Raw genomic sequence first — 57222 nt, forward strand, 5'->3', positions numbered from 1 at the left:
GCCGCTGATTCGGCGCAGCTCGTCGAGGTAGTGCCCGGTGAAGCCATCGGTGTCGTGGCGGGCGGGTGGCTGGCCCTTGAGCAGGCGGCGGGCGAAGACGGCATAGAAGGCGAGGTTGGCCGGGGTCATGGCAATGACCTGGCCGGCGGCCTGGATGCGCTTGCCCTGGAGGTCGAGGATCAGCTCCGGCGGCTGTTGGGCGCGCTGGGCGGCCTGGATGGTCTCCATGAAGCCGGCCTGGCCGTTCAGCAGGGGCTCGGGCAGGCCGTGGCGCAGGGTGACGAAGGGGATCTCCGCCAGGGTGACCTGGGCGTGGCGGGTGTCGGCCAGCTCGTTGTCGCGCAGGGTGATGACCCGGGAGTAGGCGGTGGGGAAGAAGAAGTCCCAGCTGGACTCGAACGGGTCTGACACCAGCACGTGGCTGAGTCGGTCCTGGGGGCGGCCGAACAGGCTGAGTGCGTAGCCGGCGTAGTAGCCCATGGTTTTGCGCCCGCCGGCCATGCTGACGTGCAGGGCGCAGTCGGGGTCGCCGGTGAGGGCGCGGACGGTGTCGGTGAGGTGGTCGGCGACGCGCTCGTTGTCGGCGTCGGTGCGGATGTCCGCCAGTGGGCTGCCGTCGGCGCCGTGCACCACCTCGATCTGCTCCGGGCCGAACGTGACAGCCGGCAGGGCGTAGTCGTCCAGCAGGCGCTGGAACCAGCCGCGGGAGAACAGGCTCAGCTCGGCGCGCTCGGCGCCTTTGGTGGTGGTGATGAGCCGGATCTCGGTGGGCATGAAGGCCTCGCGCTCCGTCGGCTGCCCCACCGCCAGCGCATACAGGGTCTCGGTGACGATCTGGGGCGAGAGCCCGGCGACGGCGAGCAGCACGCGGCGGGGGTGGTCCTGCGGTTGGCGGGGGATGTCCGTCATGGTCGGCTCCTTCGGTGCGGCGCCGGGGCGGGCGCCGGCAGACTGCTTGGAAAACGGGTGGAATCGGCGGTCCGCATGTACCTTGGACCCTGTCCTTTCGTCCCTGGCCGGCGCCGTCCGTTGGCATCGTCCCTGGGCCTCGCCGATTCGCGATGCAGTGTGCCGGCGGCGCTTCGGGCTGTCCGGTCTTGCAAGGTTGCCGTTTCAGGTGCCTGTCGCCGCCGGACTTGGCGTTGCACGCGGGACGGTGCTCATGCCGGGGCTGGGCGCAGTGGGCCGGCGGCGCCCGCGTGCACGGCTGCGGCGCCGTCCTGTTGCGGCTGCCGGCGGCCGGTGGCTGTGCCGGCGATGGGCTGGGCGCTGTCGCGCCCGGTGTCGGTGACGCGGTAGCGGCCGAGGCCGAAGGCGGTGTTCTTGCCGGCATGCAGCCACTGCCCGAACCACAGCAGCGGCCAGACGGCCGCCAGCGCCGGGCCGCCGAGGGTGAGCTGTCCGAGCAGGCCGCCGAGCTGCATGTGCGTCGCCTGGCGGTTGGAGAAGCGCGCCCAGTCGTGCCAGTGCAGGTCCCGGTGGACGATCTCCACGCCGTGCACGGCTTGGCGGGCGTCGGTCCAGCGCGCCTGTGCCGGGTCCTCCGTCGGTGCGTAGACGCGCTGGAGCAGCTCGGCGCGCTGGCCCAGGGCGCGCAGCAGGTCGGCGCCGGTGACGGCGTCTGCCGAGAGCAGACGGCCGCTGGCCTTGAGCCGCAGCGGGGTCTGCAGGTGGAGATGGGCCTGCACCGGGCTGCGCGGCGGCGCGGGGGTGTGGGTGGTGATGGGGCTGAGGGCGGCGCCGGTGTAGATGGGCGCCCAGTCAGCGCTGCCGAGGGTCTGCTCCTGGGTGACCTCGATGAGGCTGAAGCCTGTCCGCGCCGCCCCGAAGCCCAGGGCGCCGGCGCCGCGCAGTGCGTGCACCAGATGCGGCACGAAGGCCGTCGCCGCGCCGATGAGCGTCAGCCCGAGCCCGAAGGTGCCGCCCGCCGGCAGCAGCTGCGGGGCCGCGGGCGGGTCCGGCTCCAGCACGTAGGGATGCGGCAGCGCCTGATAGCGCTTGGCGAGCTGCGGGTCCGCGGGGGGCGACTCGAACAACACCGCGTAGGCGCAGCTGCCGATGAGCAGGCAGCCGCCACAGGTGCGCTGGCCGGTGACGCAGACGCCGCGGCGCAGCGCATGCCCCAGCAGACCATGCCAGGCGGAGCCGGTGTAGGCCGGCAGCTGCAGCGGCGCCTGGGCTTGGAACCTGAAGCGAAGTCTGCTGAGCGGCGGGAAGGCGGTGGACGCCGGGAGCAGGTTGAGCGGCAGGGCGGCGGCTTGCGGGACAGGCTGGGGCATGACGCGACGGTTGGCTGCGATGGACTTTGAGCGGCCGCGGATCACGGCGACCCCACTGCGTACACAAGTATTGCAGCCGCTGGTCAGCTTGCAACCTTGCAACGTCGGCTCGGGGCAAATTCCTACAAGTTTTGTTGAATTTTCTGACAGGTCATGACGGGGGCTGGCGGCCGGTCGTGGTCGCCCCCGGCTTGGCCTTCGCCGGCTGCGGGCTGCGTCCCCGTCGGGGGCATTGTGCTTGGGGTGATCGGGCTTGTAGGCCGGCAGGGGCTGGCCCAGGAACCCGACGCCGGGGCGGGCCTGGATGATGCGGGTCTTGTCCGGGTGCAGCGCAAGGTCGGGGCGGGCCAGCTCGGTGCGGGCAACGTCGAGGGCGCGGCGGGCGTCGGCCTTGCTGCCGGCGGAGAGCAGAAAGTCATCGGCGTAGCGCACGAAGGGGAGGTTGCGGGCGGCCAGGGCCGGGTCGAAATCGTGCAGGTACAGGTTGCAGAAGCGGGGCGAGAGGATGGCGCCCTGGGCGATGCCCCGCGGGGCTGCCAGGAACCAGGTGTGCGCGCTGCCGAGGTCGAGCCACTGGTCGATGAGGCGCAGCAGGTCGCGGTCGGCGACGAAGGTCTTGAGCCTGACCCGCAGACGCTTTCACGCGCTTCGGCGGGTGCGTGTCCTGGGGGCGCCGACTTTCAGTCGGCGGCTGGAGGCGTCGCCGAGTGGAACTCGGCGCCCCCAGGGGGCGGGACCGCTTGCTGGGTTGGACTTGGCTTGTTGTGGGTGTGTGCCTGGGGGCGCCGACTTTCAGTCGGCGGCTGTCGCGTTGCCGAGTGGAGCTCGGCGCCCCCCGGGGGCGGGACCGCTTGCTGGGTTGGACTTGGCTTGGCGCGGGTGTGTGCCTGGGGGCGCCGACTTTCAGTCGGCGGCTGGAGGCGTCGCCGAGTGGAACTCGGCGCCCCCAGGGGCGGGACCGCTCGCTGGGTTGGACTTGGCTTGGCGCGGGTGTATGCCTGGGGGCGCCGACTTTCAGTCGGCGGCTGGAGGCGTCGCCGAGTGGAGCTCGGCGCCCCCAGGGGGCGGGACCGCTCGCTGGGTTGGACTTGGCTTGGCGCGGGTGTGTGCCTGGGGGCGCCGACTTTCAGTCGGCGGCTGTCGCGTTGCCGAGTGGAGCTCGGCGCCCCCAGGGGCGGGACCGCTCGCTGGGTTGGACTTGGCTTGGCGCGGGTGCGTGTCCTGGGGGCGCCGACTTTCAGTCGGCGGCTGGATGCGTCGCCGAGTGGAACTCGGCGGCCCCGGGGGCGGGACCGCTCGCTGGGTTGGACTTGGCTTGTCGCGGGTGTGTGCCTGGGGGCGCCGACTTTCAGTCGGCGGCTGTCGCGTCGCCGAGTGGAACTCGGCGGCCCCAGGGGGGGCGGGACCAGCTCGCTGGGTTGGAGTGGGCTTGTTGTGGGTGTGTGCCTGGGGGCGCCGACTTGCAGTCGGCGGCTGGATGCGTCGCCGAGTGGAACTCGGCGGCCCCGGGGGCGGGACCGCTCGCTGGGTTGGATTTGGCTTGTCGTGGGTGTGTGCCTGGGGGCGCCGACTTTCAGTCGGCGGCTGTCGCGTCGCCGAGTGGAGCTCGGCGCTCCCGGGGGCGGGGCCGTTTGGTGTCGGTGCTGGTCGGGGCGGGCTGAATCTGCCGCTGCGGGTTTCGGTGCCGGCGGGGTTTGCGTAAGCTTGGCGGGTTGTATCCGCCGGACGCCCGTCACGCATGTCCGATCAGCCCCGTCTGTCCCGTGCCGACATCCGTGCCTATGTCGGCTCCACCTATTACACCCGCGGTCTCGGCTATTTCGAGCAGGGGCGGGTGCTGACGGTGGAGCCGGTGCGCGCGGACGAGCAGGGCGTGCGCCTGCGCGCGCAGGTGCTGGGCAGCGAGGGGCGGGTGTACCGGCAGACCATCGCCATCCGCTGGGAGCCCTATGGCGCCTCGCTGGACGGCGACTGCGATTGCCCGGTGGGCTACAACTGCAAGCATGTGGCGGCGGCGCTGTTGGAGTTTGCGGCGGCGCCGGAGCGGGTGCTGCACGGGGCGGATGCGGACTTGGCCAAGGGCTGGCTCACGCGGGTGGCCGCCGCCGGGCGGGACACGCAGCCGGCGGCGCAGGAGCGGCTGGTATATCTGCTGAAGCCCGCCACCCGCGGGGTGGAGGTGGAGCTGCGCATCGTGCGCCCGCTGAAGACCAGCGGGCGGCTGTCCAAGGGCCGCCCGCTGGTGCTCGGCAATCTGGCGGAGGGCCACAGCGAGCCCGCCTACATGCAGCCGGGGGACACCGAGATCCTGAAGCTGCTGCGCGGCATCAGCAGCGGCAGCTGGCCCATGGTGCCGGTGCTGACGGGGGCGCTCGGGCACCTGGCGCTGGCGCATATGTTGGCCACCGGTCGCTGTTACTGGCAGCAGCAGGACGCGCCGGCGCTGACCCGTGCCGAGCCGCGTGCGCTGATGATCAGCTGGGAGGAGGACGCGGACGGTTTCCTGAACCTGAGCTTCCGCGTCGGTGACGGGGCGGAGGAGCCTGCCGGGGGCACCGCCGCGGAGATCCTGCTGACGGACCCGCCGAGCTACCTGGACCCACAGCGGTACACGGTGGGCGATCTGCAGACCCACGGCCTGCGCACGGCGCAGCTGAAGGAGCTCAGGCGCGCGCCGCGGCTGCCGCAGGAGCGCGCAGAGGGCGTTTCGAAGCTGCTGCTCAAGGAGTTCCCGGACCTGCCGCTGCCGACGCCCACAGCCGTGGCGCTGACGGCGGTGACGGATGCGCAGGCGGTGCCCTGCCTCAGGCTGCACGGCGGTCGTGGCGGGGCCGATGCGCACCGCCTGCACTTGAGCTTCGCGTATGCCGGGCACCCGGTGCCGGCGCGCCCGGCGGAGTCCCACAGTGTCATCGACACCGAGTCCGGGCTGGTGGACGTGACCCGGGACCCGGCTGCCGAGGGCGCCGCGCTGGGGGCGCTCGCCGGGCATGGCTTCGCGCCCATGGACCAGGGCCAGCCCGCCCGCGGCCCGCTGCATCTGGCGGCGGCCGGAGAGGACGCCCTGACCCGCGCCGGCCAGTGGTCGACGCTGCTGCGCGAGGGGCTCGCGGCGCTGGAGGACCAGGGCTGGCGCATCCGCTTCGACGACAGCTTCCGGCTGCGCTTCGAGGCCGGCGACTGGGAAGCCGCCATCGACGAGGACGAGGAGAGTGCCGGCAACGACTGGTTCGGCCTGCGCTTCGACCTTCAGGTGGACGACCGCCGCCTGCCGCTGGTGCCCATCGTGGCGCCGCTGCTGGCGCTCGGGCCGGATGCCCAGCTGCCGGCGGTGGTGAGCGTGCCCATCCCGCCCCGGGACGGCGACGACGCCGAGCAGCGCTACGTGGACCTGCCCGGGGAGCGCATCCGCCCGGTGCTGGAGACCCTGCGCGAGCTGTTCGGCGACGAGCCGCCGGCGGGGGACGGGCAGCTGCAGCTGTCGCGCTTCGATGCGCCGGCGCTGGACGACCTCGCCGCCCGCGGCATCGCGCTCTCCGGCGGCCGGCGGCTGCGGGACCTGGCGCGGCAGCTCAAGGACCTGTCCACCATTGCGCCGGTGGCGCCGCCGGCGGGGCTCACCATCGAGCTTCGCAGCTACCAGCAGCACGGCCTGAACTGGCTCCAGTTCCTGCGCAGCTTCGACCTGGGCGGCATCCTGGCGGACGACATGGGGCTCGGCAAGACCATCCAGACCCTGGCCCATGTGCTGCTCGAGAAGGAAGCCGGTCGGCTGGAGCGCCCGGCGCTGGTGGTGGCGCCCACCAGCCTCATCGGCAATTGGCGCCGCGAGGCCCAGCGTTTCACGCCGGACCTGCGCGTGCTGGTGCTGCACGGCAACGACCGCCATCAGCGCTTCGCGGATATCGGCCACCATGACCTGGTGCTCACCACCTATCCGCTGCTGCCGCGGGACCACGAGCGCCTGTGTGAGGAGCCCTTCCATCTGCTGATCCTGGACGAGGCCCAGACCATCAAGAACCCGCGGGCGCAGGCGGCGCAGGTGGCGCGGCGCCTCGACGCCCGCCACCGCCTGTGCCTGACGGGTACGCCCATGGAGAACCACCTGGGCGAGCTGTGGGCGCTGTTCGATTTTCTGTTGCCGGGGTTCCTGGGCGACCAGCAGCGCTTCAAGCGCCATTGGCGCACGCCCATCGAGCAGCACGGCGACCGCGAGCGGCGCGAGCGCCTGGTCCGGCGCGTGGCGCCCTTCCTGCTGCGCCGGCGCAAGCAGGACGTGCTGGCGGAGCTGCCGCCGAAGACGGAGATCGTGCGCAGCGTGGCGCTGGGGGAGGCGCAGGCGTCGCTGTACGAGGGCATCCGCCTGTCCATGGAGAAGCGCGTGCGCGAGGCCATTGCCGAGCACGGCATGGCGCGCAGCCGCATCACCATCCTGGACGCCCTGCTCAAGCTGCGCCAGACCTGCTGCGACCCGCGGCTCCTGGACCTGCCGGCGGCCAAGCGCGTGAAGCACTCCGCCAAGCTGGAGCTGCTCATGGACCTGCTGCCGGAGCAGCTGGACGAGGGCCGGCGCATCCTGCTGTTCAGCCAGTTCACCAGCATGCTTGCGCTCATCGAGCCGGAGCTCAGACGGCGCGGCATCCGCTACACCAAGCTCACGGGCCGCACCAAGAAGCGCGACGAGGTCATCGAGCGCTTCCGCGGCGGCGAGGTGGACCTGTTCCTGATCAGCCTGAAGGCGGGCGGTCTGGGCCTGAACCTGACGGAGGCGGACACCGTCATCCTCTACGACCCCTGGTGGAATCCGGCGGTGGAGGCGCAGGCGGCGGACCGCGCCCACCGCATCGGCCAGGACAAGCCGGTGTTCGTCTACAAGCTGCTGACGGAGCAGACGGTGGAGGAGAAGATCCTGGCCATGCAGCAGAAGAAGCAGGCGCTGGCGGAGGGTATCTACCGCGAGGGCGGGGGCGAGGCCGGTCCGGCCTTTACCAGCGACGACATCAACGAGCTGTTTGCGCCCATTGCGGACTGACCTTTGTTCAATCGGGCTTGCGCCTTAGGGCTCGGGCAGTCCCGCGCGCGATTCATGGAAAACCCCAAGGCGCCGGGGTTGACTAGCTTTTGTCCACCTGCGATGCTCTGAAAACACTTCGCAAGGAAGTATTGAACAACCTGGAGCAACGGCCTTCCATGAACCACTGCAAAGACTGCCGCGCGCTGTGGCCCTTCGGCTTCGCGCTCGCCCTCGCCGTCATCCTGGCTTTTCCGGCCTGGGCGACCTTCAACCTGATGGCGCTGGACGTCACCACGCAGATTGCGGGCACCGCACTGGTGTTCGTGGTCAGCGCCGTGGGCCTGATGCTCTACGTGCGCTGGTGCATCCGGCGCAACTGCGCCCTGCGCCGCATGCTCACCGAGCAGCGTTCGCAGAGCCCTGCGCGGCAGGCGTCTGGCCAGCGCGGCAGCCTGGTGGCCGCGCCTCGCTGAGGCCCCGCTTCTCCAGCGTCGCATTCCGTTGAGTGACGTGATTGCGGGCTGTCGCGGCCCACAGCGCCTGGTCGCGTCGAGCTCTAAGCCAGAGCGGCCATAGCCACAACTGCGACCACCCGGGCCGCTGACCGCGTAATTAGGCCCTCCTGGCCTGACATCCCAAGGGCTTCAAGCCCTGACGACGGAGGGCTTGACTGTGCATGCATGCGTCGTGACCGGGGCCGTCACTCCTGCGCCGGCACAAAGGTCATCACGAAAGTCACCGGCACCGCGTGGCTGATGCTGTCCAGCCCCGCGATCTCGCGCAGCGTCTCCACGCCGTCCGAGAGTCCGAACTTGGCCGCGTCCACGATGAGCGGCTTGGTGCTGGCCACCATCACGGTGCCGTCGGCGAGCTTCACCGCCTGCATCTCGATGATCATGGGCTGGATGCTGCCGTGCAGGCTCAGGTTGCCCTCGGCCGTGAGGGGGGTGATCTGACCCGGCTCCATGCCGGCGATGGTGGCGGGCTCCACCTTGGCGCTGAGGGTGGCGTCCTTGTAGTTGGTGGTCTCGAACAGGAACTCGCGCATGCGCTCGTTGCGGATGGGGATCAGGGTCTCGACGCTGTCCAGGAACATGGACACGGTGACCTGGCCGTCGTCCGAGATGGTGCCGGTCATTTCCTTGAAGGTGTTTACCTCGCCCACGTCCTTGGCCTTGATGGAGACGAAGCTCAGGTGCGAGCGGGTCGGGTCCATGCTCCAGCCGGCGGCGACGGGGCCGGCGGCGAGGGCGAGTGCCGCGACGGCGGCGGTCAGTGCAAGACGTAAACCGTTGTGTGGGACGGCCGTGAGCTGGGCCGGGCGGCGGAACTGGAACATGTCGTTCTCCGTGCTTACAACAGGGGGCATCATGAGACTCGCAGCCGGCGGGGAATGCAAGCCGGCAAATGTGACTGCGAGGCCGGGTGCGCAGACTTCAGCCGGTGCGCCCGGTACGCCGACTTCAGTCGGCTTCATCGCCGCGGCAGCCGCGGCTGACTCAGCCGCCGCTCCAGCTCCAGGCGGATGTCACGGATGCTCAGGCGCCGGGTGCGCCGCCGGCTCTGCGCGCGTGCGGCCTCGGCGAGGTCCCAGCGCTCCTTCACCAGCTCCACCAGCTTGTCTTTGAGCCCCGGGCGCGCGTCCACCACCGCGCGTACGCAGTCGAGGTCCACGCGGATCAGGGTGACATCAGTGCGGGCGATGAACTCCTCGAAGCTCGGCTCCGTGGTGAGCATGGCGGTGAGGCCGAAATAGCTGCCGGGGGCGAGCGTCTCCAGCTCCTTGCGGGTGCCGTCCGGGAGCAGCACGCTGCTGTCCACGAGCCCGCCCGCGATGACGTACAGGGCGTCGCTGACCGCCCCCTCCGCCAGCAGCACATGGCCGGTGTCGAAGTGGCGGTACTCGCTGCGGGCGGCGATCTGCGCGATCTCGTCGTCGGTAAGGTCGCCGGCGAACTCCAGTGACTTCAGCGCCAGCGCCAGCGTCGGCGGCTCGGCGCTGGAGATCTGCGCGCGGCGGGTGCGCATCTCCTGCACCTGGGGCGCCACCTCGATGCCGGATTCCTGAAGGGATTTGTGAATCTCCCGGAACAGCTCCTCGCGGGCGCGGAACATGGCCGGGTACTGGCGCAGGTGCACCCAGACCATGTAGCTGTAGGGCAGGCTGCTGCCCTCGGCGAGCCGCACCACGGGCGGCGGCAGCTTGAGCACGCTGTCGCAGCGCATGGCCGCCTGCAGCAGCAGCTCCGTGGCATAGCGCGGGTCCACGTCCGCCGGCAGCTTGACGAAGTACCAGGGTGCGTAGACGTGGTTCTCGCCGTGCAGGTTCTTGAAGCTCTGACTCGCCAGGTTGGAGTTCGGCACCACCAGGGTCGCGTTGTCCCAGCCGCGCAGTCGGGTGGCGCGCCAGTTCATGTCCACCACCTCGCCCAGGCGCCCGTCCGCGAGCTCCAGCCAGTCGCCGATGCGAAACGGCCGCTCGATGCCCATGGCGATGCCGGAGAAGAGGTCGCCCAGGGTCTTCTGGAGCGCCAGACCCAGCACCGCCGCCGCCACACCGGTGGAGACCCACACGCCGGACAGGGAATAGCCCCGCTGATTCATGAACAGGCCGAGCCCCACCAGCATCAGCAGGATGTAGATGAGCCCGATGATGAGCTGCGGCACGCGCTCGCGCTGGCGGGCCTCGGCGCGCAGCAGCAGCTGCACCTCGACGAGCCGCGCCACCGCCCAGCCGGCGGCAAGGTAGGCCGAGAGCGCCGTGAGCCATTTGATGGGCTGATCCAGCGCCGGCAGACCCACGGCCCGGTTGGCCAGGCGCAGCAGCGCGCCGCCGACGATCCAGCTGAACGGCAGCACGATGACGTCGATGGCCGCGGTGGTGCGCGGAAAATGGTCGAACAGCGGGCGCTCGCCCACCACCCGGGTGCCGACGCGCCACAGCACGAACAGCGCCAGGGCGACCAGCAGCAGCTGCCAGTAGCTGGACGAAAGCTCGTCCATAAGGCGCAGCACGGCGACGGTGGCAGTGACCTGGCGATCTTCCATCGGGCGGGGGCAGGGCGGCGGTAAGCCGCCCCAGTATACCTGCGGCGGCTTGCGCGACCGCTGCATCGGTGGCGCAGCGGCAGGCTATGGGCGCATGGCCCGACGGCGTGTCGATGCGGCATGGCCGGCGGCGTCTCCGCAGGCCGCCTCGGGGGCTTGCGAGGGCCGGATCGGGGTGCTGCCGGCGCGTGGACGCTGTGTCGATGTGTCTACGCAACAACTGACGTTGCAATCGCGCTACAAGTAGTGTATTTTTCAACCCTGTAGTGGCGAAAAGCGTACATTCGTCGCTCGTCCACAACAGGCAAACCCCGATCGCAGGTGCCCTATGTCTTGTAACGCACACCGCATTCCGGCTGAGAGCCGACGCAGCCTTCCGCGCGCGGGCCGCAGCACGCTCGCCGTCTCCATCGCCGCCGTGCTGCCGCTGCTGGCGGCCCCCGGCGCCCACGCCGCCAGTGCCGCCGCGTTGGAGCGGCGCATCGCCGAGCTGGAGGCCGAGCTGGACCGGGCCCGGCAGGAGCTCATCGAGGCGAAAGAGGAGACCGAGGCCGCCTATACCCAGGCCGCAGAGGCCGAGGAGAAGCTCGCCGACGAGGGCCCGGCGCCCGCGGACAAGATCACCTTCGGCCCGCTCACCATCGGCGGCGCGCTGCGCGCCAACTATGTGCTCGGCAGCTATCCGGGCCGCGGCAGCGGACCGTCGCGCGGCGGCAACGGCGGCAACTTCGAGCTGGAGACCTTCCGCATCAACATGGATCTCAAGTACGAGAACCTGGTGGGTAAGCTGGAATACCGCTGGTACAACGGCTACAACTTCCTGCACACCGGCTGGCTCGGCTGGGACTTCGACGACGGCAGCCAGATCCAGGTGGGCCAGAACCGCGTGCCCTTCGGCCCGGGGCCCTACGGCGTCTCGCAGAGCTGGTTCTTCGACCAGCACTTCTACGTGGGGCTCGCCGACGACATGGACCTCGGTATCAAGTACACCACCAACATCGGCGACTGGGATCTGGACTTCGCCTACTACAACCGCGCGCAGTGGGACGGCAACGGCACCAGCCTGGACAGCACGCGCTACGACTACGACGTCGTGCCCTGGACCACGTCCGTCGCCCCGGACGGTGCGGTCACCTACGGCGGCACGCCCAACGGCTGGGAGGAGCGCAACCAGCTCAACTTCCGCGCCATCTACAACCTGGACGAGATCGCCATCCCCACCGAGATCGGCACCTCGCTGCAGTGGGGCCAGCTCAAGGGCCGGCGCAACGACGACGGCGAGCAGTGGGCCGCGTCCATCCACATGAAGAACAGCTGGGACAACTGGCTGCTGGCCACGCAGCTGACCCGCTACAAGATCGACGTGGACAACAACCCGTGGCTGAACACGGACCAACTGGTGCCCATGGGCGGCTATGACTTCGCCTGGCCGGTGGCCACCGACGCCTGGATTCCGGCGGTGTCCCTGAGCTACCTCTACGAGACCAACCAGATCCCGTGGCTGGATTCGGTGCGCCCGTACGTGGAGTACAGCAACATCGTCAAGCAGGACAGCGACTTCAACGACAGTCAGCTGGTGATGGTGGGCGCGGCCTGGGCGCGCGGCGGCTGGTATATCTACACCGACCTGGCGTTCTCCGACGGCAACTTCTTCGTCGGCAACGAGACGAGTCAGGGCACGCCGGAGGCCTACACCAACATCTACGACCCCATCCTGGGCGCGGGTGACTTCGGCGCGAACGCCAACGACCACTGGAACTACCGCTTCAACATCAACTTCGGCTACTACTTCTGAGCCGCTCCTGTCGCCGTGCCGGGTCCCCCGCTTGGGGCCCAGGACGGCGACCAGCCCGGCGACCAGCCCGGCGCCATCCCCGGCGTCGGGCGTTTGACAGCAACGCCCCCCGCGCTTAGCCTGTCGCAAATGCTTCGGGTCCGAACCTTCGGAGCCCTGCGGCGTACACGGCCGCCGCGGCCTGGTGAAGCCAGTCGCGCCGGAGTCCGCCCAGCCCTGTTCAAGGACGCTTGCGCCGACCCGCAGCACAGTACCGCCGCTGTTGCGGCCCCCGCAGCCCTGGGTGCTGGGGCGCCCGCGCAGCCGGGCGCCAAGCGCGCCGGCAACGCACGGCGGCCACCGATGATGACGACAGCAGCGCCCGGCCCCAAGGCGCCGGACGCGAGACGCACAAGCCCCCACCCGTTCCCCGCCGCTGTCGTCGCCAACCGGAGCGCATCCCCGACGTGCCGGATGCGAAAGAACGCTATGGCTGACAAAGTCGTCGTCGAGCACCTGTACAAGGTCTTCGGCGAGCATCCGCAGGAAGCCCTGCGCCTGTTGGAGCAGGGCGTGGACAAGGACAAGATCTTCGAGCGCACGGGGCAGACCGTGGGCGTCTGCGATGCGAGCTTCTCGATTCAGACGGGCGAGATCTTCGTCATCATGGGCCTGTCGGGGTCCGGCAAGTCCACCCTGGTGCGCCTGCTGAACCGGCTCATCGAGCCGAGCGCCGGCAAGGTCATTGTCGATGGCCGCGACATCGCTGCCATGAGCGACGACGAGCTCATGGAGCTCAGGCGCCGCGACATGAGCATGGTGTTCCAGTCCTTCGCGCTGATGCCCCATCTCACCGTCGGTCAGAACGCGGCCTTCGGCCTGGAGCTGGCGGGTGTGTCCACCAGCGAGCGCGAGGAGCGCGCCGTCGCCGCGCTGGACCAGGTGGGCCTCAAGGCGCACGTGGACAGCTATCCGGACGAGCTCTCCGGCGGCATGCAGCAGCGCGTGGGCCTGGCCCGGGCGCTCGCCAACGACCCGTCCGTGATGCTGATGGACGAGGCCTTCTCGGCGCTGGACCCGCTGATCCGCAGCGAGATGCAGGACGAGCTGCTGAAGCTCCAGGAAAACAGCGACCGCACCATCGTCTTCATCTCCCACGACCTCGACGAGGCCATGCGCATCGGCGACCGCATCGCCATCATGGAGGGCGGGCGCGTGGTCCAGGTGGGCACGCCGGACGAGATCCTGAACAACCCCGCGGATGACTATGTGCGCTCGTTCTTCCGCGGCGTGGACGTGGCCACCGTCTTCAAGGCGGGGGACATCGCCCGCAAGACCCAGGTGACGGTCATCGAGCGCCAGGACGACGGCATCCGCGCAGCGCTCTCGCGCCTGCGCGAGCACGACCGGGAGTTCGGTTACGTGGTGGACAAGGGCCAGCACTTCCACGGCGTGGTGTCGCTGGACTCGCTTCAGCGGGAGCTGCGCGAGGCCGACCCCAAGCTGCATCACGCCTTTCTCGACGAGGTCCCGGCACTGTCCGCCGACACCGCAGTCAGCGACCTGCTCGGCACCGTCGCCGCCACCGCCTGCGGCGTGCCGGTGGTGGACGCCCAGAACCGCTACCAGGGCGTCATCACCAAGGCGTGTCTGCTGGAGACGTTGGATCGGGATACGGGTTGAGAGTCCGAAGTCCGAAGTCCGAAGTAGGAAGTGTGAGGTACGAAGTACGAGGTACGAAGTCCGAAGTACGCTGCGCAGGGCCTGCGCGCTCGCGGCACAGCACTGATGCGCACGCACGCTGCGCGCACTCCGTACTCCCCGCACGCCGTGCGATCCCCGCAAACAGCAAGCCAGACGACGCGACTCAACCCCTGAGGCCCCCTCATGGCAGACGAATCCACGAATCCCTGGGCCAGCGGTGGCAGCAAGACGGCCGCCGCGGGCAGTGACAATCCCTGGGCGGCCGGTGCCGGCACCACGGGCGAGCCGCCGTCGGAGACGCCGCCGGAGCCCGCCGGCGCCTCGGACCCCTGGAGCACGCCGAGCGGCGATGCCGAGGCCACGCCGGGCGACTGGCTCGCCGGCAGCGGCGCCGGCGTGGACGACAGCGTGCTGGACCTCTGGCACCCCTTCCAGGAAGCGGTGATCCCGCTGGGCGCCTGGGTGGACACGGGCCTCGACTGGCTGGTGGCCAACTTCCGGCCCGTGTTCCAGGCCATTCGGCTGCCCATCGACGCCACCCTCACCGGCATCGAGACCACGCTGCTCGCCATCCCGGACGTGCTCATGGTGATCATCATGGGCCTGCTCGCCTGGCAGGCCGGCGGCAAGCGGCTCGGCGTCGCCGCCGTCATCTCGCTCGTCGCCATCGGCCTCATCGGCGCCTGGGCCGAGGCCATGGTGACCCTGGCCCTGGTGCTGACCTCGGTGTTCTTCTGCCTCATCATCGGCCTGCCCATGGGCATCTGGCTCGCGCGCAGCGACCGCGCCGCGGGGGCGATACGCCCGGTGCTGGACGCCATGCAGACCACGCCCGCCTTCGTCTATCTGGTGCCGGTGGTGATGCTGTTCGGCATCGGCAACGTGCCGGGCGTGGTGGTGACCATCATCTTCGCGCTGCCGCCGCTGATCCGGCTCACCAACCTCGGCATCCGCCAGGTGCCGGCGGACCTGGTGGAAGCGGCGCGCTCCTTCGGCGCGTCCAAGCGGCAGCTGCTGTTCAAGGTGCAGCTGCCGCTGGCCATGCCCACCATCATGGCCGGCGTCAACCAGACGCTGATGCTGGCGCTGTCCATGGTGGTCATCGCCTCCATGATCGCCGTCGGCGGCCTGGGCCAGATGGTGCTGCGGGGCATCGGCCGGCTGGACATGGGGCTTGCCACCATCGGCGGCGTCGGCATCGTGCTGCTCGCCATCATCCTGGATCGCATGACGCAGGCCTTTGGCCAGTCGGACCGCGACAAGCCCACCCGGCACTGGTACCAGGCCGGTCCCGTCGGGCTGGTGCGCGGGCTGTTCGTCCGGCGGGCTGCCTAGTGGCCAGTGCCCCAGTGGCCAGTGCCCGGTGGCTGGTGCCCAGTGTCTGGTGCAAGACCGTCGAGCCCCTGAGCATCGTGACACCGCTCCGGCGCCTGGTGACGGCTCAGGAACAACATGAGCACTTGTAAGGCGGATAAGCGAAGCGCATCCGCCGCGCCGCCGCCCGCCACCCCTGCGCCCTCGGCGGCATCGGCGCCGTCGGGCCAGCGCCGCGGACCCCCGCGAGTCCACATGGCCGCCGCCATCAATCACCCACCGACCCACTGACAGGAGAAGCCCATGCAAGCGACATTGGATCTGAAGACCTGCACCCGCGCCGCCCTGCTCGCGGCCATGACCGCCGCCACCGGCGGTGCTCTGGCTGCGGACCAACCGGGCGAGGGCGTGGAGGTCCAGCCCATCAAGTCGTCCATCGCCGAGGAGACCTTCCAGACCCTGCTGGTGATGAAGGCCCTGGAGGAGCTCGGCTATGATGTGAAGGACATCAAAGAGATCGAATACGCCGCCGGGCACGTGGCCATTGCCAACGGCGACGCCACCTTCATGGCCGCGCACTGGGACCCCCTGCATGTGGATTTCTTTGAGGAGGCCGGCGGGGATGAGAAGCTCTACCGCGAGGGCGTCTACTCCTCCGGCTCCATCCAGGGCTATCTCATCGACAAGGAGACCGCCGAGGAGCACGAGATCGCCAATATCGAAGCGCTGAAGGACCCGGAGGTCGCCAAGCTGTTCGACGCCGACGGCGACGGCAAGGCGGACCTTGCCGGCTGCACCCCGGGCTGGGGCTGCGAGAAGGTCATCGAGCACCACATGGACGCCTACGAGCTGCGTGACACCGTCACCCACAACCAGGGCAGCTACTCGGCCATCATCGCCGACACCATCGCGCGCTACGAGCAGGGCGAGCCCATCTTCTACTACACCTGGACGCCCTACTGGGTCAGCGGCGTGCTGGTGCCGGGCGAGGATGTGGTCTGGCTTCAGGTGCCCTTCAGCTCCCTGCCCGGAGAGCGCGAGGACGTGGACACCTCCCTGCCGGACGGCTCCAACTACGGCTTCCAGGCCAACGACCAGCGCATCATCGCCAACAAGGCGTTCGCCGAAGAGAACCCGGCGGCGGCGGAGCTGTTCGCCATCATGAAGCTCAGCAACAACGACATCAGCGCCCAGAACCTGCGCATGCGCGACGGCGAGGACAGCGAGTCCGATATCGAAAAGCACGCGGATGCCTGGATCGCGGCCAACCGCGAGAAGTTCGACGCCTGGCTGGAGCGCGCCCGCGCCGCGGCGGAGTGACCTGACTCAGGTCGGGTCAGCGCCGGCTGACCCGACAGCGGCGCATGCGTCGCCTGTCTGCAGGAGACGCCGATTCTTGGCCGTCCCGGCCAAAATCGGCACGGGAAGCGAAAAACGTGGTTTTCGCTTCCCGCCGTATTCGGTGACTTGCGTTGCCGCAAATGGCGGGCCGTCCTGGTCTGCACGGGAAACGCCGATGAATCGGCGTTTGCCTGAGGCCGGGTTATGCTGTCGCTGCCCCGGCCGACGGCCCTGCACCTCGCGCGCGCAGGTGCTGCCGGGCGCGCTGCGGCAGCCCCGTTGCACGCTGCCCGCTGCGATGTGACGATAGGGCCAACGCAGCCCACCGGTGCCCCGCCGTGTCGAGCCTCTACGACCAAGACTTCAACGCCTGGACCGAGCAGCAGGCGGCTCTGCTGCGCGCCGGCCGCTGGGCGGACCTGGACGTCCTGCACCTCGTTGAAGAAATCGAAAGTATGGGCCGCAGCGAGCGCAAGGAGCTGGTGAATCGCCTGGTGATTCTGATGCTGCACCTGCTCAAGTGGCGCCACCAGCCGGCGCTGCGCGGCAATTCCTGGCGGTTGTCCATCAAGGAGCAGCGCATCCGCCTCGCCTCACACCTGGGCGACAATCCCAGTCTCAAGGCCTATCTGGACGAGGCCATCAGGCGCGCCTACCGGCTTGCCGTCATCGCGGCCGAGCAGCAGACCGGCCTGCCTCCCGGGACCTTCCCTGAGCACTGTCCCTTCAGCTTCGCCGAGATGGCGGACGAGCAGTTCTGGCCGGATGCCCTGGGCTGAGGTTGTGAAGAAACCCACCGGCTCACCGCGGACGTCGCGCGGCGAGCACCGGGTACGCCGACTTCAATCGGCCTCCTGAGGCACGCGGACTTCAGTCCGCCGATGTCCGAGTGAGCGCTGACTCCCCAGCTGTTCGCGTCAGTCGCCGTCCCGATGCTCGACGCGCGTGCCGTCCAGCACCAGCGTGATCTCCGTGAATTCAGGCCGCTGCCCGGGCTCTTCCGAGCCGGCGCGGGAGTGCATGCGCGCGACGGGCGGCGGCTGGTCGCCGCTTGCCACGCGGCCGACGACGGCATCGACCTTTACCAACCCTTACAACCCGCCCCGCGGGCGGCCGATATCATAAACACGGAACCGATGGGTATGAGAGCAAGGTTTAAACGACCGTAAAGGTTCAGCTTATCTGCAAAACGGGCGCGCCCGGCACTCCGCCCTCCAGCCCCGCAGCACAGCGAAGACCCGGCCCCCCAATGAATCACCTCAGCCATCGTCGCGGCCCGCAGATCGGCCCTGAAGACGCTAGGCTCAACGCGGTGACGCGCGAGGCCACCGGGCCGCGTGCCGCGCAATACAGCAGCCAGCTGTCCGTCACGCAGGCGCCGGCGTTTGCAGACCCGCAGTCGTGTTCGCTGGAGCCGCCGACACCGCGACCGCGGAAGCGCCGCCCGGTGCGCTGGAGCGCGGAGCGCTCGCGCACCATCCGCCGCTACCGCCTCGCCCTGCTGGCCATGGGTATACTCGTCCTCTGGAGTGGCGCCTCCGTGTATACACTCCAGCAGCGCACAAGCCAGTATGAGGCGGACCTCACCCAAGCGCGCAAGGATGCGCGCATCGCGCTGCAGATCCTCGCCGAGCTCGGCATCGAGCGCCCCCCCGGCGCCTTCATCTACCGCAGCGGCGAGCCGGTACTGCTGGAGCATGGGCTCCTGCAGGACGCCATCTTCCAGCCAGTGGCGGGCGCCGCGCGGATCGCCGCCCGCGTGACGCTGTTCAACGCCCAAGCGGAGCCCCGGGACATCGACCTGAAGGTGACGCTCTACGACCGGCTGGGACTGGAGATCGGTCAGGGGCGGGCGAGCGGGGAGGATCGCGCCCCACTGCGCCCGGCTGAGCTCCGCACCGCCCACCTGGAGGTGCTGCTTACCCGTGACACACGGCCGCAGTGGTTCAGCATCAGCGTGGACGGCTGAGCGGGCGTTCGGGCTGCCGCTGCCAGGGTGGCGCGCTGCCCAGGTCAGGGCTCTGTGGGGCGCGTGCCGAGCCGGCAGATCCTGCGAATCTCGGTGTACACCTCCACCGCCTCCAGGGGCTTGCGCAGGACTGTCGCATCTGCTGCCGTCTCCTCTGCGGTCTTCCCCGCTTGCCCGGTCATCATGAGGACGGGCAGCTGCGGATAGGTGTCCCGCAGCTGCCGGTACAGCGTCGGACCATCCATAACCGGCATGGCGATGTCGGTGAGCACGAGGTCGAAGGCGGGCTCCTCCCGCAAGCGCGCCAGGGCGTCGGCGCCATGCCCGGCGAAGGCGACCTCGATGCCGCCCAGGCGCAACAGGCGGCCGACGGCCTCGCGCACCCGTGGCTCGTCCTCGACCACCAGCACGCGCAGGCCGGCCAAGGATGCCGCCGGTGCGGCCGCCTCGGCATCCGTCTCGGCATCGGCCTCGGCATCGCCCTCGGCAGACGGCTCGGCTGTCTGGCGCTCTGGCCTTGGGGAAGGGGCGTCGACGACGGGTTCTGTGTGCGACCGCGACCGCGGCGGCTGCGCCGGCAACAGCAGGCAGAAGCGTGTGCCCTTGCCTGTGGCGGTTTCGATCACCAGGCCGGCGCCGGAGCGCAGCACGAACTCCTTGACCATGAAAAGCCCCAGACCATGGCCGCGACCACGGGCCTTGGTTGAGAACAGGGGCTCGAAGATGCGCGAGAGGATGTGCGGTGGAATACCGCCGCCGGTGTCGGAGACGCTGACCTCAATGCACTCGCCCGGGGCCAGATAACCGAGCGCGAGGCTGTCCTGTCCATGCCAATACCGCGGCGCTGCGGCAATGCGCAAATCACCGCCGCCCGGCATGGCATCGCGGGCGTTGAGCGCCAGGTTCAGCAAGGCCGCCTGAAGAAAGGAGCTGTTGGTCCAGGCCGTCAGGCCATCGGCCAATGCGACGTCGAGTGTGATGCTTTGCGGCAGCACATGCCGCAGGATACCCACCAGCTCCCCGAGGCTTGCGCCCAGCGGCACCAGGGCCAGGGGCACACTGCCGCCCCGGCTCATCGACAACATGCCGGATGTGATCACCTTCGCCTGGTCGAGAGCAGTGCGCGTTTCCTCCAGCACCTGCTCGATCTCCGCATCGGCGCCGCCGCATTGGGTGCAGCTGTCATGCAGGAAAAACAGGTTGGCATCGATGGCGCCGAGCAGGTTGTTGAAATCGTGCGCGACGCCGCTGACCAGATGCCCGATGGTCTCACGCTCTTTCGCCTGCACAAGGTCGCGCTCCATGCGTTGCTGGGCGCGCACCGCGGCGATACGCTGGGCCGTGAGGCGCAGCAACTGCGCTGACGGCTCGTTGAGCTGGCTGTGCTGCTGTTGACCCCAAAGGACCAGGAGCAGTGCTTCGGGCGCGTCCGAGGACTTGCCGGCGCGCGTCACCGCAAGCGCGATGCAGTGATCGAGCCCGCGCGCCGCGGCGGCGCTCCCGAGCGCCTCGCCGCCGGCGGAGACGGGCCGCCCATGCTGCGCCAGGGTGGCGTCCAGCAGCGGCTGCGGCAATGTCGGCGGCTGCGCCGGCAGGTCGCCGTCGCTCACCTGTGCGATCAATGTCTGCCCGCCGCCGGCGACCTCCACGAGGCTCGCGAGCCCCATCGCCAGTGCGCGGCGGGCGAGCCGCAGCAGCGCAAGCACCTGCTCATCGGCGGGGAGCGAGAGGTTGATCAGGTCGAGCAGCTCCTCCAGCCGCGCGGTGTAAATGCTCAGCGTCTGCTCCAGCGCCCGCCGGCGTTGCTCGGCGTGGTGGAGCTCGGTGACGTCCTCGAGCATGGCCAGCGGCGCCGGTGGGGCATCCGGTGCCGTCGGCAGGCGCACCATGCGCAGGTCCGCCCAGACCAGGCTGCCCTCCGGGCGCAGATAGCGTTTGGTCAGGCGATACCCGTCCCCGCGCCCCGCCAGGAGATCCTGCAGCCGGCGCCGGTCGCACGCTTGATCTTCCGGGTGGGCGAAGTTGTCGGCGCGCTCGCCCAACAGGTCTTCGCTGTCGCGGTCCAGGAGCCGCGCGAGGGCACGGTTGACCATCACCATCCGCCCACCCTGGTCCAGCAGCGCCATGCCGATGGGCGCATTGTCGAAGACCGTGCGCAACTGCTCGCGGCTCTCCTCCAGGCGCTGCTCCGCCAAGCGGCGCGCGGTGATGTCCTGCACCGTACCGAGCGCCCGCAAAGCGTGCCCCTCGGCATCGTGCTCAAACGTGGCACGCTCGTGCACCCACTTGACGCGCCGATCCGCCAGCAACACACGATGCACGCAGTCATACTCCTTGTCCTGCGCCAGGGCGGCACGGTATTGACGGGCGACCTCGGCCCGATCCGCCGGGTGCACGAGCTTCTGGAAGGCTTCGAAGGAGGCGCCGAAGTGCTGCGGGTCCTGCTCGAAGATCCGGTACACCTCCGGCGACCAGGCCAGGTGATTGCGCGGGATGTCGTACTCCCAGGAGCCGATGTGTGCGAGCGCCTGGGCGTTGAGCAGTGCCTGGCGACTTTCCTCCAGCGCACGGCGGCTGGCGTACTCCACGCTCACGTCCGTGAAGAAGGCGGTGAGGGTCCGCGTCTGTCCCAGCTGCATCACCCCGGGGGCGATGCGGCAGGAGAACCGGCTGCCGTCACGTCTCAGGCAGGGCACGTACAGTGGGGCGCTCATGCCGGCAGCGGCGGCGTCCGCCGCGCTGTCGGCGAGATCGGCCACGATTTCCGCCTGGCTGTCCGGCGGGTGCAGCGCATCGATGTGCAGACCGATCAGCTCGTCACGGGTATAGCCGAACAGCCGGCCCATCGCATCGTTGCACCAGAGCACCCGCTTGCTGGCGACATCCACCTCGACGATGCCGTGCGGCGAGCTGTCGATGATGGCCTGAAGCCGGTGCCGCACCTCCAGCAGGCGCGTGATGTCGGTGAAGGTGACGAAGAACTGGTGCTGCGGATGCCCTGCGTCCGGGGCGCTCTCCGCGTGCGCTGTGACCAACAGCCAGCGCACCTCACCGCCGACAACCACGCCGAGCACTTCGGGCTCGGTGTCGGCCCCGGTCTCGATCGCCCTGCGCAATGGATACTCCGTCACGGGTGACGGCGTGCCGTCTTCGCGCAGCACCTGCCAGAGCTGCGCCTCGGGCCGGCTCCCCACCAGCGCCGCGGGCGCCACGCCCAACAGCATGGACGCCGCCGGATTGGCGTCGGTGACGATACCGTCGCTGTCGCAGTAGATGACGCCCTCGCCGATGCTCTCGAACAGCCTGCGGAAGCGTCGCTCGCTCGCGCGCAGGGCGGCCTCGGAGGCCTTGCGCTCGGTGACGTCGCGGCCCACGCCGACGATGGCAGTCACCTGGCCCTGCTCGTCCAGCACCGCCTTGTCGGACCATTGCAGCCAGCGCTGGCCGCGCACCGTCTCGACCCGCTGCTCCATGGTGGCGACATGGGGCGGTGCGAACAGCGCCCGCATGGCTGCCGCGGTGTCGGCACGGTCGTCCGGGTGCACCAGCGGCATGAAGGTCTGGCCCAACAGCTCCGCCTCGCTGCGCCCGAACAGGCGGCAATAGGAGGGGCTCACGAACTCGAAGCGGCCCTGGGTATCCACCCGCACCAGCAGGTCCTCCAGGTTGTCCACCACCAGGCGGTAGCGCGCCTCCTGCTCGCGCAGCGTGTGCTCAGTGCGGCGCTGCTCGGTCACGTCCAGCGCGGTGCCCGCAAAGCGCACCAGCTCGCCGTCGCTGCCGAGCTGCACCCGACCGCGCGCCAGCAGCATGCGCTCGACGCCATCAATGGCGGCGGTCCGGAATTCGACCTGGAAGTCTTCATGCGGCGGCGTCAGCGCCGCCTTCACCTGGGCGCGCACCTGGGGCAGGTCGTCCGGATGCACGGCCGCGTAGAAGCTCTCCAGCGTCGCCGGCACCGCATCCGGCGCATAGCCGAGCAGCCGGTAGGCCTCGGCGGACCAGGTGCCGCGCGGGTCCGCCTCGTAGGCCCAGCTGCCGAGATGCGCAATGGCCTGCGCCTCGTTAAGACGCGCCTCGCTGGCACGCAGCCGTTGCGTGAAGGCGGCGGCGTCGGTCACGTCCAGCGCCGTGCCGGCAAGCCGCTTGGGTGTGCCGGCCGCGTCGAGCTGCACCCGGCCGCGGGCGCGCTGGATGCGCTCCACGCCATCGGCACCACGCACCCGATACTGGACGTCGTAATCCTCGAAGGGCGGTTGCTGCGCTGCCGCCAGCGCGGCCTCCACGTGCGGCCGGTCGTCCGGATGCAGGCGCGCCAGCGCATTCTCGACGCTCGGCGGCACCGCCCCCGGCTCATAGCCGAGCAGGCGATAGGTCTCGTTGGACCAGGTTGCCGCGCCCGTGCTCAGGTCGACCTCCCAGCTGCCCACGTGGGCAATGGCCTGGGCGTCGTTCAAGCGTGCCTCGCTGGCACGCAGGCGCGCCATAGCCTCCACCGTGTCAGTGACGTCCTGCTGCACACCGATGTAGTGGGTGAGAGTGCCGCCTTCGCTCTTGACCGGCGACAGGGCCAGGGCGTTCCAGTAGGTGCTGCCGTCCGGGCGGCGGTTGCGGATCACCGCGCGGCACGACTCGTCCGCCGCCAGGGCGGCCCGCAGCTGTGCCAGGTCCGGCTGGTCGTCGTCGCCGTCGCGCAGCATGCGCAGATCCTGTCCGTGCAGGGCCGCGGCCGCATAGCCGCTCAGCTGCGCAAAACCGCGGTTGGCGTAACTCACCAGGTGGTCCCGGCCACTGCGCCGGGCGACGACGATGCCCGTGCCGCTCTGGGACAGGGCCTCCAGCAGCACCCCGTGGTGACGACGCAGCCAGATGGCCGGGAATCCCAGACCGGCCAGCGTGCGCACCCGCTCCAGCACCTCTGCGGAGAAGGCATCACTCCGCCCCAGGGGGGCGTCCGTCAGCAGGACCGCCTGCCCCCGCTCCTCGCGATCGCGGATCGGGATGACCTGTGCGCTGCACGGCATCGACGCCAGCTCGCCGTGTCCGCGCAGCAGGTCCACCGGCAGGGCGGCGGTCTCGCCGGAGGCGAGCACCTGCCGCAGGAAGCTGTCAACGGCGGGCGCCGCGAGCCACTGCCGCAGCGCCTCGCGCATGGCGGGGGACAGGCCCGGGCCGGCGACGAGCTCCAGGCGGTTGTCGGTCCCTGGCAGCAGCAGACAATGCTGACCCGGCAGGACCCGGCACAATTGCCGGCAGAGGACGTCGGCAAAGGCCGTGGCATCCTCGCCGTCGCGCACCAACCGCGCCAGCGACTGCGCCTCCAGATCCAGCAGGGCGCGCTGGCGCGCCTGCTCGTCGCGCTCGCGCTGCAGGTCGGAGAAGCTGCTGTCCAGGGAGTCTCCCATGCCGCGGACAGCCCACCCGAGCTCCCCGGCTTCCGCGAACAGGCCGGGCGTGGGCGCCTGCCAGGTGCGCCGCTCGCGAATGGCCGCCGGCAACGCGCGCGCCGCGTCGGCCACGGCGGCGAGGGGTGCGACAATGCGCCGGCTGAGCACATGGGCCAGACCCACCGCCCCGAGCCCGAGCGCCAGCAGCGCTGTCAGCAACTTGGTCAGATGCCGCTGAAGGGCGTCGATGACGGGCACGGTGCTGGTTTCGATGACCAGGTCCTGCGGCGGTGTCGTGCCCGCCACGGGCGCCGTCCAGCGGTAGCGCGACGCGCGCCAGCGCATCATGGCCGAGGCGTGTGGCACCGCCGGCAGGACCACCGTCAGGCCCGGCTGTCCGCCCGGCGTGACCTCCGCCGCCGGCTGCGCATCGCCCAGGGTTGGCGTGCCGCTGCGGCGCTCGGCCAGATAGAGCCGCGGTTCGGCGCCCGCGCGTAGCTTGCCGCGCGCAATCCGCTGCAGCCGCGCGAGTGTCCCGGCGAGGGCCGGCGGGTCTGTGCCCGCGACCTTTTCCAGGCTGTCGGCCGCGACCGTGCCGAACAGCCCCAGCTCCAGCGCCCGGTCGGCCTCCAGTTGGTGCTTGAGGTCGGCGTTCTCCCAGGCCGTCACCAGCAGGGCGGGGACCAGCATCGCCGTCAGCAGCAGACTGAACAGCAGGTCGGTCAGGCACGGCAGCGCATGCTGGCGCAGGAGTAGTGCGGCGCCCACCATGAGACCGCCCGCCAGCGCGGCGTTGAGGATGCCGTTGAGGGATTGCTTGACGGCGATCAGCAGCGTCGGCACCCAGCCCATGCCGAGGGGGCCGTGGTAGAAGAGCAGCACCAGCGGGATGCCGATGACGAGCCAGTACAGCGCAACGGAGACGGCGAGCGGCGGCAGCGGCCGACCCCGGTGTTGTGCCCACCGCCGATGCAGGCCCACGGCGAGCACCTCCAGGGCGAAGATGAGCAGCGCATAGGGATGGCTCCAGAGCACCAGGGTGTAGGCGCCGCCGGCGACGGCCACCACGGCCCCGGCGAGCAGCCCCAGACGCGCAACGGCGATGAGCGCTGCGATGGAGCCGAACAGCACGTCCACGCCGAAGAACAGCGTCAAGCCGAAGGCGTTGCCGCAGAGCGCGGCGGCGGCCAGCAGCAGTGTCTCCAGCACCGACCGCAGCCGGGGTTGTCGCAACGGCAGCCGGATGCGAGCGATGGGCAGGCGCCGGCGCACACCGGCAGCGGCAGCGGCGATCGGCCTGATGACGGACATGATCAGCCTGGCATCAGTCCGGGCCGCCCGGTTGCGGCGGCGCCGGCACGCCGACCAAGGCCTCCAGGCTCGCGCGCAGGGCTTCCGGGCGGAAGGGCTTGTGCAGGGTTGCGTCGGCGCCGAGCGCGGCCCCCATGGCCAGCACATTGGTGGCCTCCCCCTGAATGATGTCGCCGGAGACGGCCAGGATCGGCATGCTCGGGGCCAGCTGGCGTGCACGCGCGATGACCTCGAACCCATCCAGATCCGGCATGTAGATGTCGACGATGAGCAGATCCGGTGGGTTGCGCTGGATCGCTGCGAGCGCATCGCGCGCATGCGTGTAGGTCTCGCAACGGAACCCCCACCGCGGCAGCAGCAGCAGGCTCGCACGCAGCAGACGCGGGTCGTCGTCGAGGACTTGGATTCTGCGCGCCGCGGCCCTGGTTGCAGCAGTGGTCATTTGCGCCGTCTCCATATGTGCCCCGGCCGGGGCGTTCAGGCGTCGAGCCCGAAGCGACTCACCAATTCGTCAAGCGGCATCGGTGCGCCGAACAAATAGCCCTGGAGGCGATCCACGCCGGCATCGCAGAGCCACTCGGCTTGCGCGATGGTCTCCACACCCTCCGCCACCACCTGCAGCCCGAGGCTGTCGCACAGGGCGAGGATGGCCCCGAGCAGGCGCTCGGCCTTGTGCGAGTCGAACAGCTCGGCGACGAAGCAGAGATCGACCTTGAGCGTGTCGTAAGGCAGCTCCGCGAGGGCGCGCAGGCTGGAATAGCCGGTGCCGAAGTCGTCCATCGCCAGCGAGGCGCCCGCCAGGCGCAATTGCGCACCGAGCTCGCGCACCGCCTGGGAGTCGGCGAGGGTCGCGCTCTCGGTGAGCTCGACGCGCACATCGCAGCAGCCTGTGAGGCCGTCGATGAGCCGGCGCACCAGGGCGGTGGTGAGGGCGACGTCCAGCTGGACGACGCTCAGGTTCACCGACAGATGATCCAGCGCCAGCGCCGCCAGGGTCTCCCTGGACGCCAGCAGGGACTCGAACAACGCCTCGGTCAGCGCCGGGATGAGGCCGGAGGACTCCGCCAGGGGAACGATGTGCTGTGCGCCGAGCACCTCCCCGTCCGGCAGGCGCAGCCGGGTCAGCACTTCGGCATCCCTGAGGATGCCGTCCCCGGCGACAATGGGCTGGAAGAAGGGCTCGATGCGGCCGGCGTGAATGTGAGCCGCGAGGCGCTGTCCGTCCAGGGTGAACGGTGCTCCCCGGGCCGGCGGCGTGTGCCGCGGCGATGGTGCGATGCGCTCCAGCAAGGGCGGCAGCTCGCGCACCATGGATGCCTTGTTGACGGCCCCGAGCACCGGCAGGCCGCTGGCGCTCGCAATGCGCCGGGCAGTGTCGAGCAGCTCGTCGCCGTGGCCGGACAACAGCACCAGCGGTGCGCGTATCGCCTGCTGACTGAGCCACAGGACCACGTCCACGCCGGTCTCGTGTCCAAGCTCCAGGTCGATGACCATGAGGGCAGGCGGATTTATCAGGACGTCCAGCTTGAACGCGTCGGCGCTGCCGTGGAAGCGCAGCTCATGCCCCAGGCGCCCGGCGAACCGCCGCAGGGTGCGCTCCATACGCGGGTCGTCGTCAAGGCAGGTCAGTTGCATAGCGCCTCCGCTTGCGCCGTGTCCGCGCTCATGAGGCGCGGGTCAGCCGATCCGCGCTCGGGAGATCCGCCGCCGCCAGCACCAGCGCCGCCATCAGCTCGGCGCCATCCACGGGCGCCGGCAGCACGTAATCGACGTTGAGCAGGTTCCGCAGCGGCGCGAAATGACCGGCATCCTGGACGCGAATCAACGGTGTCAGACCGATGATGACAAGCCCGGGGCTGCGCGCCCTGGCCTCCCGCAGCCAGTGTCGCTCGCCGGTGAGCATGGCCACAAGGACAGACGGTGCGGCGGCGCCCTGGCCGGCACCGGACATGGCGCGCAGCGCCGCCCTGCCACCGGTGAAGGCGCGGCAGTCGAGCCGCGCCGCCCGCAGCAGCCGGCACAGCCGGCCGCGTCGGTCGGCATCCGCGTCCACCACGTGCACCCGCAGTCGGCCCGCCGCCCAGTGCTCCAATCCACTCATAGGGCCTCACTGGATTCCAAGTCTGTGACTGGGAGCCTAGTCAGCCCGGCCCGGAAAGGCTGTTAATTTTTGTAAGCTGAAGGCGAAGCCGGGGCCGACCTGGGGTATGGTGATGGGTTTGTCCCCGCGCCGATAGAAGCGCACGGGGGCGAGGCGCCGCCCTCTGGCGCCCGGGCGCCGCCGACGCGATGGCAAGGGGAGCTCGGCGCGCTGGGGCCGGGCACCGGCCCCGGGCTTTGGAACCAGCCCCGGCGCGGCCTGCGCACGCCACGTCCGGGCGCACAGCGACAGCGACAGGGAGTGCGGGTGGCGCACGCCTGCCGCGCCGGCGCGCGTCGCGCCAGCAGGCCGCCGCGCGAGCACAGCATGGGGTTTTGGCACCATGACGGGCGACGCACGCATCATCATCGTCGAAGACAATCTGCCGCTCGCCAGGGCTGTGGCCCGCTGGCTCTGCAGCCAGGGCTATGCTGCCCTGCTCGCGGGCGGGCTCGCCGATTTCCGCGCCCAGTACGCCGAGCGCGGCGCCGATCTGGTGCTGCTCGACCTCAACCTGGGCGGGGAGGACGGTCTGACGCTGGCGCGCGAGCTGCGCGAAGAGCGGCGACTCGGCCTCATCATCATGACCGGTCGCGATGAAGTGCAGGACCGCGTGCGCGGCCTCGATGCCGGCGCCGACGATTACGTCGTCAAGCCCTTCGCGATGGAGGAGCTCGGCGCGCGGGTGCGGGCGGTGCTGCGGCGGCGCCTGCACCTGCCGGACGCGGATCGCGTCATCCGCCTGGGTCCGGTGGCACTGGATCTGGTGCGCAGCGAGCTGCACGGCCCCGGGCGGGCCGAGCCGGTGCGCCTGACCGAGCGGCAGCGGGATATTCTGCAGCGACTCATCGCCGCCGCCGGTGAGGTGGTCGACCGCGTCGAGCTGCAAGCGCATCACCCTTGGGAGCCCGGCGACCGCTCTGTTGATGTGCACGTCAGCGCGATCCGCCGCAAGCTGGCGGCAACCGGCATGCAGGCGCTCCAGATCACGTCGGTGCGCAGCCGGGGCTACCGGCTCGATCTGATCCGCACCACCGGCGACATGGGCGCGCCAACGGATGGCGCCTGAGTGCGTCTGCCCTGAGTGCGTCTGCCCTGAGTGCGTCTGCCCGGAGTGCGTCTGCCCTGAGTGCGTCTGCCCGGAGTGCGTCAGCGTAGTGTCGGCACACCTGGCGGATGCTTCGCCTGAGGACAGCGGTCCCACCCCGGCCATGGTGGGTAGGGTGCACGGCTCTGCCGGAACCGGCCGCGGTCCGCGCGCCGGCCCCGGCCAAGGTACCTGCGGCACGTACTAAACGCCGCCGTCCGCCCCGCGCCCATTGCCAAGCGCCCGCGCGCCTGGCAGCCGCAGCAGCACCCGCAGCCCGGGCGCCGCATCTTCCAGGGTCAACACCGCGCCGTGCAGCTGGGCGACGGCCTGCACCAAGCTCAGGCCCAGCCCGTGGCCGGGCTCGCTGCGGCTGGCGTCGATGCGGTAGAAACGCTGCAGTACTTTGCCGCGCAGCTCGGGCGGAATGCCGGGGCCGGAGTCGGCGACGCTGAGCTGCACGCCGCCATCCGGGGCCGGTTCTGCCGCGAGCCGGATGTGACCGCCGGCCGGCGTGTACTTGATGGCGTTGTCGAGCAGGTTGGCCAGTGCCTGGAAGAGCAGGTCGCGGTCGCCGTGCAGGCGCGCGGGGCGCGGACCATCCGTGTCCGCCGGCGACACCTCCAGGCGCTGGTCCTTATCCGCCGCCAGGGGCTCGTAGAGGTCGGCGACGTCGTGCAGCAGTACCACTGGGTCGAGGTCGGCGAAGGCGGCGCGGCGGCTGCCGGACTCCACCCGGGCGATGCGCAGCAGGGCATTGAAGGCGCCGAGGAGCTCTTCGGCGTCGGCGATGGCCTCGTCCACGCGGTCGGCCACCGCGGGCCCGAGCTCGGTGTCGCGCAGCTGGCTCAGCTTGGTGTGGAGTCTTGACAGCGGCGTGCGCAGGTCGTGGGCGATGTTGTCCGACACCTGCCGCACGCTTGCCATCAGCGCCTCGATGCGCGCCAGCATGCGGTTCAGGTTGACCGCGAGCTGGTCGAATTCGTCGCCGCTGCCGTCGGTGGGGATGCGTCGGGACAGGTCGCCTTCCATGATCTCCCGGCCCACCTGGTTCACGGCCTCGATGCGGCGCACGACTCCGGCGCTCATGAGCCAGCCGCCGGCGAGGGCCAGCGCCACGGTCATGGCGATGCCCCAGCCCAGGGCCTCGCGGATCAGGCCGCGGATGGCGGCGAGCTCGCGTACGTCGCGGCCCACCAGCAGCCGCAGCCCGCCGCGCAGGCGGAATACCTTGCCGCGGGCGGCGTGCTCTTCCGCAGGCATGGCGTCTGTGGCCGCGCTGTCGCGCAGGCGGAAGTCGATCCAGCCGTCGCGGTCCGGCTCCACGTCCGGCCAGGCGTCTATGTTGCCCACCAGAGGCTGGTAGTCACGGTCGGTGAGCAGATAGACGCCGGCCCCGGTGGGGCGGCGGGCGCTGCGCTGGGCGAGCAGCGTGGTGAGGCCCGAGAGACCGCGGCGCAGATACTGCTCGGCAAGCCCCTGGATCTCGGCCTCGATGGTGGCGTCGGTCTGCCGGGCCATGTAGCCGGCGGTGGACCAGTACATGAAGCCGAGCAGGAGCACCACCGAGCCCGCCAGCAGCACCGCGTAGAGCAGGGCGAGGCGGAAGGTGAAGCTCGCCAGCACCTCCTGCGGGCGGGTCAGCGGCCAGCCGCCGCGGCGGCGCGGGCTGTGCCCGGTGCCGGCCGGCGCCACGCCGGGCGCTACCGGGGCCGGCTGCGCCGCTGCCGCGCGCTGCGCGTCAGGCGGCGTCACGGAGGGTGTCACGCGGGGGCATCACGGGGGGCATCACGGGGGGCGCGTCACCGGGGCATCGGGCCGCAGCGCATCTTATGCGGGCTCGCGGATCACATAGCCGGCGCCGCGCACGGTGTGCAGCAGGGGCTCGTCGAAGTCGCGGTCGATTTTGCCGCGCAGCCGGCTGATGTGGACGTCGATGACGTTGGTCTGGGGGTCGAAGTGGTAGTCCCAGACGTGCTCCAGCAGCATGGTCCGGGTGACCACCTGGCCCGCGTGGCGCATCAGGTATTCGAGCAGCCGGAATTCCCGCGGCTGCAGCGGGACCTTTTTGCCGGCGCGGGTGACTTCGCGTGTGAGCAGGTCGAGCTCCAGGTCGCCCACCTGGAACCGGGTCTGGGGCTGGTCGTCCGGCACGGCGCGGCGCAGCAGCGCCTCGATGCGTGCATGCAGCTCCGAGAAGGCGAAGGGCTTGACGAGATAGTCGTCGCCGCCGGCGCGCAGGCCCTCGACCCGGTCGTCCACCTCGCCCAGCGCGCTCAGGATGAGCACCGGCGTGCGGTTGTCGGACGCGCGCAGGGTGCGCAGCACGCCGAGGCCGTCCAGCGACGGCAGCATGCGGTCGATGACCAGCACGTCATAGTCGCTGGCCGCGGCGAGCAGGAGCCCGTCGCGGCCGTCGGCGGCATGGTCCACGGTGGCGCCCACCTCGCGCAGCGCCTTGGTCAGATAGGCGGCGAGCTGGGCGTCGTCTTCGATGATCAGGATTCGCATCAGCGGGCAGCGAGCGGCGCGGGCCGTGGCGCCGGAGGGGGACGTCCACCTGGGTTGTCCTCCCCCCGACGCATGTTGGAGCACCCCTCGGTCGTCACTCGTCACACGTTGTTTGTTGCTCGGCGGGCGTTTGGCCGCAGGCTCAGGCGAAGGGCACCGTCACGAAGCGCTGCTCGCCGTTCTGCTCCACCCGCAGCAGCACCGATGGGCGGTCCTGCTCGGCGGCCTCGCGCACGGCGCGGGCGACATCGTCCGGGTCGTCCACCGGCTCCTGCCCCACCATGCTGATGAGGCTGCCGGCGCGGATGCCGGCGCGCTGGGCCGGACTGCCCGGCTCCACCTGGGCCACCAGCACCCCCGGGGTGTCGGCGTCGAGACCGCGCTCCTGGCGCATCTCGGGCGTCAGCGGCGCCAGGAACAGGCCGATGCGGGGGCCGTCGTCCTCGGCGGCCTCGCCGGGCTTGGTCATGGCGAGGTCGTCCTGGGGCATGCGGCCGATGGTGACATCGAGCACCCGCACCTTGCCGCCGCGGATCACCTCCAGCTCGATGTCGGTGCCGGCGTCGATGCTGGCGATGAGCTTGGTGAGGTCGCGATACTCCAGCATGTCCTCGCCGGCGGCCTTGACGATGATGTCGCCGCTCTTCACGCCCGCGGCCATGGCCGGGCTGTCGGGCAGCACGTCGGCCACCAGCACGCCCTCTGTCGACCCAAGGCCCAGGCTCTCGGCGACGCCTTCGCTCACGGGCTGGATCTGCACACCGAGCCAGCCGCGCTCGACGCGGCCCTTCTCGCGCAGCTCGCGGACGATGTCCGCGGCGGTCTCGGCGGGGATCGCGAAGCCGATGCCGATGTTACCGCCGCTCGGCGAGAAGATGGCCGTGTTCACGCCGATGACCCGCCCCCGGGCGTCGAACAGGGGGCCGCCCGAGTTGCCGCGGTTGATGGGCGCGTCGATCTGCAGGTAGTCGTCGTAGGGGCCGGAGTTGATGTCGCGCCCCCGCGCCGAGATGATGCCGGCGTTCACCGAGCCGCCGAGGCCGAACGGGTTGCCCACCGCCAGCACCCAGTCGCCGATGCGCGCCTCGCCGCTGTCGCCGAGGTCCACATGCGGCAGCTTCGGCGCGTCGTCCACCTTGATCAGCGCGAGGTCGGTCTTGGGATCGCGGCCCACCACGCGGGCCTCGTACTGCTGGCCGTCATTCAGCGTCACCTCGATGGTCTCGGCGGACTCGATGACATGGTTGTTGGTGACGATATAGCCCGCCGGGTCGATGATGAAGCCGGAACCCTCGCCCTCGCGCTGGCGCGGCATCTGGAAGTCCTGCATGCCGCCGAACTGCTCGAAGAACTCCCTGAGCGGAGAGTCTTCCGGCAGTTCTTCCGGCAGTGAGCGGCCGTTCATGGACATGCGCTGTACGGGCTTCTGCGCCACGGTCACGTTGACCACGGCAGGCGTCACGCGCTCGGCCACGTCGGCGAAGCTGGGCGGGCCCGCGGGCTCGGCGAGGGGTGCCGGCGCGGTGTCGGCCGCCTGGACGTTGCCCACCGTGAGCAGGGCTGCGCCGGTGCCGAGCGTGAGCATGACGGCGAGTGCCAGCGCTGTCCGGCGGAAGCTGTCGTATTGGCGCGCGGTTGCGGTTGCGACCTTGGGCTCGGCGGCGGTCGCCTGAGCCGGCATGAAGTTGTCGGATTGCATCTGTACCCTCCGGGGGTTGCAGCTGTGTTCGTGTCGCCGGCGGAGCCTTTCGTCGGCGCATCCCCGGCCGATCGCTCGGGGGCCTGCGAGCACTGTCACCTTGGCGGTGCATGATCCGGGTGCCGCAGTTACTGCGCCGTTGCGGTGACATTAAGCTTTGGTCATGCTCAGCACAATGCGCAGCGGGGCTGCACCGTCACTGCTTGCGGCAGCCCGCCTGTGTGCGTAGGTTGTCCCGCTCGCCCGCAACATAAAGTCGGTGCGGGCGCGTCCAGCCCGTTTCTTACCCCGTTCCGCTGTCCGACTGCACACGACCCCACATCACCCCCACATCAGCCGAGAGGAGCACACCGCCATGGCCGACCTGGAGCAAGTGGAGATTCACCGCTACCGCCGCGAGCTGGAGCACGACGTGAACCACCTGGTGAAGAAATACTGCCGCATCATGAGCTGGGAGGTTCCGGAGCTGAACGAGGACGAGGCCGGCAAGCTGATCCTCATGGCCCTGCGCGAGGCGCTGGACGGCGTCGAGAAGGACGTGCAAAAGGGGTGACGGCGCGGCGCTCTGGGCGCGTCACCGGCCCGCCTGGGGCAGCTGCCAAGGCCCACGGCCACCGCACGGGCCTCCCGGCCGAGTGGATGCGGACAGGCCGAGGGCGCCGGTGACCCCGTCGCTGGCCTCGTCCCTAACGGTGCCTCACCCGGGCCCTGTCGGCGCGCTCGCCGCAGTGTTGTGCTGCCTGGGCTGCGCGGGCTCGGGCAGCGCCACGGACCCGGCCTGCCCGCCGGCGGTGGGCGCCGGCACCGGGGCGCTGGCCGCCTGCGGCTGCCGGCGCCATGACGGCGGTCAGCTCGGCAGCCTGCCCGCGTCGCGCAGCGCAGCGGTCGGCGGCAGCGAAACTGTCATCATCGTCAATTATGTTTGCCCGCTCGGCGCGGCCGGGGTCGCCTGGGCCACGGTCGTCAACGGCGTCGTGAGGCGCGTGGATCAATGAGCCGGTGGGACCGGAGCCCGCGCTTCCCATGGTCGAGCCGGCCTTGACAGAGGCGCCCGCCGGCATGCACATGCCGGCCGAGGCTGACCCGCAACCAAGAATAGGAGACACGCCCAATGAGCGATCTGGTGGTACTGTCGTTTCCGGACCAGGAGACGGCCTTTCAACTGCGTGCCGAGCTGAGCCGGCTGCAAAAGGAATACCTCATCGACATGGAAGACGTCGTGGTCGTCACCAAAGACGAGAAGGGCAAGGTGAAGCTGCACCAGGCGGTGAGCCTGACCGGCATGGGCGCCGTGGGCGGCGGCTTCTGGGGCATGCTGATCGGGCTTCTGTTCCTGAATCCGCTGCTTGGTGCCGCCGTGGGCGCCGGTGCCGGGGCGCTGTCCGGCAAGCTCTCGGACATCGGCATCAACGACCAATTCATGAAGGACCTCGCCGCCAACTTTCAGCCCGGCTGCGCGGCCGTGTTCGTGCTGGTGCGCAAGGCCACCACGGACAAGGTCATCGAGGAGCTGAAGGCCTTCCACGGCAAGGGCAAAGTGCTGAAGACCTCGCTCAACAAGGATGAAGAGGCCGCGCTCAAGGAGGTGATCGAGGGCGATAACCTCTGAGCGGCTGCGCCCCGGCCGGCCCGCCGCCACGCGGCCGACCGCTGGGGCTGAGCGTCGGCTGCGGCCCCGCCCGGGGCCCAGGCGTTGTCCCGTACTCAGCAGAGGAGCCGTCGTCATTGGATGCCTTCGTTGTGGACAAGGCCAGCATCGGCCATGCGTTGTCGGTGTTCATGGGCTTCTTCGCCATCATGAACCCCATCGCCAACACGCCCGTCTTTCTGGGCCTCACCGCGAGCGACGATGCGGCCACCCGCCGCAAGGTGGCCTTCCAGGCGGTGCTCGCGGCCTTCATCATCGTTGCCGTCTTCTGTCTGTTGGGTGCGGTGATCTTCAAGCTCTTCGGTATCACACTGCCGGCTTTCCGCATTACGGGCGGGGTGCTGGTGGCGCTGATCGGCTACCAGATGCTGCACAGCAGCCCCTCGCCGGTGCATCATCCGAGCAGTGCCGACCAGGCGGACAGCCGGCAGGCGGCGCTGTCGGTGGCGCTGAGCCCGCTGGCGCTGCCCATCCTGGCGGGTCCCGGCACCATTGCCACGGCCATGAACTTCGCCTCCGCCGGCAGCACGGCGGACCTGGTGGTGACGCTCCTTGCCTTCGCGCTGCTCTGTGCCATCACCTATGCCTTTTTCGTCTCCGGCGAAGGGCTGACGCGCTACCTGGGCAAGAGCGGGCTCAACGTCATCACCCGCATCATGGGCCTGATCCTGGCCGTCATCGGGGTGCAGATGCTGGTGGACGGGCTGAAGGGAGCGTTGCCGGGGCTGGCTTGAACGCTTGCGGCGCCGCGCTGCAGGGCGGGATTCGAAGGCCTGCCCGGTCGCGACGCGCGGGCACCATCGCGCTATTTGTAGAGCTGCTCCGGGTCGATGAGCGGCGCGGCGACAACCTCCACGCGGTCCCCGCGCAGGGCGTTGTAGAAGCAGTTGCGCCGGCCGGTGTGACAGGCAGGGCCGGTCTGGTCCACCAGCAGCAGCAGGGTGTCGCCGTCGCAGTCGAGCCGCAGCTCCTTCAGGTGCTGCACCTGGCCCGAGGACTCGCCCTTGCGCCAGAGCTTGCCGCGGGAGCGCGACCAGTAGCACACCCGGCCCGTGGCCAGGGTCTCGTCCAGGGACTCCAGATTCATCCAGGCCATCATCAGGACTTCGTGGGTGTCGTGCTGCTGGGCGATGGCCGGGATCAGGCCGTCGGCGTTGAGCTTGAGGCTCGCGCGGACATCAGCCCAGGGTAGGCTGTCGCCGAGGTTGGCGCGCTCGTTGGCCTTAATTCGATGCTCCGGCCTGGGGTTTTCTGTGGGATGGCTCATGTGGGATGCGTCGCTTGTGGCTAGACTGACCGTGCCGGCAGATTAGCAGAGCCGGCCGCCCCTCCGCCCTAGCCCGGCTCAGGCTGAAGCCCGCCGGGTCGAGACCGCCAGCACAACGCCAGCACAGCATCCGTAGGGCCCAACGCCACAGACACCGGAGCACCCCATGCCCAGCCTCCTCATCACCAACGCTGTCGTCGTCAACGAAGGCCGCCGCTTCGCGGCGGATGTGCTGATCACGGACGGGCGCATCGCCGCCGTCGGCGGCGACCTGCAGAGCCGCCCGGCGGACCGCGTCATGGACGCCGCCGGCCGGCTGCTGCTGCCCGGCATGATCGACGATCAGGTCCACTTCCGCGAGCCCGGCGTCACCTACAAGGCGGACATCGCAAGCGAGTCCCGGGCGGCGGTGGCCGGCGGCATCACCAGCTTCATGGAGATGCCCAACACCAGGCCGCCGACGCTGGACGCCGAGCAGCTGGCGGCCAAATACGCCCGCGCCGCGGAGGTGTCCCGGGCCAACTATGGCTTTTACCTTGGCGCCAGCAACGACAACATCGACGCCATCCGTGCCCTCCCGGTGGGCGATGCCTGCGGCGTCAAGGTGTTCATGGGCGCCTCCACGGGCAACATGCTGGTGGACGACCCGCAAGTGCTCGATGCCATCTTCCGCGACTGCCCCGTCATCATCGCCACCCACTGCGAGGACACGCCGATGATCCTCGCCAACGAGGCCGAGTATCGGCAGCGCTACGGCGAGGACGTGCCCATGGCGGCGCATCCGCTGATCCGCTCCGAGGCGGCCTGCCTCAAGTCCTCCACCCTGGCCGTGGACCTCGCCCGCCGCCACGACGCGCGGCTGCATGTCCTGCACCTCACCACGGCCCGGGAGCTGGCCCTGTTCGCACCCGGCCCCATCGCCGGCAAGCGCATCACCGTCGAGGCCTGCGTGCATCACCTGTACTTCGATGAGCGCGACTATGCCGAGAAGGGCGCGCTCATCAAGTGCAACCCGGCCATCAAGCGCCCGGAGGACCGTGCGGCCCTGCTCGGCGCCATCGCCGAGGACCGCATCGACGTCATCGCCACCGACCACGCCCCGCACACCCTGGACGAGAAGGCCGGCAAGTATTTTCAGGCCCCCGCCGGCCTGCCGCTGGTGCAGGACGCCCTGCCCTCGCTGTTCGCCCACGTGCAGGCCGGCAAGCTGACCCTGGAGCAGCTGGTGCACAAGACCAGTCACGCCCCCGCCGAGTGCTTCAACGTCCAGGAACGCGGTTACATCCGCGAAGGCTACTGGGCGGACCTGGTGCTGGTGGACGCGGACAAGCCCGTCACCCGCACCCGCGAGCAGGTGCTCTACAAGTGCGGCTGGTCAGCCTTCGAGGGCCGGGAGCTGCCGGCCACCATCGCCGCCACCATCGTCAACGGGGAGGTGGCATTCGAGAACGGGCGGGTGAACGATGCGGTGCGGGGGCAGCGGCTTGCGTTCGGGCCGACCCGATGACGGGTGCGCCGACTTCCAGTCCGCCTGCGGAGGCAGCTGTCCGCTGAAGCTTTATGCTGCCTCGGCCCTTGATCTGCATGTCTGACGATCATCGGACCGATGACGATCACGGCTGTTCCGACACTCAATGTGGCCTAGAATAGCAACGCCCATAGACGCCGGCCTGAATCCGATGCCCGCTCATCCAAGCCCTTCACCGCAACTGGAGCTGCCGATCGCGCCAGCGGAGTCCCAAATCGATCACTTTGCGCAGTCCCCGCCGGCGAGTCACACTGGGACCGATCCTTATCGCCACTTGTATCCAGGCGATGTGTTGGACGTGTATGACAGCTGGCCGGCCCCTGCGACCATCGTGTCTGACGGCGCCTATGGTGTGGGCGGCTTCCCCGGAGATCCCAGGACACCGGCTGAATTGGTCTCATGGTATCGGCCGCATGTGCGGGCTTGGTCACGTCGCGCGGAACCTGCGACGACGCTATGGTTTTGGAACACGGAGGTCGGTTGGGCTACGGTACATCCGTTGCTGGTGGAAAACGGTTGGGAGTATGTCCAAACAATCATCTGGGACAAGGGGGTTGCGCACATCGCGGGCAACGTCAATGGCGACACGATCCGTCAGTTTCCTGTGGTGTCCGAGGTCTGCGCTTTCTATCGCCGTCGCCTTGAGCTCCAGGCGCGCGACGGTCGCAAATTGATCGCGAAGGAATGGCTCAGATACGAATGGCAGCGCGCAAAGCTGGCATTGAACAGGGCAAACGATGCCTGCGGCGTCAGGAACGCGGCGACGCGAAAATACTTGACGCAGGACTGGCTGTGGTATTTTCCGCCTGCTGATATGATGGCTCGTCTTGTTGCCTACGCCAATGAATACGGTGACCCGGCCGGTCGACCCTACTTCTCAGTCGATGGGTCGAAGCCTGTCACGCCGGAGGAATGGGCGGCATTTCGCGATCATTGGACACACGTGCATGGACTCACGAATGTTTGGGCGCATCCCCCGCTCAACGGCAGCGAACGCTATCGCGGCAATGGCCGGAGATCGGCGCCAAGGGTATACAATCCTGGGCGTAACGCGAGCGTGCATCTGAATCAAAAACCGCTGGAATTCATGCGCCGTATCCTCACGAGCTGCACCCGTCCTGACGCTGTGGTCTGGGAGCCCTTCGGTGGTCTTTGCTCTGCGTCCGTCGCTGCCGTGGAACTGGGTCGCAAAGCGTTCGCCGCAGAGCGGGTTGCGGAGTTCATTGAGGTCGCCACCGTAAGGCTTGAAGAGGCGGCGCACGCGCGCGAGCGGCTCGCAGAAGGTAAGCCTGCGGATGGTCCGATTGAGCACGAGAGCTCGCTGTTCGGGAGCAGCTGAGCGTGCCGACCCCGCCCGCTGCGCCGACTCGGTCGCCTATTCCCGCGGATGATCCGGCGCGTGAGAAACTGCTTGATAATGTGCAGGATGCCTTGCGCGCACTGCCGATTTACTTCGAGTCCGGAACGCACATTGAAGGGCTCGAAGCCGGAGATCTCTTCAACCTTAACGCCGTTCTTGGGAGCTCAATCGAAATCCAGGTTGTCGACACCCTGAACCGAATCCGCAAAGTTTGGGACCCTGATGACGAATGGCCTGAGCATCAGTTTGAGCGCTCGTCTCAAACCTTTCCCGATGTGCGCCTTCTTTCCAGAAGCGGCGGTGACATCGATATCGTGCTCGGCATCGAGCTTAAGGGCTGGTACCTGCTTGCGAAAGAGGGGGAGCCAAGCTTCAGGTACAATGTCAGTCCGGCAGCATGCTCTGTCTACGATCTGCTGGTTGTCGTTCCCGAAAACCTATGCGGAGTCGCAGGAATCGGCCCGAATCACTGAGAAGCTTCACAGAGAGCTCCAGCGAATGGAGGCACAGGCGAGTGATGCGGCGGCACTTCGGCTCGGGGAGCTGCTGCGCGAGTTTGCAGGAATATTGGGCGGGCAGTGACGCAGCGCAGCGCAACTGAGTAAGGCGAGAAAGAGGACGTTGCCTATCTTCCGTACGGCATCTTCTCAAGGATGGGTAAGGTGTGGCCAAAATCCTTGTCCCGGTGGCAGCGGCAGAGCAACAGGCCAGGGCAGCTCCCGATACAGCATTGGTCCTCCCCTGACCATTGCAGGATTTTGGCGTACCGGTCATTGTCTTGCAGCGCTGGAAGCCGCGAGTGCTTGCTCGACGGTCCCGGCACCAACGCCCCGGGGGCCGGATTCTCAGCCTACCCTCGCCACCTCCCCCCGCCGCTCCCGCGCCTCCGCCAGCCGGCAGATCTCTTTCACGGTGCCGCTGAAGACGACGCCGTGGGCCGGCGCGAAGGCATACCAGTAGGTGAGACCCCAGACGCCGGCGGGGTGCCAGTAGGCGGTCATGCTGAGCTTGGTGCCGCCGTTGGGTAAAGGCTTCAGGTCGAATTCCATCATGCCGGCGCCCGGCGCGCGCATGCCGAAGGCGAGGCTCAGGCGCCGCTCGGGCTCGACGCCGAGGACCTTCCAGGAGTCGATGCGGTCGCCGACGCGCAGCTCCGTGGGGTGTCGGCGGCCGTGCTGGCGCCCGGGGCCGCCGGCGAGCCAGTCCAGGGTCTCGCGCAGCTGCCAGAGGCGGTTCAGGTAAAACCAGCCGCGCTCGCCGCCCAGCTCCCGCAGCACGGACCAGACGGCGGCGGGTGACGCGGTGGTCTCGTGGGCGGCGCCGGCGCGCTTGGCGTAGTAGGCGTAGTCGATGCGTTGGTTGCGCACGGCAAAGGCTCCTTCGATCCAGCGGGCGACGACGGGCTCGCTGTTCCGCTCGGCGGCGAAGACGGCGTGCACGGCCTCGCGGAAGCCGAGCAGTCGCTGCGGCACCAGCCGGCGCAGCTCGGCGTCGTCGGCGGTGAAATCGTGCTTGAGCCCCTCGATGAGGGCCCGGGCGATGTTCGTCGGCACCGCGGTGATGAGCCTGAGCCAGTAGGACGAGAGCTTCGGGCTCAGCACCGGCACCGGGATGATGATGGGCGGGCGCTTGCCGCCCTCCTCGGCGAGGATGCGCATCATCGCTTCATAGGTCAGGGTCTCCGGGCCGCCGGCGTCGAAGACGCGACCCTCGGCCTCGGGCAGCTGCGGCAGCCGCACCAGGTAGGTGAGCAGGTTGTCCAGCGCCAGCGGCGGCGACTTGGCGCGCACCCAGCGCGGCGTGACCATCAGCGGCAGGTGGTACACCAGGTCTCGCATCACCTCGAAGGCCGCCGAGCCCGGGCCGACGATGATGCCGGCGCGCAGCTCCGTGACGGGCACTGTGCCCCGGCGCAGCACGTCGCCGGTGTCGCGGCGGGAGACGATGTGCTCGCTGTCGGCGTCATCCGGCACCAGGCCGCCCAGGTAGACGATGCGCTTCACGCCCGTGCGCTCGGCGGCGGCGGCGAAGTTGGCGGCAGCTTCCAGATCCAGGCGGCCGAAGTCCTTGCCGGCGCCCATGGAGTGGACCAGGTAGTAGGCGGTGTCGATGCCGGCGAGCGCGGCGTCCAGTGTCTCCGGCGCCAGGGCGTCGGCCGCCACCAGCTCGGCGGCATCCCAGCCGCGGCGCTCCAGGCTGGCGCGGTTGCGGCTGGTGGCGCGCACGGGAATGCCCTCGGCCAGGAGACGAGGCACCAGATGGCTGCCGATGTAGCCGCTGGCGCCGAAGACAAGGCAGCGCCCGGCGCCATGGGCGGGGGATGGTGTGCTGGTCACGGACTTTGCCGAGGGGCCGCGATGGCTGCAACAGGACAGTCAGCAGGATGCCCCGGGAGCGCCGGGCAGGTCCAGGGGTTCTGGCCGGGGGATTCGCGTGGTTGGGCGTGCGGTGGTGGGCCCGAGGGCGCGGCAGGGGCTTTCGGGGGGGGCTCTGGCGGAGCTTGAGGGGAGCTCAGCGACGGCGCCGCAGGGGACGCGGAGAACCGGTGACTTAGGGCTGCGCCAGGCCGTCCAGCCACTGGTCGATGATGTCCATCACCAGCGCGGGGCATTCCTCCTGCGGCAGGTGCCCGCAGCCGGGCAGCTCGGCAAAGGTGGCGTTGGGCAGCGCCCTTGCCGCGTCCAGGGTGTCCGCGGGCGGCACGATGCGATCCTCGGTGCCTGTGATGACCAGTGCCGGGGCGCCGATCTGCGGCAGATATCGGCGGATCTCCACCGGGTCGGTGAGGGAGCGCGCCAGGAGTGCGGCCCAGGCGGCGTCCCAGTTGGCCATCTCCCGATGCACCAGGGCGCGGGCGCGCCGCTCCTGGTCGATGCGGCCCGGGTCGGCATAGGCATAGTCCAGCAGCGGCATGTCGGTGCCGAGGGTGCGTGCCAGGAGCAGCGTCAGGCGCTGCGTCTGCGGCAGTTCCACCAGCCACTGCGGCAGGATCGGGCGCTTGGAGTTGACCCAGGGCGCCAGCAGGATGAGCCCGCGCACCCGCTCCGGGTAGGCCAGCGCCGCCTCCAGCGCCAGGGTGCCGCCGGAGGAGTTGCCCACCAGATACGCCTGCTCCACGCCCAGCGCGTCCAGCAGCGTGATGAGCTGCGACAGCGCGGCGGCCTTGGCGTAAGGGTCGCCGCTGTCGCGCGTGCCGGGCAGGGGCTTGGCGCTCAGGCCATAGGGGATCTGGTCGTAGGCGATGACGCGACCGCGCTCGGCGAGGGGGGCGAGGATGCGCTCCCAGGTGTACAGGTTGAACGTGAAGCCGTGCAGCAGTACGAAGGTCGGCGCGGCGCCGGCATCGGTTGCGGTATCCACCCCCGGGCGCTCGGCCAGGTGCAGCCTGAGTCCGTCGGTGCCGGGGTAAGGGATTGCCAGGAAACGGCTCCCCGGGCGCTCCAGTGCCTGCGTGCGGGTCTCACCGGGGGCGGGGGCCGGATCCACCAGCAGCGGCCCCACAGCGGCGGCGATCAGCGCCAGTGCCACGGTCAGTACGACCAGGCCGAACAGCAGGCGGAACAGCAGACGCAGCATGGCGGCTCCGAGGGCCGGGTGGGGGATGCGCGGATGCAGGCGCGGGCGCCGCCGGTCGGCGGCCTAGGACCGCTTATGCTAGCACAGCGACCCGCCCTACCTTGATCTGCGAGCGCTGTCACGACGACCCCAGGGCCGCGCCGTTACATTTACCTGCACGGGGCAACACCCCATCACAACACCGCCCAATTCCGCCGGCGCGTGCTCGACGCAGGCACGCCCCGCCGGCAGCTAAGCATCCGACTCCGGCTAGGGTCTGCGCATCCGCGTGGATACGTCGCTGCATGCCAATGGAGCCGAGCACCCCCATGCCGGAGCACAACGCGAGCCCTTCCCCCGCCGGGGCGATCTCACCCGCCGCGGCGATGACACTCCTGCACGCGCTCCGTGACCGCGTCGTGGACGCGGTTGCGGGCGCTTTCGCGGAGCAGATGCAGCCCGCACGTGCGGACCTCGCGCAGCTCGCGGCCCGCGCCGGCGACAGCGGGCGCCGGGAGCTTTACGAATCCGGCCATGCCCTGCTCGCCAACGGCGGGCTCGGGCTGTTGCGGCGCTTTCGCGAAACCTACTGCCGCAGTTGCGACCAGGCCATCGCCCAGGTCAGCGGCGACGGGCACGACGCCTGGGACGGCGTGCAGGAGCTCTCGCTGGTGGAAGCGCAAGCCTTCGAGCGTGACCTTGCCATCGCCCGTCTCTCGGCCAAGGCGGGCTACGCCTGCTCGCAGCAGGTGACGGCCCTGGATCGGCGGGTGGCCGCGCTGATCGGCGCCCGCCGCGTGGAGGGCGAGAGCAACCCCTTCTCCGTCAAGCGCCTGTTTGCCGCTTTCGTGGACGCCGCCGAGGCCAACTGGGCCGGTGCCCAGCTGTCATTGATCCTGCTGGAGACCTTCGAGCACTACACCGCGGAGCGCCTGCCGGGCATCTATCGGGAGCTGAACGAGTACCTGGTGGAGCAGGGTGTGCTGCCGAAGCTGCCGGTGGAGATCGAGGAGCGCGAGCACGAGCTGGACCGCCCGCACCGGGGCGGAGGCGACGCCGTAGGGGACGTTTTCGTGCAGCTCGCGAGCGGTCTGATGGGCGAGCGTGGTCGCGGGGGCGGACAGTCCGGCGGCGGACCGTCCGGCGGTGGCGCCGGCGGCGGTGGGTCGGGCAGCGGCGGCGGCGGTGGCGCACCCGCGGGCGGTGCAGGCCAGGCGCCGGCCGGCGCAGATCCGACGGACGGGCGCATGGCACCCATGGTGCTGAGCCAGCTCATCGACGGCCTCACCGGTCTTCAGCGCGGTCTCGAAGGTGCGGCGGCCAAGCTCGGCATCGACTTGCAGGCAGTGGACACCCGCAGCAGCGCACTCCTGCGCAGCCTCGGTGCCTCGCCGCTGCTGCGTTGGCTTCAGCCCAACGACGCCGTCACCATCGAGCTGGTGGCGATGCTCTTCGATTGCATCTTCAGCGATGCGGAGCTGCCGCCGCGCCTGCGCGACGAGATCGGCAAGCTCCAGGTACCCATCCTCAAGGTGGCCCTGCTGAACAAGGGCTTCTTCTCCGAGCAGCGCCACCCGGCGCGGCGGCTCCTGGATGTCATCGCCGCCGCCGCCCGCGGCTTCAGCGGCGAGGACGAGCAGGCGCTCCTCAAGCGCATCCGCGCGGCGGTGGACAATGTGCTGGCCGACTTCGACCACGACACGGCGGTGTTCAACACCGAGGTGGAGCAGATTGAAGCCATCCTGCGCGAGGCGGAGCAGGCCGCGCGCGGCCAGGTGGGCGAGCTGGTGCAGCGCCTGGAGCAGCGCGACCGCAAGCTCGTCGCCGAGGCGGTGGTGGCGGACCAGATCGCCCGTCGCCGCGACGACCGCCCCCTGCCGGCGTCTGTGGCGGATTTCATCGACGACCATTGGCGGGAGCTGCTCGGGCGCATCTACGTGCGCTACGGCGATGCCGGCGAGGATTGGCGCGGGGCGCTCGGCACGCTGGAGGACCTGATCTGGAGCGTCCAGCCCAAGACTGAGCCTGATGACCGCAACCGGCTCATGCATATGCTCCCCTATCTACTGGAGCAGCTGCCGGCGGGCCTTGCGCGCATCGGTCGCAGCGACGTCTGGGAGGTGTTTCTGTCTGAGCTGATGCCCCTGCACATGGCCGCGGTCCGCCCGCAGGCGGAGGCTGCGCCGAGCCCCAATACCGCCGCGGCGGGTGAGCCCCAGGTCGCCGACGGCACGCCGGCGCCCGCGGAGGATGCGCACGCCGCAGACGGCACCGCGGCGACCACGCCGGACTCGGACTCTCTGCCCTGGCTCATGGTCTCGCAGGTCTGGGATTCCACCGAGGACGACACCGCCGACGCCGGCTTCGACCCCGACAGCACGCTGGTGGAGGCGGCATCCGCGCCGGCGCACGAAGGGTCGGTGCAGGTGCAGGCGCACGCATCCGAGGCGGCGACCGACGCCGCTGATTCAGCGCCCGCGGTCAGCAAGGACCCGCACCTGGACGCCGCCCGGCAGGTGGCCGTGGGCGACTGGCTGGAGGTGCAGCAGCTGGGCGACGCCAACCTGAGCCTGCGCGCCAGCTGGATCAGCCGCAAGAGCGGTCTGGTGCTGTTCGCGGACCGGCGCGGGCGCAACGCCCGGGTGCTCTCGGTGGAGCGGCTGGCCGATGCGCTGCGCCAGGGCAGCGCCCGGTTGCTCTCCCGCGACCCGCTCACGGACCGGGCCGTCGCCCGCCTGCTGGTGAGCGCGGCGCCGGCGAGGGAGGAGACGGCGGCCTAGGGCGGGCGGACTTCAGTTCGCCAGCGGCAAATGGCACGGAGGCCTCGAACGCGCCGCAGCCTTGCACCCCCGGCCCGCTGTCTGCGCCAGGATGCGGGCGCTGCCCCGAAGCCTGCGGCGAGGTTCAAGAACCTGCCATAAACAACAGATATTCCGATACATTTGTAGCGCGAATGACGGCTGTTGCTGGGTCTGAGACAGGGTAGAATCTCAGCTCCTGTTGAGTCGAGAGGCGCACCGCGCACACAACCATGCCTCAGTATCCGCCCGGCTGCCCACCAACCGCGCCGAATCCCACCGCGGCAAACCCCACCGCGGCAAACCCCACCGCGTCAAACCGGCGCTCGCGCCATCGTCGAGCCGCAGCCCTGCTGCTCGCCGCCGTCGTCGCCTTCAGTACGCTCCTGGTCGGCGGTCTCCTTACCGGCTGCGCGTCCAAACCGGAGGTCGCGCCGCGCTTCGTCGACAGCGTTCTGGTCCGCAAGGGCGAGCGCAAGCTGCAATTGCTGCACGACGGCGAGGTCTTCCGCGAGTACACCGTCGCGCTCGGCGACAGCCCAGTGGGGCACAAATTTCAGGAGGGCGATGAGCGCACGCCCGAGGGCGACTACGTCCTCAACTGGCGCAACCCCAACAGCAACTTCCACAAGTCTATCCATATCTCCTACCCGAACCACCGCGACCGCGCCTTCGCCCGCGCCATGGGCATCGACCCCGGCGGCATGATCATGATCCACGGCCGCCCGAACTGGCTCACCTCCCCCGCCGTGGCGCGGGAGTACGACGGGCGCGACTGGACCGACGGCTGCATCGCCGTCAAGAACCACGAAATGGACGAGATCTGGCGGCTGGTGCGGGACGGCACCCCCATTCGCATCTTGCCCTGACGCGCGCCCCTGACCCCCTGACGTCGCCCGGGTCGCGCCTTGGCTCGGGCGTCGGCTGCGTCTGCGTATGCGTTGGGCGGTGATGGGCCATAATGCGCCTCCCACCGTCACCCGCTCACCGCAACGGAGACCTGCCCCTATGACGCCGATGCATCGTCCGCCTCAGCCCGTGCTCGTCGCCGGTCTGCTGCTCGTCGCGGCCCACGCCACGCCGGTGGCAGCATCCGGTCTCGAAGACCAGGACTGGCAGCTCGCCCGGTACCGCACCGAAGCCGGCCTCACCGACGCCGCCGAGGGCGGCGCCCGGGCGGTGCTGCGCTTCGAGGACGGTCGGGTCGGCGGCAGTGCGGGCTGCAATCGGCTGCTCGGCGGCTACAGCCTGGAGGACGAGGTGCTGACCATCGCGCCGAACATGGCGAGCACCATGATGGCCTGTCCGCCGCCGCTCATGGAGCAGGAGCAGGCGGTCATCGCCGCGCTCGGGCAGGTGGCGGGCTATGGGCTCACCGACACCGGCCTGGCGCTCACGGACGCAGACGGGGAAGCGCTCCTGACCTTCGTGGAGCTCGCCGGCACGCCGCTCACCGGCACCACCTGGCATCTCACGCATTACAACAACGGTAAAGGTGGGCTCGTCACCGTCGCCGCGGGCACCGACTTCGTGCTGATGCTCGCCGATGACGGCCGCCTCAGCGGCAAGGCCTGCAACAATTATCGCGGCGGCTATATCGTCTCCGGCGAGGATTTTGCGCTGGAGGGCCCGCTCGCCGCCACCAAGATGCTGTGTCCCGAGCCGGAGGGCATCAACGAGCAGGAAGCCGCCTATTTCGCCGCCCTGGAGCGCGTGGCGAGCCATCGTATCCGCGGTGACGAGCTGGTGCTGCTGGATGCGGACGGCGCCACCCAGGCCCGCTTCCGCGCAGCGCAACCGGGCGAGCAGCCGAGCGACTGAGCCCTGCCGTCGCCGGCCATCGAGTCGGGTGCAGGCCGCGAGCGCCTGCGGCGCGGCGCCCAAGACCCCCAACGCCCGCCCGCTGCACCGGCACCCGCGCAACGGGTTTTGCCCGCCATCGCCGGATGCGGCATCATCGCCGCATGCAGCCCCGACACCGCCACGCTGTCATGCCGCTCGCGCTGGCCCTCGCCCTGGCGGGGGCGACCCTGCTCGCCGCCTGCGGTCAGACCGGCGACCTGTACCTCGCCGAGGACGACCCGGCGCGCGCCGAGCGCGATGCCCGCGGCAGGGCGGCACCCTTTCCCTTCCCGCCCGAGGACGCGGCCTGGCCGCCGGCGGCACCGGCGGACGCCGACGCCGCTCAGTAGCGCCGCGGGCCACTTGCTGCGGATTCGGCCGATGGACCACTTCAACGAGCGTGACGGGCGGCTCTTCGCCGAAGACATGCCGGTGAGCGAGCTCGCCGCGCGCTTCGGCACCCCCTGCTACGTCTACTCCCGCGCCACGCTGGAGCGCCACTGGCACGCCTTCGACCGCGCCCTCGGCGCGCGGGCGCACCTGATCTGCTTCGCGGTGAAGGCCAACGGCAACCTGGGCGTGCTGAACCTGCTGGCGCGCCTGGGCTCCGGCTTCGACATCGTCTCCGTGGGCGAGCTGGAGCGGGTGCTCGCCGCCGGCGGTGACCCGGGCAAGGTGATCTTCTCCGGCGTCGGCAAGCGCACGGACGAGATCCGCCGGGCCCTGGCCGTGGGCATCCGCTGCTTCAACGTGGAGTCGGAGCCCGAGCTCCTGCGCATTGCCGCCGTCGCAGCGGAGCTCGACACCACCGCCACCGTGTCGCTGCGGGTGAACCCGGATGTGGATGCCCGCTCGCATCCATACATCTCCACCGGGCTCCGGGAGAACAAATTCGGCATCGACATCCACGCGGCGGAGGCGGTCTATCAGCGGGCCGCGGCGCTTGAGCACATCCACGTGGCCGGCATCGACTGCCACATCGGCTCGCAACTGACGGAGCTGTCGCCCTTCCTGGACGCGCTGGACCGGGTGCTGGCACTGCTGGACCGGCTCGCCGCCCGGGGCATCGGCATCGAGCACCTGGACCTGGGCGGCGGCCTCGGCATCCGCTACACCGACGAAGCCCCACCGGAGCCGGACGCCTATGCCGAGGCCCTCGACGCGCGCCTGGGCGACCGCGACCTGGAGATCATCCTGGAGCCCGGACGCGCCATCGCCGGCAATGCCGGCATCCTGCTCACCCGGGTGGAGTACCTCAAGCCCACGGCCACCCACAACTTCGCCATCGTGGATGCGGCCATGAACGACCTGCTGCGCCCGGCCCTGTACCAGGCGGAGCAGGAGATCGTGCCCGCCGAGCGACGCGCCGGCGAGCCCATCGGCTGGGACATCGTGGGGCCTGTCTGCGAGACCGGCGACTTTCTGGGCAAGGGCCGGGCGCTGGTGCTCGCACCGGGCGATCTGCTCGCGGTGCGCTCCAGCGGCGCTTACGGCTTCAGTATGAGCTCCAACTACAACAGCCGCCCGCGTGCGGCGGAAGTCATCGTGGACGGGGCGGAGGCCCATCTGGTGCGCCGCCGGGAGCAGCTTGCGGACCTGTATGCCGGCGAAAGCACCTTGCCCTGAAACCCCGCGCGCTTGGCACGCCGCGCCGCGTGACCTGCGCTGCTGCAACGCGTGCCCAGCAATCCGCCCAGCAATCCGCCCCGCAATCCGCCCCGCAGGCAACATCGCCCGGAGACCAGCCCATGAAGCGTCGCCCCGAGCCCGAGCTGATGGACGGCCCCGAACAGGCCCGCGCCTATGCCGAGGCCGACTTCAGCGAGCCCAACGAGCTGTTCCTGCGCCTGCTGACGGAGCTGGCCCCAGGCGACCTCGACGGCTGCCGTGCGCTGGACCTGGGCTGCGGCCCGGCGGACATCGTGATCCGGCTGCTGCGCCGCTGGCCCCGGCTGCACTGTGACGCCCTGGACGGCAGTCAGGCCATGCTGGACCTGGCGCGGGCGGCCATCGACGCCCTGCCCGATGTCGTCGCCCGCGCGCGGCTGCTGTGCGACAAGCTGCCGTCCGGGCGCATCGAGCCCGGCGCCTACGACCTGATCCTCTCCAACAGCCTGCTGCACCACCTGCACGAGCCGCAGGTGCTCTGGCGCAGCATCCGCGCGGCGGCCAAGCCCGGGGCCCTGGTGCTGGTGATGGATCTGACCCGGCCCGCCTCCGCCGGGCAGGCCGCTGCCCTGGTGGAAACCTACGCCGCCGATGCGCCGGAGGTGCTGAAGCAGGACTTCCGCAACTCCCTGCACGCGGCCTTCGAGCCGGCGGAGGTCACCGAGCAACTACGCGCGGCGGGGCTTGCCGGGCAGCTGTCGGTGAACGTCGTCAGCGATCGGCATTTGGCGGTGTGGGGGAGGTTGGGTGGCGAGTGACGAGTGACGAGGCTGGCGGCTCTGATGCATCGCCCCTCGCCCCTCGCCCCAGGAATTTGATCTGATGCGCCTGCGATTCACCAAAATGCATGGCCTGGGCAACGACTTCGTCGTGCTCGACGGGGTGCGCCAGCAGGTGCAGCTCACGCCGGCGCTGGCGGCGCGGCTGGCTGATCGCCGCTTCGGCGTCGGCTGCGATCAGGTGCTACTGGTGGAACCGCCGCGGCTGCCGGGGACGGATTTCCACTATCGGATTTTCAACGCCGACGGCTCGGAGGTGGAGCAGTGCGGCAATGGTGCGCGCTGCTTCGCCCGCTACGTGCGCGACGCCGGCCTCACGGACAAGTCCGAGATCCCCGTGGGCACCGCCGCCGGGCCTATCCTGCTGCGGGTGCAGGCGGACGGCCGGGTCTGCGTGGACATGGGCGTGCCGCGGCTCGAGCCGGCGGACATTCCCTTCATTGCCGAGCGCCAGGCGACCCGCTACCCGCTGGCGCTTGACGATGGTGTGGTGGACATCGCCGCTGTGTCCATGGGCAATCCGCACGCGGTGCTGGCGGTGGCCGATATGGACACGGCGCCGGTTGCAGTGCTGGGGCCTCGCATCGAGCACCACCCGCGCTTTCCGAGACGGGTCAATGTGGGCTTCCTTGAGATCCAGGATCGGCATCGGGTGCGGCTGCGGGTCTGGGAGCGCGGTGCCGGGGAGACCCTGGCCTGCGGCACCGGCGCCTGTGCCGCCGTCGTGGCGGGCCGTCTGTGGGGCGAGCTGGACGCCGAGGTGGCGGTGAGCCTCCCGGGGGGGACCCTTGTGGTACATTGGCCTGGGGCCGGCGCGCCCGTGCAGATGACCGGGCCTGCGACCCGTGTGTTCGACGGAGACATCGATCTATGAGCAGCCGCCCCAAATCCGGGAGCCCATCCGCCGGCAGTGCCGCGTCCACGCAGCCCGGCGCCGCTGTCGGTGCCGGTGCAGACCCGTCTGACCGCGCCGTTGCCGCCTACCTGCTGCAGCACCCGGATTTTCTGGTGCACCACCCGGAGGTGCTCGCCAAGCTGCATGTACCCCATGGTGCCGGCGGCGCCGTGTCCCTCATCGAGCACCAGGTGGCTGTGCTGCGCGAGCAGCTGGGGCATGAGCGCGGCCGGCTCAATCACCTGATGGCGCGTGCGCACGAGTACGACCAGCTCGCGGCCCGCCTGCACGAGCTGACGGTGCAGCTCATCACCGTGCCGGACCTGGAGCGGGCCTGTGCGGCACTGGAGGCGGCGCTGCGCGAGCAGTTCAATGCCGAGGCCGTGGCCATCAAGCTTTTCCCGGTGGACCCGGCGCAGCGGGCGGACGATCCGGTGGTGAAGGGGTTCCTCGAGTTCATCGACCGCGACCGCTGCCTGTGCGGCCCGCTGATGCCGAAGCAGGCGGAGCCGCTCTTCGGCGCCGACGCCGAGGCCATCCAGTCCGCAGCCCTGGTACCCATGCGCGGCACCGAGCAGACCGGGGTGCTCGGCATCGGCAGCCGCGACCCCAAGCGGTTCACGCGGGACATGGGCACAGAGCTGCTGGAGCGCTTGGGCGCCATCGCCGGCGCCAAGCTCACGGACCTCGCGCATCGGCAAGCCTAGACGCTGAGACCCGATCCGCGTCGCAGACGAAGCCCATGGCCGACCGTCCCGTCTCAGGCCCGACCCCGCCTGTGGGCGCCGCCGCCACGGGCGACCACTGGCTGGACGCCTTCCTGCATCACCTCGCGCACGAGCGGCGGCTGTCTGGCCATACCCTGGATGCCTACCGCAGGGACCTGCTGCGCGTGCTCGCCTGGCGCGCCGAGCGCCGCGTGGGCGACTGGCCGGCCCTGAGCGACGGACAGGTGCGCCGCTACGTCGCCGACCGCCATCGTGCCGGCGTCTCCGCCCGCACCCTCGCGCGCGAGCTCTCCGCACTGCGGGCGCTGTTCGAATACCTGCTGCGCGAGGGCGCGGCGAGTCTGAACCCGGCCCGCACCGTGCGCCCGCCGAAGGCGCGGCAGCGCCTGCCCAACACCTTCGACCCGGACCAGCTGGGGGCGCTCATCGACGCCGGCCCCGATCAGGGAGGTGGCGACGACCCGCTCACCCGCCGCGACACGGCCATGGTTGAGCTGTTCTATTCCTCTGGCCTGCGACTGGCGGAGCTGATCGGCGTGGACACCCGCGACATCGACCCGGCGGATGCGACCCTCACCGTCGTCGGCAAGGGTGCGAAGACCCGTCGCGTGCCGGTGGGACGCGCGGCGCTCGCTGCCATCGGGCGCTGGCTTCAGGTGCGCGGGCTCCTGGCCGGCCTGGATGAGCCCGCGCTCTTCGTCAGCAGCCGCGGCCGGCGCATCCACCCACGCACGGTGCAGCAGCGCCTGCGCCTGTGGGCCGAGCAGCGCGGCGCCGGACGCAAGCTGCATCCGCACCTGCTGCGCCACTCCTGCGCCAGCCACCTGCTGGAGTCCTCCGGCGACCTGCGCGCCGTGCAGGAGATGCTCGGCCACGCCGACATCAGCACCACCCAGGTCTACACGCACCTGGATTTTCAGCACCTGGCACAGGTATACGACAAGGCGCATCCGCGGGCGAAGCGCAAGCGTTGACGCACGCTGCGGCGGTCGCGGCAAGAATGCCGCTCCCACAGCCGCCGGCACGCTGTGGGAGCGGCCTCAGGCCGCGACAGTGCCCGTGCCGCCGCGGTCGCGGCAAGAATGCCGCTCCCACAGCCGCCGGCACGCTGTGGGAGCGGCCTCTGGCCGCGACAGTGCCCGCGCCGCCGCCGTCGCGGCTGGACTGCCGCTCCCACGGTGACCCCAAGCCATGCCCGCCAAGCGCATCGTCCTCTACACCACTGCCGGCTGCCCGCACTGCAAGCGCGCCAAAGCCTTCCTCGCGCGCGAGGGCATCGCCTTCCGCGAGATGGATGTCGGCCGGAACCCACGCGCCCGCAAGGAGCTTGAGCGCCTCGGCGCCCGCGGCGTGCCGGTGCTGCTCATCGGCGATGCGCGGCTCGACGGCTTCGACGAGAAGCGGTTCTGGCGGCTCTATCGCGCATAGGTGCCCCGTCCGAGGGAGGATCGATGCCGATCGCGAGCGCGAAAAAAGCGGCCGCGAGCGCCGCATGGGGGAGCGCGGCGGTCGCGGCCGGATGGCCCGCGGGTTGGGGGAAGGGTGCCGGCGCCGATGGGGGCGGGCCGGCGTTGCGGGTTGCGGAGAGTCTAGACGGGTGGGTGGCTCAAACCGCGAGTCCGGCTGCCGGGGCGCCGCCGCCGGGTCAGGATGAATGGCTTCGACAGAAGTTGGTGGAATGCCGAATAAAGCCTTGTCGAATGCTGTTCATGGCTTGATGCAGGGGATCTTGGGGTTAGTCAGGAGGCAATACCTGAGTCAATTGGTCAGAAACCGCGGAGTGTTTGTTGGATTCGTTGTCAAGTGCCGATCCGGGCGCAATGATTCGCGCCAACCGGGTCAACGACCAGGTTTTGTCGACGTCAGCAGAGCGCCGGCAATCAGCTGCCCAACCATTGTCTGACCGTAACCTGAGGTAAGCACCCATGACCGATTCCACTCAGAACGCCCCGAAGAAGTTCAACTACGGCCCGCTTGCGATCTTCGGCCTCGCCATGGCCCTGGGGCCGCTGACGGCGCTGTCCGTCGGCTCCCGCTACGCCGACGAGGCGACCTTCGAGCGCGCCAACGCCGCCCTCAAGAATGCCAAGCCCCAGGACATGCTCGCCCCCTATGACGTACAGGGCGTTCCCGCCTATGCCAGCGGCAAGACCGTGGCCGACATCCTGGCCAGCTCCGGTGTCTTCGGCAGCTTCGAGCAGGCCCTGGAGCTGGCCGGCATCGACCGGGAGCTCGCCGCGGCGGGCGAATACACGGTCTTCGCGCCGAGCGACGAGGCCTTTGCCGACATGCCCGAGAACGAGCGCCAGGCCCTGCTCGCTGACAAGGAGAAGCTCGCCGCCCTGGTGAAGAAGCACATCGTGCCCGGCCGCCACACCGCCACTGACCTGATTCAGAGCGAGACCGTCCAGGCCATGGACGGCAGCACCCTGGACATCGGTCCGTCGGCGCGCTTCAACGGCCATGTGGGTGTTGCCAATGCCGAGGTGGTCAAGACCGGCCTGTACGCCGCCAATGGCGTTGTGCACGTCATCGACCGCGTGATCCAGTAACAGCACCCGCTCCGGGGCCGAGCCCCGGAGTTGCGTCTGTCAGGCCCCCGGCGGCAGCCGCCCGCCGGGGGCCTTTTGTATGAGGTGTTGCCGTGGTTGCATTCCAGCCCGCCTTTGCTAAGGTCAGGCTTTCAAGGGGCGCGTCGCACGCTTTGTCGCGCGCCCGCCGCAACCGTGAGCCCCGCCCATGGGAGACTGTCGTCTCATCTACCGCAGCACCTGCTCCGCGTCCTTCATGCCCAACGAGGACCTGCGCGCACTGGTGCACACCGCCGCCCAGCACAACGCCAAGCACGGCATCACCGGGCTGCTGCTGCTCTCGGGCGATCAATTCCTGCAGGTGCTGGAGGGGCCGGCCAAGGCCGTGAACCAGCTCTTCAACCGCATCATCCGCGACGACCGCCATCACGGCGTCGAGCTCATCGCCTTCGAGCAGATCGGCCCGCGCTATTTCGACGATTGGTGCATGCACTTGGTCGATCTGTTCGATCTCTCACGGCAACCACGGGACCTGCTGGCCGAGAAGTACGGCGCCGCCAATGGCGTCATCCGCATCCCCGAGCGCCTGCACGAGATCTTCGGCCTGCTGTTGGACGCCCGCGCCATCTGCCGCAACCAGCCCTGGGAGGAGGATCGCGGCGACACCGCGGTGGAAGCCGTCCCGGCGCAGCCGCCTGACACCGTAGGGACGGCGCCGGCGGGCGACTGAGGTCGGCGGAGGCGGTCCGGTCGGCCGCCCCCCCCGTGTCCCAGCACGGCTCCAGCACGGCCCGAGCGGCGTGGGCCGGCTGGTCACGCGCCATGCGGAGCAACCGGGATGGCCGATGCAGACCCCCGGGGCTGCTGCTTACGTCGCGCGCTTTGCCGCGTACAATGTAAGGTTTCGCCTCGGGGCCGGGGTCCGATCCGACATGCGTCGGCCCGACCCGAGCCCCTGGCCCCCAAGCCCGGTCCAGCCCCGCTCCAGCCCCCAGCCCCCAGCCCCCAGCCCCCCAGCCAGCCAATTCCTCGTCGAGACGCAGCAGCAATGGAACAGTTTCACGGCACCACTATCCTGGGCGTGCGCCGCAACGGCGCCGTCGTCATCGGCGGCGATGGCCAGGTTTCCCTGGGCCAGACCGTTATGAAGGGCAACGCCCGTAAGGTGCGCCGCCTGTACAAGGGGCAGGTCCTCGCGGGTTTCGCCGGAGCCACCGCGGATGCGTTCACGCTGTTCGAGCGCTTCGAGGGTAAGCTTGAGAAGCACCAGGGCAATCTCACCCGGGCCGCGGTGGAGCTCGCCAAGGACTGGCGCACGGACCGCATGCTGCGCCGGCTGGAGGCCATGCTCTGCGTCGCCGACCGCGAGGCCTCGCTCATCATCAGCGGCACCGGCGACGTGCTGGAGCCCGAGCACGACCTCATGTCCATCGGCTCCGGCAGCGGCTACGCGCAGGCGGCGGCCCGGGCGCTGCTGGAGCATACGGAGCTGTCGGCCCGCGACATCGTCGAGCGGGCCTTGGGCATCGCCGCCGACATCTGCATCTACACCAACCATAACCTGGTGCTGGAGGAGCTCGGCGCCGAGTGAGCCGCCCGTCCGCCGCTCGGCCCCGCGCCGCACCAGCCCGCCGGCGGCGGCAGCGACCGCGCCGGCTCTTCACCATCGCAGGCCACCATGTCCGACATCACCCCGAAGCGCATCGTCGCCGAGCTCGACAAGCACATCATCGGCCAGGACGCCGCCAAGCGCGCCGTGGCCATTGCTCTGCGCAACCGCTGGCGGCGGGCGCAGATTCCGGAGCCCATGCGCTCGGAGATCACGCCGAAGAACATCCTGATGATCGGTCCCACCGGTGTGGGCAAGACCGAGATCGCGCGCCGGCTCGCGAAGCTCGCGGAAGCGCCTTTCATCAAGATCGAGGCCACCAAGTTCACGGAAGTGGGCTACGTCGGCCGCGATGTCGAGTCCATCGTTCGCGATCTCGCCGACATCGCCATCAAGATGGAGCGCGAGAAAGAAATGCAGGCCAACGCCGGCAAGGCCGAGGCCGCCGCCGAGGAGCGCATTCTGGATGCCCTGCTGCCGAAGCCGTCCGGCTTCGAGGAGGACAGCCGCGGTGGCGGGGCGAGCAGCGGGACCCGCGAGAAGTTCCGCGCACGGCTGCGCGACGGCGAGCTGGACGACAAGGAAATCGACATCGAGGTGAGCATGAACCTGGGCGTGGAGATCATGGCTCCGCCGGGCATGGAGGAGATGACGAGCCAGCTCCAGGGGCTGTTTCAGAACCTCGGCAGCAACCGCACCAAGCGCCGGCGCATGCGCATCGGTGACGCCCGCAAGGTGCTGAAGGACGAGGAGGCCGCCAAGCTGGTCAACGAAGAGGAGATGAAGCAGCGGGCGCTCAGGAACGTGGAGAACAACGGCATCGTCTTCCTGGACGAGCTGGACAAGGTCACCCGCCGGGCCGAGAACGTCGGCGGCGGCGACGTCTCGCGCGAGGGCGTGCAGCGCGACCTGCTGCCGCTGGTGGAGGGCAGCACCGTGTCCACCAAGCACGGCGCCATCCGCACCGACCATATCCTGTTCATCGCCTCCGGCGCCTTCCAGCTCGCCAAGCCCTCGGACCTGATTCCGGAGCTGCAAGGCCGCCTGCCCATTCGCGTGGAGCTGGACGCCCTCAGCACCGATGATTTCGTGCGCATCCTCACGGAGCCTGACGAGTCCCTGACCGACCAGTATGCCGCCCTGCTCGGCACCGAGGGCGTGACCGTCGAGTTCACCGACGACGGCATCCGCCGCCTCGCGGAGATCGCCTACCACGTCAATGAGCACACCGAGAACATCGGTGCCCGCCGCCTGCACACCGTCATAGAGCGCCTGCTGGAGGACATCTCCTTCAACGCCGCCGAGCTGGACCGGGTCACCGTCACCATCAACGCCGCCTATGTGGACCAGAATCTGGGCGGGCTGGCGGCGGATGAGGATTTGTCTCAGTACATCCTCTAGGAGAGGGCTGAGGGCTGAGGGCTGAGACGGCCGGGTACGGCGGCTTCAGCGGCTCGCCGCATCCCCGCTCGACGCCGGGCATGCGGCGGCTGCGCTGCCGGCGACGGGCAGACCTCTGCCGGGTCAAGCCATGCTGGGTGGACATCGGCGGGCGCACCCAGGGCGTTGAAGCGGCGCGGCGGCCGGCCCATTTGATCGGCTGTCTGCAACATCGAATTCCAAGGAGTCAGCCCATGCCCACGCCCACTGAATTCAACCTGCACCGCAACTCCCGGGTGCTGGAGATCACCTTCGACGACGGCGCGCACTTCACCCTGCCGGTGGAGCTGCTGCGCGTGTACTCGCCGTCCGCGGAGGTCCAGGGCCATGGGCCCGGCCAGCGCGTGCTGCAGACGGGCAAGGAGGACGTGAACATCGACCGCATCGAGCCCGTGGGCAACTACGCCGTCTGCCTGCACTTCGACGACGAGCACAACACCGGCATCTACTCCTGGGAGTATCTGTACAGCCTCGGCAACAACCAGGAGGGGCTGTGGAAGGACTACCTCGCCGAGCTGGAGAAGGCCGGCTACAAGCGCAAGCAGCGCCCGTCCTGACAGGCGCCGCCCGCCGCCTGACCCCTGCGGTCAGGCCCCGCCCGTCGCCGCTTTGAGCGCTTGCGCCAGGCAGGCTGCCACCGTCGCGCGCGCGATGTCCCGGGTGATGCAGAACAGCCGCGAGCCGCTGCCGAGACAGCCGGTGAGGCGGGCGATGGTGATGCGCTCGCGCGGCATCAGGGCGCCGGGTACGGGGCTTCGTCAAGGGTCGAGCGGCAACAGGGCATCCAGCTCGACGACGCCCTCACGCAGGATCAACAGCTTGTCGGGCTCCGAGGCAAACCAGGCAAAGCTGCCCCAGGCCAGGTGGCGGTAGGTCTTGCGATATCCTGGTGCATCGCGGTCCGCATAGGCGCTGAGACAGGCCACCCGGCTCGCATCGAAGCCGCCGTTCGCGGCCAATTCAGTGAGGCTGAGGCGCCGGCGCTCGCTGATGGGG

At 69.8% G+C, this 57222-nt stretch carries 48 protein-coding genes and 1 pseudogene (1 of these 49 only partly in view); 31 read left to right on the plus strand and 18 right to left on the minus strand.

Translation table 11 applies throughout. The features are described from left to right. From csm6 to QZ607_RS25875, 3 genes and pseudogenes are all read right to left on the minus strand, one after another. Nucleotides 1-909: CRISPR-associated ring nuclease Csm6 (csm6, locus tag QZ607_RS14665; protein WP_295884015.1), on the minus strand; the 909-nt coding region annotated here is incomplete at its 3' end. Nucleotides 910-1160: 251 nt separating this feature from the next. Continuing rightward, nucleotides 1161-2279 (minus strand): CRISPR system precrRNA processing endoribonuclease RAMP protein Cas6, encoded by a 1119-nt coding sequence (gene cas6 / locus QZ607_RS14670; RefSeq protein ID WP_295884017.1) that lies wholly within the window; start codon nt 2277-2279, stop codon nt 1161-1163. A 279-nt stretch (nt 2280-2558) separates the two neighbouring features. Beyond that, a pseudogene (locus QZ607_RS25875) lies at nt 2559-2912 on the minus strand (reverse transcriptase domain-containing protein); the annotation flags it as partial. A gap of 1105 nt (nt 2913-4017) precedes the next feature. Here QZ607_RS25875 and QZ607_RS14675 point away from each other — a divergent pair. After that, nucleotides 4018-7311, plus strand: a complete 3294-nt coding sequence (locus QZ607_RS14675) for a DEAD/DEAH box helicase (RefSeq protein WP_295884019.1) — start codon at nt 4018-4020, stop codon at nt 7309-7311. 158 nt (nt 7312-7469) lie between these two features. Then, nucleotides 7470-7766 (plus strand): hypothetical protein, encoded by a 297-nt coding sequence (locus QZ607_RS14680; protein ID WP_295884021.1) that lies wholly within the window; start codon nt 7470-7472, stop codon nt 7764-7766. Between the two features lie 227 nt (nt 7767-7993). On the opposite strand, the gene QZ607_RS14685 is transcribed toward QZ607_RS14680, so the two are convergent. Then, a complete protein-coding gene (locus QZ607_RS14685; RefSeq protein ID WP_295884024.1) occupies nt 7994-8632 on the minus strand; it encodes a YceI family protein in 639 nt (212 codons plus the stop codon). Nucleotides 8633-8766: 134 nt separating this feature from the next. Then, nucleotides 8767-10341: a mechanosensitive ion channel family protein gene (locus QZ607_RS14690; RefSeq protein WP_295884027.1), complete on the minus strand. Its 1575-nt coding sequence runs from the start codon at nt 10339-10341 to the stop codon at nt 8767-8769. 328 nt (nt 10342-10669) lie between these two features. On the opposite strand from QZ607_RS14690, the gene QZ607_RS14695 reads away from it, so the two are divergent. The 5 genes from QZ607_RS14695 (at nt 10670) to QZ607_RS14715 (ending at nt 17253) form a co-directional block, all read left to right on the plus strand. Continuing rightward, nucleotides 10670-12136, plus strand: a complete 1467-nt coding sequence (locus tag QZ607_RS14695; protein WP_295884030.1) for a hypothetical protein — start codon at nt 10670-10672, stop codon at nt 12134-12136. Between the two features lie 468 nt (nt 12137-12604). Continuing rightward, a complete protein-coding gene (gene proV / locus QZ607_RS14700; protein WP_295884032.1) occupies nt 12605-13798 on the plus strand; it encodes a glycine betaine/L-proline ABC transporter ATP-binding protein ProV in 1194 nt (397 codons plus the stop codon). A gap of 204 nt (nt 13799-14002) precedes the next feature. After that, the gene (proW, locus tag QZ607_RS14705; RefSeq protein WP_295884035.1) at nt 14003-15154 is read left to right on the plus strand and encodes a glycine betaine/L-proline ABC transporter permease ProW; all 1152 of its coding nucleotides are present in this window, start codon (nt 14003-14005) and stop codon (nt 15152-15154) included. A gap of 282 nt (nt 15155-15436) precedes the next feature. After that, entirely contained in the window at nt 15437-16453 is a 1017-nt protein-coding gene (gene proX / locus QZ607_RS14710) for a glycine betaine/L-proline ABC transporter substrate-binding protein ProX (protein WP_295884038.1), read from the plus strand. 359 nt (nt 16454-16812) lie between these two features. Continuing rightward, complete coding sequence (locus QZ607_RS14715; protein WP_295884040.1) at nt 16813-17253, plus strand: DUF29 domain-containing protein; 441 nt, start codon at nt 16813-16815, stop codon at nt 17251-17253. Nucleotides 17254-17391: 138 nt separating this feature from the next. Here the strand turns inward: QZ607_RS14715 and QZ607_RS14720 are convergent, their stop codons facing one another. Further along, on the minus strand, nt 17392-17562 hold the full coding sequence (locus QZ607_RS14720; protein ID WP_295884042.1) for a hypothetical protein: 171 nt from the start codon (nt 17560-17562) through the stop codon (nt 17392-17394). 161 nt (nt 17563-17723) lie between these two features. Here QZ607_RS14720 and QZ607_RS14725 point away from each other — a divergent pair, with 161 nt between their 5' ends. After that, entirely contained in the window at nt 17724-18443 is a 720-nt protein-coding gene (locus QZ607_RS14725; RefSeq protein WP_295884045.1) for a hypothetical protein, read from the plus strand. A gap of 44 nt (nt 18444-18487) precedes the next feature. Here the strand turns inward: QZ607_RS14725 and QZ607_RS14730 are convergent, their stop codons facing one another. Genes QZ607_RS14730 through QZ607_RS14745 form a run of 4 tightly spaced genes read right to left on the minus strand, consistent with a single transcriptional unit; the run spans nt 18488 to nt 27242 of the window. After that, nucleotides 18488-25141, minus strand: coding sequence for a PAS domain S-box protein (locus QZ607_RS14730; protein ID WP_295884048.1), 6654 nt, complete (start codon nt 25139-25141; stop codon nt 18488-18490). Between the two features lie 13 nt (nt 25142-25154). Next, nucleotides 25155-25583: a response regulator gene (locus tag QZ607_RS14735; RefSeq protein WP_295884052.1), complete on the minus strand. Its 429-nt coding sequence runs from the start codon at nt 25581-25583 to the stop codon at nt 25155-25157. A 35-nt stretch (nt 25584-25618) separates the two neighbouring features. Continuing rightward, entirely contained in the window at nt 25619-26776 is a 1158-nt protein-coding gene (locus tag QZ607_RS14740) for an EAL domain-containing protein (RefSeq protein WP_295884056.1), read from the minus strand. A gap of 28 nt (nt 26777-26804) precedes the next feature. Then, nucleotides 26805-27242: a hypothetical protein gene (locus tag QZ607_RS14745; RefSeq protein ID WP_295884059.1), complete on the minus strand. Its 438-nt coding sequence runs from the start codon at nt 27240-27242 to the stop codon at nt 26805-26807. Between the two features lie 382 nt (nt 27243-27624). On the opposite strand from QZ607_RS14745, the gene QZ607_RS14750 reads away from it, so the two are divergent. Beyond that, complete coding sequence (locus QZ607_RS14750) at nt 27625-28350, plus strand: response regulator transcription factor (protein ID WP_295884061.1); 726 nt, start codon at nt 27625-27627, stop codon at nt 28348-28350. A gap of 222 nt (nt 28351-28572) precedes the next feature. Here QZ607_RS14750 and QZ607_RS14755 read toward each other — a convergent pair whose 3' ends face one another. The 3 genes from QZ607_RS14755 to QZ607_RS14765 form a co-directional block, all read right to left on the minus strand. Beyond that, on the minus strand, nt 28573-30123 hold the full coding sequence (locus tag QZ607_RS14755) for an ATP-binding protein (protein WP_367268198.1): 1551 nt from the start codon (nt 30121-30123) through the stop codon (nt 28573-28575). 75 nt (nt 30124-30198) lie between these two features. After that, complete coding sequence (locus tag QZ607_RS14760; protein WP_295884063.1) at nt 30199-30879, minus strand: response regulator transcription factor; 681 nt, start codon at nt 30877-30879, stop codon at nt 30199-30201. Nucleotides 30880-31021: 142 nt separating this feature from the next. Further along, nucleotides 31022-32578 carry a DegQ family serine endoprotease gene (locus QZ607_RS14765; RefSeq protein ID WP_295884067.1) on the minus strand — a complete coding sequence of 519 codons (1557 nt, stop codon included), beginning with the start codon at nt 32576-32578 and terminating at the stop codon, nt 31022-31024. Nucleotides 32579-32933: 355 nt separating this feature from the next. Between QZ607_RS14765 and QZ607_RS14770 the strand changes: the two genes are divergently transcribed. From QZ607_RS14770 to QZ607_RS14785, 4 genes are all read left to right on the plus strand, one after another. Then, nucleotides 32934-33131 (plus strand): hypothetical protein, encoded by a 198-nt coding sequence (locus QZ607_RS14770; RefSeq protein WP_295884069.1) that lies wholly within the window; start codon nt 32934-32936, stop codon nt 33129-33131. A gap of 238 nt (nt 33132-33369) precedes the next feature. Further along, a complete protein-coding gene (locus QZ607_RS14775) occupies nt 33370-33573 on the plus strand; it encodes a hypothetical protein (protein ID WP_295884072.1) in 204 nt (67 codons plus the stop codon). A 116-nt stretch (nt 33574-33689) separates the two neighbouring features. Next, the gene (locus QZ607_RS14780; protein ID WP_295884074.1) at nt 33690-34187 is read left to right on the plus strand and encodes a DUF1269 domain-containing protein; all 498 of its coding nucleotides are present in this window, start codon (nt 33690-33692) and stop codon (nt 34185-34187) included. Nucleotides 34188-34303: 116 nt separating this feature from the next. Beyond that, nucleotides 34304-34960: a MarC family protein gene (locus tag QZ607_RS14785; RefSeq protein ID WP_295884075.1), complete on the plus strand. Its 657-nt coding sequence runs from the start codon at nt 34304-34306 to the stop codon at nt 34958-34960. Nucleotides 34961-35031: 71 nt separating this feature from the next. On the opposite strand, the gene hisI is transcribed toward QZ607_RS14785, so the two are convergent. Continuing rightward, nucleotides 35032-35493 carry a phosphoribosyl-AMP cyclohydrolase gene (gene hisI / locus QZ607_RS14790; protein WP_295884078.1) on the minus strand — a complete coding sequence of 154 codons (462 nt, stop codon included), beginning with the start codon at nt 35491-35493 and terminating at the stop codon, nt 35032-35034. Nucleotides 35494-35659: 166 nt separating this feature from the next. Between hisI and QZ607_RS14795 the strand changes: the two genes are divergently transcribed. The 3 genes from QZ607_RS14795 (at nt 35660) to QZ607_RS14805 (ending at nt 38854) form a co-directional block, all read left to right on the plus strand. Continuing rightward, nucleotides 35660-37000, plus strand: a complete 1341-nt coding sequence (locus QZ607_RS14795; RefSeq protein ID WP_295884079.1) for a dihydroorotase — start codon at nt 35660-35662, stop codon at nt 36998-37000. A 172-nt stretch (nt 37001-37172) separates the two neighbouring features. Further along, a complete protein-coding gene (locus QZ607_RS14800) occupies nt 37173-38360 on the plus strand; it encodes a DNA methyltransferase (RefSeq protein WP_295884080.1) in 1188 nt (395 codons plus the stop codon). 2 nt (nt 38361-38362) lie between these two features. Then, nucleotides 38363-38854, plus strand: coding sequence for a hypothetical protein (locus QZ607_RS14805; RefSeq protein WP_295884082.1), 492 nt, complete (start codon nt 38363-38365; stop codon nt 38852-38854). A 372-nt stretch (nt 38855-39226) separates the two neighbouring features. Here QZ607_RS14805 and QZ607_RS14810 read toward each other — a convergent pair whose 3' ends face one another. Further along, nucleotides 39227-40717: an SDR family oxidoreductase gene (locus QZ607_RS14810; RefSeq protein WP_295884083.1), complete on the minus strand. Its 1491-nt coding sequence runs from the start codon at nt 40715-40717 to the stop codon at nt 39227-39229. A 214-nt stretch (nt 40718-40931) separates the two neighbouring features. After that, nucleotides 40932-41957 (minus strand): alpha/beta hydrolase, encoded by a 1026-nt coding sequence (locus QZ607_RS14815; protein ID WP_295884085.1) that lies wholly within the window; start codon nt 41955-41957, stop codon nt 40932-40934. A gap of 308 nt (nt 41958-42265) precedes the next feature. Here QZ607_RS14815 and QZ607_RS14820 point away from each other — a divergent pair, with 308 nt between their 5' ends. From QZ607_RS14820 to QZ607_RS14890, 15 genes are all read left to right on the plus strand, one after another. Beyond that, entirely contained in the window at nt 42266-44716 is a 2451-nt protein-coding gene (locus tag QZ607_RS14820) for a DUF1631 family protein (protein ID WP_295884088.1), read from the plus strand. A gap of 251 nt (nt 44717-44967) precedes the next feature. After that, the gene (locus tag QZ607_RS14825) at nt 44968-45603 is read left to right on the plus strand and encodes a murein L,D-transpeptidase family protein (protein ID WP_367268199.1); all 636 of its coding nucleotides are present in this window, start codon (nt 44968-44970) and stop codon (nt 45601-45603) included. Nucleotides 45604-45742: 139 nt separating this feature from the next. Then, nucleotides 45743-46555 carry an META domain-containing protein gene (locus tag QZ607_RS14830; RefSeq protein ID WP_295884090.1) on the plus strand — a complete coding sequence of 271 codons (813 nt, stop codon included), beginning with the start codon at nt 45743-45745 and terminating at the stop codon, nt 46553-46555. 170 nt (nt 46556-46725) lie between these two features. Beyond that, nucleotides 46726-46926: a lipoprotein gene (locus QZ607_RS14835; RefSeq protein WP_295884092.1), complete on the plus strand. Its 201-nt coding sequence runs from the start codon at nt 46726-46728 to the stop codon at nt 46924-46926. Nucleotides 46927-46957: 31 nt separating this feature from the next. After that, nucleotides 46958-48202: a diaminopimelate decarboxylase gene (gene lysA / locus QZ607_RS14840; RefSeq protein WP_295884094.1), complete on the plus strand. Its 1245-nt coding sequence runs from the start codon at nt 46958-46960 to the stop codon at nt 48200-48202. 122 nt (nt 48203-48324) lie between these two features. Continuing rightward, nucleotides 48325-49002, plus strand: a complete 678-nt coding sequence (locus tag QZ607_RS14845; protein ID WP_295884096.1) for a class I SAM-dependent methyltransferase — start codon at nt 48325-48327, stop codon at nt 49000-49002. 64 nt (nt 49003-49066) lie between these two features. Further along, the gene (gene dapF, locus QZ607_RS14850; RefSeq protein ID WP_295884099.1) at nt 49067-49897 is read left to right on the plus strand and encodes a diaminopimelate epimerase; all 831 of its coding nucleotides are present in this window, start codon (nt 49067-49069) and stop codon (nt 49895-49897) included. Further along, on the plus strand, nt 49894-50625 hold the full coding sequence (locus QZ607_RS14855) for a DUF484 family protein (RefSeq protein WP_295884101.1): 732 nt from the start codon (nt 49894-49896) through the stop codon (nt 50623-50625). Before dapF ends, QZ607_RS14855 begins: the two co-directional genes overlap by 4 nt. A gap of 35 nt (nt 50626-50660) precedes the next feature. Continuing rightward, nucleotides 50661-51620, plus strand: a complete 960-nt coding sequence (xerC, locus tag QZ607_RS14860; protein WP_295884105.1) for a tyrosine recombinase XerC — start codon at nt 50661-50663, stop codon at nt 51618-51620. Nucleotides 51621-51837: 217 nt separating this feature from the next. Next, on the plus strand, nt 51838-52074 hold the full coding sequence (locus tag QZ607_RS14865; RefSeq protein WP_295884108.1) for a glutaredoxin family protein: 237 nt from the start codon (nt 51838-51840) through the stop codon (nt 52072-52074). Between the two features lie 497 nt (nt 52075-52571). After that, a complete protein-coding gene (locus QZ607_RS14870; protein ID WP_295884112.1) occupies nt 52572-53198 on the plus strand; it encodes a fasciclin domain-containing protein in 627 nt (208 codons plus the stop codon). Nucleotides 53199-53385: 187 nt separating this feature from the next. Continuing rightward, nucleotides 53386-53907, plus strand: a complete 522-nt coding sequence (locus QZ607_RS14875) for a BLUF domain-containing protein (protein WP_295884114.1) — start codon at nt 53386-53388, stop codon at nt 53905-53907. A 318-nt stretch (nt 53908-54225) separates the two neighbouring features. After that, a complete protein-coding gene (gene hslV / locus QZ607_RS14880; protein ID WP_295884116.1) occupies nt 54226-54768 on the plus strand; it encodes an ATP-dependent protease subunit HslV in 543 nt (180 codons plus the stop codon). 87 nt (nt 54769-54855) lie between these two features. Further along, nucleotides 54856-56187 (plus strand): ATP-dependent protease ATPase subunit HslU, encoded by a 1332-nt coding sequence (hslU, locus tag QZ607_RS14885; RefSeq protein WP_295884118.1) that lies wholly within the window; start codon nt 54856-54858, stop codon nt 56185-56187. 233 nt (nt 56188-56420) lie between these two features. Further along, the gene (locus QZ607_RS14890) at nt 56421-56783 is read left to right on the plus strand and encodes a DUF971 domain-containing protein (protein WP_295884120.1); all 363 of its coding nucleotides are present in this window, start codon (nt 56421-56423) and stop codon (nt 56781-56783) included. Nucleotides 56784-56813: 30 nt separating this feature from the next. On the opposite strand, the gene QZ607_RS14895 is transcribed toward QZ607_RS14890, so the two are convergent. Together QZ607_RS14895 and QZ607_RS14900 are read right to left on the minus strand one after the other, a co-directional pair. Then, nucleotides 56814-56960 carry a hypothetical protein gene (locus QZ607_RS14895; protein ID WP_295884122.1) on the minus strand — a complete coding sequence of 49 codons (147 nt, stop codon included), beginning with the start codon at nt 56958-56960 and terminating at the stop codon, nt 56814-56816. 24 nt (nt 56961-56984) lie between these two features. Next, nucleotides 56985-57222 carry the 3' portion of a BsuBI/PstI family type II restriction endonuclease gene (locus QZ607_RS14900; protein WP_295884124.1) on the minus strand. Its footprint extends 167 nt past the window's final position, so 238 of the gene's 405 nt are visible here — the last part of the coding sequence; the start codon falls outside the window, past its right edge; the stop codon is at nt 56985-56987.

Source organism: uncultured Thiohalocapsa sp., from assembly GCF_913063425.1.
Taxonomy (GTDB): Bacteria; Pseudomonadota; Gammaproteobacteria; order Chromatiales; family Chromatiaceae; genus Thiohalocapsa.

Coding starts and splice junctions, on each gene's coding strand:
- cas6 (WP_295884017.1), bottom strand. CDS start 2,279: ATGCCCCAGCCTGTCCCGCAAGCCGCCGCCCTGCCGCTCAACCTGCTC.
- QZ607_RS14675 (WP_295884019.1), top strand. CDS start 4,018: ATGTCCGATCAGCCCCGTCTGTCCCGTGCCGACATCCGTGCCTATGTC.
- QZ607_RS14680 (WP_295884021.1), top strand. CDS start 7,470: ATGAACCACTGCAAAGACTGCCGCGCGCTGTGGCCCTTCGGCTTCGCG.
- QZ607_RS14685 (WP_295884024.1), bottom strand. CDS start 8,632: ATGTTCCAGTTCCGCCGCCCGGCCCAGCTCACGGCCGTCCCACACAAC.
- QZ607_RS14690 (WP_295884027.1), bottom strand. CDS start 10,341: ATGGAAGATCGCCAGGTCACTGCCACCGTCGCCGTGCTGCGCCTTATG.
- QZ607_RS14695 (WP_295884030.1), top strand. CDS start 10,670: ATGTCTTGTAACGCACACCGCATTCCGGCTGAGAGCCGACGCAGCCTT.
- proV (WP_295884032.1), top strand. CDS start 12,605: ATGGCTGACAAAGTCGTCGTCGAGCACCTGTACAAGGTCTTCGGCGAG.
- proW (WP_295884035.1), top strand. CDS start 14,003: ATGGCAGACGAATCCACGAATCCCTGGGCCAGCGGTGGCAGCAAGACG.
- proX (WP_295884038.1), top strand. CDS start 15,437: ATGCAAGCGACATTGGATCTGAAGACCTGCACCCGCGCCGCCCTGCTC.
- QZ607_RS14725 (WP_295884045.1), top strand. CDS start 17,724: ATGAATCACCTCAGCCATCGTCGCGGCCCGCAGATCGGCCCTGAAGAC.
- QZ607_RS14730 (WP_295884048.1), bottom strand. CDS start 25,141: ATGTCCGTCATCAGGCCGATCGCCGCTGCCGCTGCCGGTGTGCGCCGG.
- QZ607_RS14735 (WP_295884052.1), bottom strand. CDS start 25,583: ATGACCACTGCTGCAACCAGGGCCGCGGCGCGCAGAATCCAAGTCCTC.
- QZ607_RS14740 (WP_295884056.1), bottom strand. CDS start 26,776: ATGCAACTGACCTGCCTTGACGACGACCCGCGTATGGAGCGCACCCTG.
- QZ607_RS14745 (WP_295884059.1), bottom strand. CDS start 27,242: ATGAGTGGATTGGAGCACTGGGCGGCGGGCCGACTGCGGGTGCACGTG.
- QZ607_RS14750 (WP_295884061.1), top strand. CDS start 27,625: ATGACGGGCGACGCACGCATCATCATCGTCGAAGACAATCTGCCGCTC.
- QZ607_RS14760 (WP_295884063.1), bottom strand. CDS start 30,879: ATGCGAATCCTGATCATCGAAGACGACGCCCAGCTCGCCGCCTATCTG.
- QZ607_RS14765 (WP_295884067.1), bottom strand. CDS start 32,578: ATGCAATCCGACAACTTCATGCCGGCTCAGGCGACCGCCGCCGAGCCC.
- QZ607_RS14770 (WP_295884069.1), top strand. CDS start 32,934: ATGGCCGACCTGGAGCAAGTGGAGATTCACCGCTACCGCCGCGAGCTG.
- QZ607_RS14780 (WP_295884074.1), top strand. CDS start 33,690: ATGAGCGATCTGGTGGTACTGTCGTTTCCGGACCAGGAGACGGCCTTT.
- hisI (WP_295884078.1), bottom strand. CDS start 35,493: ATGAGCCATCCCACAGAAAACCCCAGGCCGGAGCATCGAATTAAGGCC.
- QZ607_RS14795 (WP_295884079.1), top strand. CDS start 35,660: ATGCCCAGCCTCCTCATCACCAACGCTGTCGTCGTCAACGAAGGCCGC.
- QZ607_RS14800 (WP_295884080.1), top strand. CDS start 37,173: ATGCCCGCTCATCCAAGCCCTTCACCGCAACTGGAGCTGCCGATCGCG.
- QZ607_RS14815 (WP_295884085.1), bottom strand. CDS start 41,957: ATGCTGCGTCTGCTGTTCCGCCTGCTGTTCGGCCTGGTCGTACTGACC.
- QZ607_RS14820 (WP_295884088.1), top strand. CDS start 42,266: ATGCCGGAGCACAACGCGAGCCCTTCCCCCGCCGGGGCGATCTCACCC.
- QZ607_RS14825 (WP_367268199.1), top strand. CDS start 44,968: ATGCCTCAGTATCCGCCCGGCTGCCCACCAACCGCGCCGAATCCCACC.
- QZ607_RS14830 (WP_295884090.1), top strand. CDS start 45,743: ATGACGCCGATGCATCGTCCGCCTCAGCCCGTGCTCGTCGCCGGTCTG.
- QZ607_RS14835 (WP_295884092.1), top strand. CDS start 46,726: ATGCCGCTCGCGCTGGCCCTCGCCCTGGCGGGGGCGACCCTGCTCGCC.
- lysA (WP_295884094.1), top strand. CDS start 46,958: ATGGACCACTTCAACGAGCGTGACGGGCGGCTCTTCGCCGAAGACATG.
- QZ607_RS14845 (WP_295884096.1), top strand. CDS start 48,325: ATGAAGCGTCGCCCCGAGCCCGAGCTGATGGACGGCCCCGAACAGGCC.
- dapF (WP_295884099.1), top strand. CDS start 49,067: ATGCGCCTGCGATTCACCAAAATGCATGGCCTGGGCAACGACTTCGTC.
- QZ607_RS14855 (WP_295884101.1), top strand. CDS start 49,894: ATGAGCAGCCGCCCCAAATCCGGGAGCCCATCCGCCGGCAGTGCCGCG.
- xerC (WP_295884105.1), top strand. CDS start 50,661: ATGGCCGACCGTCCCGTCTCAGGCCCGACCCCGCCTGTGGGCGCCGCC.
- QZ607_RS14865 (WP_295884108.1), top strand. CDS start 51,838: ATGCCCGCCAAGCGCATCGTCCTCTACACCACTGCCGGCTGCCCGCAC.
- QZ607_RS14870 (WP_295884112.1), top strand. CDS start 52,572: ATGACCGATTCCACTCAGAACGCCCCGAAGAAGTTCAACTACGGCCCG.
- QZ607_RS14875 (WP_295884114.1), top strand. CDS start 53,386: ATGGGAGACTGTCGTCTCATCTACCGCAGCACCTGCTCCGCGTCCTTC.
- hslV (WP_295884116.1), top strand. CDS start 54,226: ATGGAACAGTTTCACGGCACCACTATCCTGGGCGTGCGCCGCAACGGC.
- hslU (WP_295884118.1), top strand. CDS start 54,856: ATGTCCGACATCACCCCGAAGCGCATCGTCGCCGAGCTCGACAAGCAC.
- QZ607_RS14890 (WP_295884120.1), top strand. CDS start 56,421: ATGCCCACGCCCACTGAATTCAACCTGCACCGCAACTCCCGGGTGCTG.
- QZ607_RS14895 (WP_295884122.1), bottom strand. CDS start 56,960: ATGCCGCGCGAGCGCATCACCATCGCCCGCCTCACCGGCTGTCTCGGC.